This window comes from Pseudomonas sp. MDT1-16 (assembly GCF_054898115.1).
The window spans coordinates 649,638-706,393 of sequence record NZ_CM142717.1; the positions used below are offsets into that span (position 1 = coordinate 649,638).

At 60.1% G+C, this 56,756-nt stretch carries 51 protein-coding genes and 3 pseudogenes (2 of these 54 cut by a window edge); 20 read left to right on the forward strand and 34 right to left on the reverse strand.

The features are described 5' to 3' along the window. Positions 1-311, forward strand: the 3' end of a protein-coding gene (locus ACYZT3_RS02945; protein ID WP_282379920.1) for a malic enzyme-like NAD(P)-binding protein. 958 nt of this gene lie to the left of the window's left edge; 311 of the gene's 1,269 nt are visible here — the last part of the coding sequence; its start codon lies off the left edge, out of view; it ends in the stop codon at positions 309-311. 232 nt (positions 312-543) lie between these two features. Here the strand turns inward: ACYZT3_RS02945 and ACYZT3_RS02950 are convergent, their stop codons facing one another. Continuing rightward, complete coding sequence (locus tag ACYZT3_RS02950) at positions 544-2,988, reverse strand: penicillin-binding protein 1A (protein ID WP_282379918.1); 2,445 nt, start codon at positions 2,986-2,988, stop codon at positions 544-546. Between the two features lie 214 nt (positions 2,989-3,202). On the opposite strand from ACYZT3_RS02950, the gene ACYZT3_RS02955 reads away from it, so the two are divergent. The 11 genes from ACYZT3_RS02955 to hemE all read left to right on the forward strand — a co-directional run bounded on the left by ACYZT3_RS02955 (position 3,203) and on the right by hemE (position 19,159). Continuing rightward, the gene (locus ACYZT3_RS02955; protein ID WP_282379916.1) at positions 3,203-4,267 is read left to right on the forward strand and encodes a pilus assembly protein PilM; all 1,065 of its coding nucleotides are present in this window, start codon (positions 3,203-3,205) and stop codon (positions 4,265-4,267) included. Then, a complete protein-coding gene (locus ACYZT3_RS02960; protein WP_282379914.1) occupies positions 4,267-4,833 on the forward strand; it encodes a PilN domain-containing protein in 567 nt (188 codons plus the stop codon). Before ACYZT3_RS02955 ends, ACYZT3_RS02960 begins: the two co-directional genes overlap by 1 nt. Continuing rightward, complete coding sequence (gene pilO, locus ACYZT3_RS02965) at positions 4,830-5,453, forward strand: type 4a pilus biogenesis protein PilO (protein WP_282379912.1); 624 nt, start codon at positions 4,830-4,832, stop codon at positions 5,451-5,453. The genes ACYZT3_RS02960 and pilO overlap by 4 nt, the downstream gene beginning before the upstream one ends. After that, positions 5,450-5,977 carry a pilus assembly protein PilP gene (locus tag ACYZT3_RS02970; RefSeq protein WP_282379910.1) on the forward strand — a complete coding sequence of 176 codons (528 nt, stop codon included), beginning with the start codon at positions 5,450-5,452 and terminating at the stop codon, positions 5,975-5,977. Before pilO ends, ACYZT3_RS02970 begins: the two co-directional genes overlap by 4 nt. 13 nt (positions 5,978-5,990) lie before the next feature. Then, on the forward strand, positions 5,991-8,078 hold the full coding sequence (pilQ, locus tag ACYZT3_RS02975) for a type IV pilus secretin PilQ (RefSeq protein WP_282379908.1): 2,088 nt from the start codon (positions 5,991-5,993) through the stop codon (positions 8,076-8,078). 4 nt (positions 8,079-8,082) lie between these two features. Beyond that, positions 8,083-8,601 carry a shikimate kinase AroK gene (aroK, locus tag ACYZT3_RS02980; RefSeq protein WP_010464421.1) on the forward strand — a complete coding sequence of 173 codons (519 nt, stop codon included), beginning with the start codon at positions 8,083-8,085 and terminating at the stop codon, positions 8,599-8,601. A 151-nt stretch (positions 8,602-8,752) separates the two neighbouring features. Then, positions 8,753-9,853 carry a 3-dehydroquinate synthase gene (gene aroB / locus ACYZT3_RS02985; RefSeq protein ID WP_282379899.1) on the forward strand — a complete coding sequence of 367 codons (1,101 nt, stop codon included), beginning with the start codon at positions 8,753-8,755 and terminating at the stop codon, positions 9,851-9,853. A gap of 10 nt (positions 9,854-9,863) precedes the next feature. Then, complete coding sequence (locus tag ACYZT3_RS02990; RefSeq protein ID WP_282379897.1) at positions 9,864-11,447, forward strand: SPOR domain-containing protein; 1,584 nt, start codon at positions 9,864-9,866, stop codon at positions 11,445-11,447. A 508-nt stretch (positions 11,448-11,955) separates the two neighbouring features. Next, positions 11,956-16,401 carry a glutamate synthase large subunit gene (gene gltB, locus ACYZT3_RS02995; protein WP_462031475.1) on the forward strand — a complete coding sequence of 1,482 codons (4,446 nt, stop codon included), beginning with the start codon at positions 11,956-11,958 and terminating at the stop codon, positions 16,399-16,401. A 33-nt stretch (positions 16,402-16,434) separates the two neighbouring features. Further along, complete coding sequence (locus tag ACYZT3_RS03000; protein ID WP_282379893.1) at positions 16,435-17,853, forward strand: FAD-dependent oxidoreductase; 1,419 nt, start codon at positions 16,435-16,437, stop codon at positions 17,851-17,853. A gap of 238 nt (positions 17,854-18,091) precedes the next feature. Then, positions 18,092-19,159 (forward strand): uroporphyrinogen decarboxylase, encoded by a 1,068-nt coding sequence (hemE, locus tag ACYZT3_RS03005; protein WP_282379892.1) that lies wholly within the window; start codon positions 18,092-18,094, stop codon positions 19,157-19,159. Between the two features lie 49 nt (positions 19,160-19,208). On the opposite strand, the gene ACYZT3_RS03010 is transcribed toward hemE, so the two are convergent. Continuing rightward, positions 19,209-20,483, reverse strand: coding sequence for an MFS transporter (locus tag ACYZT3_RS03010; RefSeq protein ID WP_282379890.1), 1,275 nt, complete (start codon positions 20,481-20,483; stop codon positions 19,209-19,211). Between the two features lie 118 nt (positions 20,484-20,601). Between ACYZT3_RS03010 and ACYZT3_RS03015 the strand changes: the two genes are divergently transcribed. The 4 genes and pseudogenes from ACYZT3_RS03015 to ACYZT3_RS03030 all read left to right on the forward strand — a co-directional run bounded on the left by ACYZT3_RS03015 (position 20,602) and on the right by ACYZT3_RS03030 (position 23,337). Further along, positions 20,602-21,504 carry a LysR family transcriptional regulator gene (locus ACYZT3_RS03015; protein ID WP_282379888.1) on the forward strand — a complete coding sequence of 301 codons (903 nt, stop codon included), beginning with the start codon at positions 20,602-20,604 and terminating at the stop codon, positions 21,502-21,504. A 362-nt stretch (positions 21,505-21,866) separates the two neighbouring features. Further along, on the forward strand, positions 21,867-22,133 hold the full coding sequence (locus ACYZT3_RS03020; RefSeq protein WP_282379886.1) for a DUF6124 family protein: 267 nt from the start codon (positions 21,867-21,869) through the stop codon (positions 22,131-22,133). 148 nt (positions 22,134-22,281) lie between these two features. Further along, a pseudogene (locus ACYZT3_RS03025) lies at positions 22,282-22,569 on the forward strand (addiction module antidote protein). 324 nt (positions 22,570-22,893) lie between these two features. Next, the gene (locus ACYZT3_RS03030; protein WP_462031476.1) at positions 22,894-23,337 is read left to right on the forward strand and encodes a DUF2846 domain-containing protein; all 444 of its coding nucleotides are present in this window, start codon (positions 22,894-22,896) and stop codon (positions 23,335-23,337) included. Between the two features lie 42 nt (positions 23,338-23,379). On the opposite strand, the gene ACYZT3_RS03035 is transcribed toward ACYZT3_RS03030, so the two are convergent. The 6 genes and pseudogenes from ACYZT3_RS03035 to ACYZT3_RS03060 form a co-directional block, all read right to left on the reverse strand. Next, positions 23,380-23,817 carry an excinuclease gene (locus tag ACYZT3_RS03035; protein WP_462031477.1) on the reverse strand — a complete coding sequence of 146 codons (438 nt, stop codon included), beginning with the start codon at positions 23,815-23,817 and terminating at the stop codon, positions 23,380-23,382. 165 nt (positions 23,818-23,982) lie between these two features. Continuing rightward, a pseudogene (locus tag ACYZT3_RS03040) lies at positions 23,983-24,213 on the reverse strand (beta-ketoacyl-ACP synthase); the annotation flags it as partial. Positions 24,214-24,265: 52 nt separating this feature from the next. After that, positions 24,266-24,544, reverse strand: a complete 279-nt coding sequence (locus tag ACYZT3_RS03045; RefSeq protein WP_282379878.1) for a DUF6953 family protein — start codon at positions 24,542-24,544, stop codon at positions 24,266-24,268. 29 nt (positions 24,545-24,573) lie between these two features. Continuing rightward, a complete protein-coding gene (locus tag ACYZT3_RS03050; protein ID WP_282379876.1) occupies positions 24,574-24,885 on the reverse strand; it encodes a (2Fe-2S) ferredoxin domain-containing protein in 312 nt (103 codons plus the stop codon). A gap of 19 nt (positions 24,886-24,904) precedes the next feature. After that, positions 24,905-25,801, reverse strand: a complete 897-nt coding sequence (locus ACYZT3_RS03055) for a DMT family transporter (protein ID WP_282379874.1) — start codon at positions 25,799-25,801, stop codon at positions 24,905-24,907. Next, entirely contained in the window at positions 25,801-26,568 is a 768-nt protein-coding gene (locus tag ACYZT3_RS03060) for an iron-containing redox enzyme family protein (protein WP_282379872.1), read from the reverse strand. The genes ACYZT3_RS03055 and ACYZT3_RS03060 overlap by 1 nt, the downstream gene beginning before the upstream one ends. A 132-nt stretch (positions 26,569-26,700) precedes the next feature. Between ACYZT3_RS03060 and ACYZT3_RS03065 the strand changes: the two genes are divergently transcribed. Then, positions 26,701-27,615: a LysR family transcriptional regulator gene (locus tag ACYZT3_RS03065; protein WP_462031478.1), complete on the forward strand. Its 915-nt coding sequence runs from the start codon at positions 26,701-26,703 to the stop codon at positions 27,613-27,615. A gap of 93 nt (positions 27,616-27,708) precedes the next feature. On the opposite strand, the gene ACYZT3_RS03070 is transcribed toward ACYZT3_RS03065, so the two are convergent. The 20 genes from ACYZT3_RS03070 to ACYZT3_RS03165 are packed head-to-tail and all read right to left on the reverse strand — an operon-like array spanning position 27,709 to position 45,825. Beyond that, positions 27,709-28,935 (reverse strand): beta-ketoacyl-ACP synthase, encoded by a 1,227-nt coding sequence (locus ACYZT3_RS03070; RefSeq protein WP_462031479.1) that lies wholly within the window; start codon positions 28,933-28,935, stop codon positions 27,709-27,711. After that, positions 28,935-29,663: a 3-oxoacyl-ACP reductase FabG gene (gene fabG / locus ACYZT3_RS03075; RefSeq protein ID WP_282379867.1), complete on the reverse strand. Its 729-nt coding sequence runs from the start codon at positions 29,661-29,663 to the stop codon at positions 28,935-28,937. The genes ACYZT3_RS03070 and fabG overlap by 1 nt, the downstream gene beginning before the upstream one ends. Continuing rightward, entirely contained in the window at positions 29,660-30,121 is a 462-nt protein-coding gene (locus tag ACYZT3_RS03080; RefSeq protein ID WP_282379865.1) for a hotdog family protein, read from the reverse strand. Before ACYZT3_RS03080 ends, fabG begins: the two co-directional genes overlap by 4 nt. Then, positions 30,118-31,314 (reverse strand): beta-ketoacyl-[acyl-carrier-protein] synthase family protein, encoded by a 1,197-nt coding sequence (locus ACYZT3_RS03085; RefSeq protein ID WP_462031480.1) that lies wholly within the window; start codon positions 31,312-31,314, stop codon positions 30,118-30,120. Before ACYZT3_RS03085 ends, ACYZT3_RS03080 begins: the two co-directional genes overlap by 4 nt. Then, the gene (locus ACYZT3_RS03090) at positions 31,311-31,793 is read right to left on the reverse strand and encodes a hypothetical protein (RefSeq protein WP_282379861.1); all 483 of its coding nucleotides are present in this window, start codon (positions 31,791-31,793) and stop codon (positions 31,311-31,313) included. Before ACYZT3_RS03090 ends, ACYZT3_RS03085 begins: the two co-directional genes overlap by 4 nt. Continuing rightward, positions 31,793-32,518, reverse strand: coding sequence for a class I SAM-dependent methyltransferase (locus tag ACYZT3_RS03095; protein ID WP_282379859.1), 726 nt, complete (start codon positions 32,516-32,518; stop codon positions 31,793-31,795). The genes ACYZT3_RS03090 and ACYZT3_RS03095 overlap by 1 nt, the downstream gene beginning before the upstream one ends. Beyond that, a complete protein-coding gene (locus ACYZT3_RS03100) occupies positions 32,515-33,762 on the reverse strand; it encodes an NAD(P)/FAD-dependent oxidoreductase (protein ID WP_462031481.1) in 1,248 nt (415 codons plus the stop codon). Before ACYZT3_RS03100 ends, ACYZT3_RS03095 begins: the two co-directional genes overlap by 4 nt. Then, entirely contained in the window at positions 33,749-34,909 is a 1,161-nt protein-coding gene (locus tag ACYZT3_RS03105; protein ID WP_282379855.1) for a cation:proton antiporter, read from the reverse strand. The genes ACYZT3_RS03100 and ACYZT3_RS03105 overlap by 14 nt, the downstream gene beginning before the upstream one ends. Further along, positions 34,906-37,245, reverse strand: coding sequence for an MMPL family transporter (locus tag ACYZT3_RS03110; protein ID WP_282379853.1), 2,340 nt, complete (start codon positions 37,243-37,245; stop codon positions 34,906-34,908). Before ACYZT3_RS03110 ends, ACYZT3_RS03105 begins: the two co-directional genes overlap by 4 nt. Further along, positions 37,229-37,969: an outer membrane lipoprotein carrier protein LolA gene (locus ACYZT3_RS03115; RefSeq protein ID WP_462031482.1), complete on the reverse strand. Its 741-nt coding sequence runs from the start codon at positions 37,967-37,969 to the stop codon at positions 37,229-37,231. Before ACYZT3_RS03115 ends, ACYZT3_RS03110 begins: the two co-directional genes overlap by 17 nt. Continuing rightward, positions 37,966-38,391: an acyl-CoA thioesterase gene (locus tag ACYZT3_RS03120; protein WP_282379849.1), complete on the reverse strand. Its 426-nt coding sequence runs from the start codon at positions 38,389-38,391 to the stop codon at positions 37,966-37,968. The genes ACYZT3_RS03115 and ACYZT3_RS03120 overlap by 4 nt, the downstream gene beginning before the upstream one ends. Continuing rightward, the gene (locus ACYZT3_RS03125) at positions 38,384-39,928 is read right to left on the reverse strand and encodes an HAL/PAL/TAL family ammonia-lyase (protein WP_129439122.1); all 1,545 of its coding nucleotides are present in this window, start codon (positions 39,926-39,928) and stop codon (positions 38,384-38,386) included. The genes ACYZT3_RS03120 and ACYZT3_RS03125 overlap by 8 nt, the downstream gene beginning before the upstream one ends. Then, positions 39,909-40,856: an LpxL/LpxP family acyltransferase gene (locus tag ACYZT3_RS03130; protein WP_282379844.1), complete on the reverse strand. Its 948-nt coding sequence runs from the start codon at positions 40,854-40,856 to the stop codon at positions 39,909-39,911. Before ACYZT3_RS03130 ends, ACYZT3_RS03125 begins: the two co-directional genes overlap by 20 nt. Next, positions 40,853-41,587, reverse strand: coding sequence for a glycosyltransferase family 2 protein (locus tag ACYZT3_RS03135; protein ID WP_462031483.1), 735 nt, complete (start codon positions 41,585-41,587; stop codon positions 40,853-40,855). The genes ACYZT3_RS03130 and ACYZT3_RS03135 overlap by 4 nt, the downstream gene beginning before the upstream one ends. Beyond that, positions 41,580-43,262: an AMP-binding protein gene (locus ACYZT3_RS03140; protein WP_462031484.1), complete on the reverse strand. Its 1,683-nt coding sequence runs from the start codon at positions 43,260-43,262 to the stop codon at positions 41,580-41,582. The genes ACYZT3_RS03135 and ACYZT3_RS03140 overlap by 8 nt, the downstream gene beginning before the upstream one ends. Next, positions 43,259-43,804 (reverse strand): COG4648 family protein, encoded by a 546-nt coding sequence (locus ACYZT3_RS03145; protein ID WP_462031485.1) that lies wholly within the window; start codon positions 43,802-43,804, stop codon positions 43,259-43,261. The genes ACYZT3_RS03140 and ACYZT3_RS03145 overlap by 4 nt, the downstream gene beginning before the upstream one ends. Next, positions 43,801-44,055, reverse strand: coding sequence for an acyl carrier protein (locus ACYZT3_RS03150; protein WP_017336166.1), 255 nt, complete (start codon positions 44,053-44,055; stop codon positions 43,801-43,803). Before ACYZT3_RS03150 ends, ACYZT3_RS03145 begins: the two co-directional genes overlap by 4 nt. Positions 44,056-44,064: 9 nt before the next feature. Next, positions 44,065-44,340 (reverse strand): phosphopantetheine-binding protein, encoded by a 276-nt coding sequence (locus ACYZT3_RS03155; RefSeq protein ID WP_282379834.1) that lies wholly within the window; start codon positions 44,338-44,340, stop codon positions 44,065-44,067. Then, positions 44,318-45,130: a lysophospholipid acyltransferase family protein gene (locus ACYZT3_RS03160; protein ID WP_282379832.1), complete on the reverse strand. Its 813-nt coding sequence runs from the start codon at positions 45,128-45,130 to the stop codon at positions 44,318-44,320. The genes ACYZT3_RS03155 and ACYZT3_RS03160 overlap by 23 nt, the downstream gene beginning before the upstream one ends. After that, positions 45,106-45,825, reverse strand: a complete 720-nt coding sequence (locus ACYZT3_RS03165; RefSeq protein ID WP_282379830.1) for a beta-ketoacyl synthase chain length factor — start codon at positions 45,823-45,825, stop codon at positions 45,106-45,108. Before ACYZT3_RS03165 ends, ACYZT3_RS03160 begins: the two co-directional genes overlap by 25 nt. A 360-nt stretch (positions 45,826-46,185) precedes the next feature. Here ACYZT3_RS03165 and ACYZT3_RS03170 point away from each other — a divergent pair, with 360 nt between their 5' ends. Next, the gene (locus ACYZT3_RS03170) at positions 46,186-46,956 is read left to right on the forward strand and encodes a ParA family protein (RefSeq protein ID WP_462031486.1); all 771 of its coding nucleotides are present in this window, start codon (positions 46,186-46,188) and stop codon (positions 46,954-46,956) included. A 7-nt stretch (positions 46,957-46,963) separates the two neighbouring features. Here ACYZT3_RS03170 and trxC read toward each other — a convergent pair whose 3' ends face one another. Further along, positions 46,964-47,398 carry a thioredoxin TrxC gene (gene trxC, locus ACYZT3_RS03175; protein ID WP_462031487.1) on the reverse strand — a complete coding sequence of 145 codons (435 nt, stop codon included), beginning with the start codon at positions 47,396-47,398 and terminating at the stop codon, positions 46,964-46,966. A 195-nt stretch (positions 47,399-47,593) separates the two neighbouring features. On the opposite strand from trxC, the gene ACYZT3_RS03180 reads away from it, so the two are divergent. Both ACYZT3_RS03180 and ACYZT3_RS03185 read left to right on the forward strand, forming a co-directional pair. Beyond that, the gene (locus ACYZT3_RS03180) at positions 47,594-47,890 is read left to right on the forward strand and encodes a type II toxin-antitoxin system HigB family toxin (protein WP_282379825.1); all 297 of its coding nucleotides are present in this window, start codon (positions 47,594-47,596) and stop codon (positions 47,888-47,890) included. Beyond that, positions 47,887-48,288, forward strand: a complete 402-nt coding sequence (locus tag ACYZT3_RS03185) for a helix-turn-helix domain-containing protein (RefSeq protein WP_462031488.1) — start codon at positions 47,887-47,889, stop codon at positions 48,286-48,288. The genes ACYZT3_RS03180 and ACYZT3_RS03185 overlap by 4 nt, the downstream gene beginning before the upstream one ends. Positions 48,289-48,294: 6 nt before the next feature. Here the strand turns inward: ACYZT3_RS03185 and selO are convergent, their stop codons facing one another. From selO to ACYZT3_RS03210, 5 genes and pseudogenes are all read right to left on the reverse strand, one after another. Then, the gene (gene selO, locus ACYZT3_RS03190) at positions 48,295-49,758 is read right to left on the reverse strand and encodes a protein adenylyltransferase SelO (RefSeq protein WP_282379821.1); all 1,464 of its coding nucleotides are present in this window, start codon (positions 49,756-49,758) and stop codon (positions 48,295-48,297) included. A 48-nt stretch (positions 49,759-49,806) separates the two neighbouring features. Next, on the reverse strand, positions 49,807-53,157 hold the full coding sequence (mscK, locus tag ACYZT3_RS03195) for a mechanosensitive channel MscK (protein WP_462031489.1): 3,351 nt from the start codon (positions 53,155-53,157) through the stop codon (positions 49,807-49,809). A gap of 34 nt (positions 53,158-53,191) precedes the next feature. Next, positions 53,192-54,934 carry a potassium/proton antiporter gene (locus ACYZT3_RS03200; RefSeq protein ID WP_282379817.1) on the reverse strand — a complete coding sequence of 581 codons (1,743 nt, stop codon included), beginning with the start codon at positions 54,932-54,934 and terminating at the stop codon, positions 53,192-53,194. A gap of 169 nt (positions 54,935-55,103) precedes the next feature. Next, on the reverse strand, positions 55,104-55,976 hold the full coding sequence (locus tag ACYZT3_RS03205) for a methyl-accepting chemotaxis protein (RefSeq protein ID WP_371925560.1): 873 nt from the start codon (positions 55,974-55,976) through the stop codon (positions 55,104-55,106). Continuing rightward, positions 55,959-56,756: pseudogene (locus ACYZT3_RS03210) on the reverse strand (MCP four helix bundle domain-containing protein) (its annotated part continues 39 nt past the right edge of the window); the annotation flags it as partial. The gene ACYZT3_RS03205 and the pseudogene ACYZT3_RS03210, both read right to left, overlap by 18 nt.

The window sequence follows — 56,756 nt, forward strand, 5'->3', positions numbered from 1 at the left end:
GCTTCCCGTTCATCTTCCGCGGTGCCCTGGACGTTCGCGCCAAGCGCATCAACGAAGAAATGAAAGTGGCTGCCGCCAACGCCCTGCGTGAACTGGCCAAGCTGCCGGTTCCTCAGGAAGTGTGCGACGCCTACGGCGGCATCAAACTGGAATTCGGTCGTGAGTACATCATTCCGAAACCAATGGATGCGCGTCTGATCACCCTGATCTCCGATGCTGTGGCCAAGGCCGCAATCGAGACCGGCGTAGCGACCCTGCCGTATCCGAAGAACTACCCGCTGAAAAGCGTGGATGACGTGTTCAACGGCTAAGTCGTTGTAGCGCTTCAACAGAAAGCCCCGGCTCTTGCGAGTCGGGGCTTTTTTTGTCTGTGATCGTTCCCACGCTCTGCGTGGGAATGCAGCCCGGGACGCTCCGCGTCCCTTCCCACAGCCGAACGCGGAGCGTCCGTAGAGGCATTCCCACGTAGAGCGTGGGAACGATCAGTAACGAAAAAGCCCCGCCTTCTAGAGATGGACGGGGCTTTTGCGTGGTGCTACTTGATCAGAACAAATCGATCGGTGCCGCTTCATCCGCTGGCAGTGGGCTGCCCGGCGCAGTGCCGTTACCCAGCTCATTCGCCGACGGCGGCGTGTCTTCAGCCTTGAACAGCTCGAAGTAGGCGCCTGGCGTGCCTGGGGTGGCTGCACGGCCGCTGACCGGGTCGACTCGCAGGCTGAGGATGCCTTCGGGCTCTTGCTGCGTATGGGGCGGCATGTCTTTGAGTGCGGCGCCCATGTAACTCATCCAGATCGGCAGGGCGACGGTGCCGCCGAACTCCTTGCGACCCAGGCTTTCAGGCTGGTCGAAACCGGTCCAGACGGTCGTTACATAATCGGCGTTGTAACCCGAAAACCAGGCGTCCTTGGATTCGTTGGTGGTACCGGTCTTGCCCGCGATGTCGGTGCGGCCCAAGGCGAGGGCGCGGCGACCGGTGCCGAGTTTGATCACGTCCTCGAGCATGCTGTTGAGGATGTACGTGGTGCGGCCATCGACGATGCGCTCGGCCACGGCCGGCGTTTGTGGTGCTGGCTGGGCAGTCAGGGTTTCGCCCGGGGTTGCGTTGACGGTGAAGGCGTTGGCCGCGACAGGGGCGGCGATGCCGTCGGTGGCGACGTCGCCTTTCGGGACGCTCGGCGGGTTGGCGACGAACAGCGTGTCGCCATTGCGGCTTTCGATCTTGTCGATGATGTAGGGAGTGATCTTGTAGCCGCCATTGGCGAAGGTGCTCCAGCCCGTGGCGATTTCCATTGGCGTCAGTGTCGCGGTGCCCAGGGCCAGGGACAAGTTGCGTGGCAAGTCCTGCTTGTTGAAGCCGAACTTGCTGATGTAATCAATGGTGCGGTCGACGCCCAGCGCCTGCAGCAAGCGGATCGACACCAGGTTGCGCGACTTGTAGAGCGCTTCACGCATACGGATCGGGCCGAGGAAGGTGTTGGTGTCGTTCTTCGGACGCCAGACTTTGTCCAGGTACTCGTCAACGAACACGATCGGTGCATCGTTCACCAGGCTGGCGGCGGTGTAGCCGTTATCCAGCGCGGCACTGTAGACGAACGGCTTGAAGCTCGAGCCCGGTTGGCGCTTGGCCTGCATGGCGCGGTTGTAGTTGCTCTGTTCAAAGGCGAAACCGCCGACCAGGGAACGAATGGCGCCATTCTGCGGGTCGAGGGAAACCAGTGCGCCCTGAGCCTGCGGGATCTGGCTGAATTTCAGCGAATTGTCTGGCTGACGCTGTACCCGAATCAGGTCGCCGACCTGGGCGACGTCCGACGGCTGCTTCGGATTGGCACCCATGCTGTTGGTGTTCAGGAACGGACGCGCCCATTTCATGCTGTCCCAACCGACGTGTTCGTCACCGGTACGGGTCAGCACCTGTAGGCCCGTCTTGTCGACCTGGGTGACGATGGCAGGCTCAAGGCTGCTGATGGTGCGCTGTTTGGTCAACTCGGTTGTCCAGGCCTCGCGAGTCTTGCCCGGCAGGCGCGACTCCGGGCCGCGATAACCATGACGCTGGTCGTAGGACATCAAACCTTCGTGGACCGCGGTGTTGGCCATTTCCTGCAGGTTGCTCGGCACTGTGGTGGTGACGCGGAAACCTTCGGTATACGCATCGCTGCCATAACGGCCGACCATTTCGGCGCGGGCCATTTCAGCAATGTACGGCGCGTTCACTTCCGGGGTCGGCACGTGATAGCTGGCGTTCAGCGGCTCGTTGATCGCCATGGTGTAGTCGGCTTCGGTGATCTTGCCGAGCTTGTACATGCGTCCAAGGATCCAGTCGCGACGTTCCTTGCTGCGGGCCGGGTTGGCCAGCGGGTTAAAACGCGAAGGGGCCTTTGGCAGACCGGCGATCATCGCCATCTGCGCGAGGCTGACGTCACGAATCGATTTGCCGTAATAGACCTGCGCCGCCGCCTCGATGCCATACGCGCGGTTACCCAGATAAATTTTATTGACGTATAACTCAAGGATCTCGTCCTTGGTCAGCTGCCGTTCGATCTGCAGGGCGAGGAGAATTTCGGTGGTCTTGCGCGAGAAACTGCGTTCGCTGGTCAGGAAGAAGTTCTTCGCCACCTGCATGGTGATGGTGCTGCCGCCGGACTGAATGTGTCCGCTTTTTACCAACTGGGTGGCCGCGCGCATCAAGCTGCCAGGGTCGACGCCGTAGTGGTTGGCGAAGTTGTCGTCTTCAGCACTTAGTAACGCATTAATGAAATTGGGGGGAATGTCGGCGAAACGGATCGGTGTACGGCGCATTTCGCCAAATTCTGCGATCAACTTGTTGTCGCTGCTGTACACCCGCAAAGGGATCTGCAACTGAATGCTTCTCAGCGCCTCCACGGACGGTAATCCCGGACTAAGGTAGAGAAACGCGCCGCTAAGACCGAGGAGCAGTCCGCAGAAAACGGCGACGATGGACCATCCGAAAAATTTCAGCAGACGAATCAAGGCTTTTGGACATCCAGGGCAAAGAATGAATGAGGCATCAGGGTTCGGATAACAGGGAACGACCCGCGCTTGAAGTAAAAACCGGAAAAAAACGCTGGGCATTATAAGCATTTTTCCGTCGAGGGCGTCATTTGCGCTGCTGTCAAGACGGGTGGTTTGAACGCAACTGATATTACAGAGTCCGTAAGACACGGATAGTCATAGGGAATTGGTAGTGCTAGGACTCTTCAATAAAAAGGCCAATACGCTTCTGGGGATCGACATCAGCTCCACGTCGGTAAAGCTTCTGGAGCTAAGCCGCCAGGGCGACCGTTATCGGGTCGAGACCTATGCGGTGGAGCCTTTGCCCGCCAATGCGGTGGTCGAGAAAAATATCGCCGAGCTCGAAGGCGTGGGGCTGGCACTCGCGCGCGTACTAGTCAAGGCCAGAACCAGCCTCAAGAACGTGGCCGTGGCCGTGGCCGGTTCGGCGGTGATCACCAAGACCATCGAGATGGATGCCGGTCTTTCCGACGACGAGATGGAAAACCAGCTGAAGATCGAGGCCGATCAGTACATCCCTTATCCATTGGACGAAGTGGCCATCGACTTTGAGGTCCAGGGTGTTTCCGCGCGCAACCCCGAGCGAGTCAATGTGCTGCTGGCGGCCTGTCGCAAGGAAAACGTCGAGGTCCGGGAAGCGGCCCTGGCTCTGGCCGGCCTGACGGCGCGCGTGGTTGACGTCGAGGCCTATGCGCTGGAGCGTTCTTTCGGATTACTGGCGGGGCAACTGGCTGCTTCTCAGGAGAGTCTGACGGTAGCGGTGGTCGACATCGGCGCGACCATGACCACCCTGAGCGTGCTGCACAACGGACGAATCATTTACACCCGCGAACAATTGTTCGGCGGTCGTCAACTGACGGAGGAAATCCAGCGACGTTATGGGCTGACGCTCGAGCAGGCCGGGTTGGCGAAGAAGCAGGGCGGTTTGCCGGACGATTACGTCAACGAGGTGTTGCAGCCGTTTCGCGATGCGCTGGTGCAGCAGGTGTCGCGTTCGTTGCAGTTTTTCTTCGCCTCCGGTCAGTACAACTCGGTTGATCACATCCTGCTGGCCGGAGGTACCGCGTCGGTCTCGGGGCTGGATCGGTTGATCGAGCAGCGATTGGGCACGCCGACGCAAGTAGCCAACCCATTCTCCAACATGGCCCTGAGCAGTAAGGTCAACGCCGGTGCCCTGGCCAGCGATGCGCCGGCACTGATGATCGCTTGCGGGCTGGCCCTCAGGAGTTTCGACTGATGGCACGGATCAATCTTTTACCTTGGCGTGAAGAGCAGCGTGAAGCGCGCCGCAAACGCTTTTTGCTGGCGCTGGTCGGTGTGATGGTGGGGGCAGTGGGCGCGGTGTTGATCGCAAACCAGGCCATCAATGGCGCCATCGATCGGCAAGTTGCTCGTAATGACTACATCGGAAAACAGATTGCTGTGGTCGACGAGCGGATTAAACAGATCAGCGATTTGAAGGCCCGTCGCCAGCAACTGGTCGAGCGCATGCGCATCATCCAGGACCTGCAAGGCAACCGTCCGATCAGCGGGCGGATCTTCGATCAGTTAGCGCGTACCTTGCCGGACGGAGTGTATTTCACCGAAGTGAAAATGGCTGGCAAAACCCTGTCCATTACCGGCGCCGCAGACTCCAACCATCGTGTTTCGGATCTGATGCGTAATCTGGATGCGTCGGACTGGTTCAATGTGCCGACCCTGACGGAAGTCAAAGCGACCACTGCTAGTCAGCTGGACCAGGCCAACGTCTTTCAATTAACCGTTCGTCAGACTCAGCCAGCCGCTGCGGAGGGCGGTCAATGACTCCGTCTGAATGGTTTGAGGGGCTGCGCAAGATCGACATCAACGACCTGGACACCAATAACATGGGTTCCTGGCCGCCAGCCATCAAGGCGCTGGCGGGTATTCTGCTGATGGTCCTGGTGCTTTCACTGGGCTACAGTTTTTCCGTCAGCGACCTTCAGAGCCATCTCAATCTCAAGCGCGAGGAAGAGTCGACCCTCAAGGAGCAATTCGCCAACAAAGCCCACATGGCGGCGAATCTCGAGCTGTATACCCAGCAGATGAAGCAAATGGAGAACTCCTTTGGCGTGCTGCTGCGGCAATTGCCCAGTGACACCGAAGTGCCTGGTCTGCTGGAGGACATCACTCGCACCGGCCTGGGCAGTGGCCTGGAATTCGAAGAGATCAAACTGCTGCCAGAGGTCACGCAGCCGTTCTACATCGAGCTGCCGATCCAGATCACCGTCACCGGTGCCTATCACGACCTGGCCACCTTCGTCAGCGGCGTGGCCGGGCTGCCACGGATTGTCACCTTGCATGACTTCGACCTTGCGCCGGCTAACCCGGAAGGTGGTCCGAAGTTGCGCATGAGCATTCTTGCCAAGACCTACCGCTACAACGACAAGGGGCTGCAAAAATGAGCCCGATTCGTTGCTTTTCGATGGTTGTGTTGGTCGCCGGCCTGGCCGGTTGTGGCAGCGACAGTGACTTCAGCGACCTGGACGCCTACATGAATGAAATGCGTTTGCGTGCGCCCGGCAAGATTGAACCAACACCGACATTTCGGTCTTACCCAACATTCACGTACAACGCCGCCAACCTGCGAAGTCCGTTTTCCCGACAGATAAGGGTCGACCTGGCCGGCCAGAAGCACGGCTCACGCAACGTCAAACCTGACCCTGATCGGGTCAAGCAATACCTCGAAGGTTTCAACATCGAGCAGTTTGAAATGGTCGGTACGATCGCTAATGCGACCGGCTCCTTTGCGCTGGTGCGCGGGGCGGGTGGGGTGCATCGGTTGAAAGTCGGCGATTACCTGGGGCGTAACGATGGGCGGATCGTCGCTATCAGCGGCTCGCAGGTCGATGTGGTCGAAATCGTTCCCGACGGCCAAGGCGCCTGGCTGGAGCGGCCGCGGACCATCCCTTTGAAAGAGCACTCATAGTGGAACTCGAATAATGAACAGGATTTTCTCAACCTTCGGTATTTCGCTATGGATAGCGTTGCTGTCGCCGATGGTACAAGCGGCTAACCTCAAAGCGCTGGATGTTGCAGCGCTGCCGGGGGACCGCATCGAGTTGAAGTTGTCGTTCGATGGGCCGCCACCGCCGCCCCACGGTTACACCACGGAACAACCGGCTCGGATTGCGCTGGATCTGCCCGGCGTAGTCAGTCAGCTAAAAAGCAAAAATCGTGACCTGGGCGGTGGAAATGCCCGCAGCGCCACAGTGGTGGAAGCCAAGGACCGTACACGACTGATCATCAATCTGACCCAGTTGACCCCGTATAACGCACGGGTCGAAGGCAACAATCTGTTTGTGGTGGTCGGGCAAGGAGCCAACAAAACGGCCTCCAGCCCAGCGCCAAAAACGCAGCGCGCCGCGACTGCAACGCCCGCCCCGGCGAAAGCCTATGCGCCGGTAGGCAAGGCCATTCGGGGTGTGGATTTCCAGCGCGGCACTCAGGGCGAAGGCAATGTGGTCATCGATCTGTCGGACCCTTCTATCGCCCCGGACATTCAGGAGCGCGACGGCAAGATCATCCTCGGTTTCGCCAGGACCCAATTGCCTGAGCCGTTGCGTGTACGTCTGGACGTCAAGGATTTCGCCACGCCGGTGCAGTTCGTCAACGCCAGCGCTACCGGTGATCGGGCCACGATCAGCATTGAGCCCAGCGGCGCATTCGATTATTCGACTTACCAGACCGACAACAAGCTGACCGTCAGCATCCGGCCGATGACCGTCGATGACTTGCAGAAGCGCAACACTGAACGTTTTGCCTACACCGGTGAAAAACTCTCGTTGAATTTCCAGGACATCGATGTGCGTTCGGTGCTGCAACTGATCGCCGATTTCACCAATCTCAATCTGGTCGCCAGCGACACCGTGCAGGGCGGCATCACGCTGCGTTTGCAGAACGTACCGTGGGATCAGGCACTGGATCTGGTGTTGAAAACCAAGGGTCTGGATAAACGCAAGATCGGTAACGTTTTACTCGTGGCGCCGGCCGATGAAATCGCCGCTCGCGAGCGCCAGGAGCTTGAGTCGCAGAAGCAGATTGCCGACCTGGCGCCTCTGCGTCGGGAACTGTTGCAGGTCAACTACGCCAAAGCTGCCGATATCGCCAAGCTGTTCCAGTCGGTGACCAGTGCCGAGGCAAAAGCCGATGAGCGGGGCTCGATCACGGTTGATGAGCGGACCAACAACATCATTGCCTACCAGACCCAGGATCGCCTTGACGAACTCCGCCGTATCGTCGCGCAACTGGATATCCCGGTGCGTCAGGTGATGATCGAGGCGCGTATCGTCGAAGCCAACGTCGACTATGACAAAAGCCTCGGCGTGCGTTGGGGCGGTTCGTTGCAGAACAAGGGCAACTGGAACGCCTCAGGCGTCAGCAACGGGGCTAACGCTTCGTCGACCATCGGTACGCCCGGCAGCACCAGCACCAACTCGCCGTTCGTCGACCTGGGCGCCGCCTCCAATACCTCGGGGCTCGGCATCGCGTTCATCACCGACAATGTACTGCTCGATCTTGAGCTGACGGCCATGGAGAAAACCGGCAACGGCGAAATCGTCTCGCAGCCCAAAGTGGTCACGTCGGACAAGGAAACCGCGAAAATCCTCAAGGGCACGGAGATTCCCTACCAGGAAGCCAGCTCCAGCGGCGCGACCTCGGTGTCGTTCAAGGAAGCCTCGCTGTCTCTGGAGGTGACGCCGCAGATCACCCCGGACAACCGGATCATCATGGAGGTCAAGGTTACCAAAGATGAACCGGACTACCTGAACAAGGTGCAGGATGTACCGCCCATCAAGAAAAACGAGGTCAATGCCAAGGTCCTGGTCAACGACGGCGAGACCATCGTGATTGGCGGAGTTTTCTCAAATACTCAGAGCAAGGTTGTAGATAAGGTGCCATTTCTCGGTGATGTGCCGTATCTTGGCCGCCTTTTCCGGCGTGACGTGGTTTCGGAGAAAAAATCCGAGCTGCTGGTATTTCTCACTCCGCGTATCATGAATAACCAGGCGATTGCTGTGAGTCATTGATTCTGTGCGAAATTTGATTCTTGTTGGACCGATGGGGGCTGGAAAAAGCACCATCGGCCGGTTGCTGGCCAAAGAGCTACGCCTGCCGTTCAAAGATTCCGATAAGGAAATTGAATTGCGCACGGGCGCCAATATCCCGTGGATTTTCGATAAGGAAGGCGAACCGGGTTTTCGTGACCGCGAGCAGGCGATGATTGCCGAGCTGTGCGGGTGCGATGGCGTGGTGCTGGCGACTGGTGGCGGCGCGGTGATGCGCGAGGCCAATCGTCGGGCGCTGCACGCCGGGGGTCGGGTGGTCTATCTGCATGCGTCAGTCGAGCAGCAGGTGGGCCGCACTTCTCGCGATCGCAATCGACCACTGTTGCGCACTGCCGATCCGGCCAAGACCCTTCGGGATCTGCTGGCGATTCGCGATCCGCTTTATCGGGAAATCGCCGATCTGGTGGTGGAAACCGATGAGCGGCCGCCGCGAATGGTGGTACTCGATATTCTCGAGCGCTTGCAGCAGCTACCTCCCCGTTAATGCGTAGCGCGAAATGCGCTATCCTCGGCGTCCTGCCACAGCCGCTCAAGGTTGTGGCGGATGGCTACCGAACGGCGTCACACCAGCCGACGCCGTGGACATTCGTTAACTCAAGGCAGGACGCCTGATTCCATCTTCACTGTGGGGACACATGCAGACACTCAAGGTCGATCTAGGCGAGCGCAGCTACCCGATTCATATTGGCGAAGATTTGTTGGATCAGCCTGAGCTATTGGCCCCGCATATCCGCGGACGGCAAGTGGCGATCATCTCCAACGAGACCGTTGCGCCGCTCTATCTCGAGCGTCTGACCCGTAGCCTCGCACAGTTCTCGGTGGTTTCCGTGGTGCTGCCCGACGGCGAAGCCTTCAAGACCTGGGAAACCCTGCAACTGATTTTCGACGGTCTGCTGACCGCACGGCACGACCGCCGTACCACGGTGATCGCTCTTGGTGGTGGCGTGATTGGTGACATGGCCGGTTTTGCTGCCGCCTGCTACCAGCGTGGTGTCGATTTCATCCAGGTCCCGACCACGCTGCTGTCGCAAGTCGACTCTTCGGTGGGTGGCAAGACCGGGATCAACCATCCCCTGGGCAAGAACATGGTCGGCGCTTTCTATCAGCCGAATGTGGTGCTGATTGATACCGCTACCCTCAATACCCTGCCGGCCCGCGAACTGTCCGCCGGGCTTGCCGAGGTGATCAAGTACGGGCTGATCTGCGACGAGCCGTTCCTGACCTGGCTTGAAGAAAACGTCGATCGCCTGCGCGCCCTGGACCAGGTCGCCCTGACTTACGCCATCGAGCGCTCTTGCGCGGCCAAGGCTGCGGTGGTCGGTGCCGACGAACGGGAGACCGGTGTTCGCGCCACGCTCAATCTGGGTCACACCTTCGGCCACGCCATCGAAACCCATATGGGCTATGGTGTGTGGTTGCATGGTGAAGCGGTCGCTGCTGGCACCGTAATGGCCTTGGAAATGTCCGCGCGCCTGGGCTGGATCAGCGAGCAAGAGCGCGATCGCGGCATTCGTCTGTTCCAGCGTGCCGGCCTGCCGGTCATCCCGCCTGAAGAGATGACTGAAGTCGATTTTCTCGAACACATGGCAATTGACAAGAAAGTGATCGACGGTCGTTTGCGCCTGGTGCTGCTGCGCCACATGGGCGAAGCGGTGGTGACCGACGATTATCCGAAAGAGGTTTTACAGGCCACGCTGGGAGCGGATTACCGCGCTCTGGCTCAGCTTAAAGGTTAATAAGATCCCGATGACTAGTTTGCACGCCGACGAGGCTTTCCTCGGCCATTACCAGTTGAGTCATGACCCTTTTGCTCCACGGGTGCCTGGCTTCAAATTCTTCCCGGCCCAGCGCAAACCGGTGCTGGGACAACTGCATCACCTGGCACGCTACAGCCAGTTGCTGCTGGTCGTCACGGGCCCGCAAGGCAGTGGCAAGACGCTGTTGCGCCAGGCCCTGGTGGCCAGCACCAACAAACAATCGGTGCAGAGCGTGGTGGTTTCTGCCCGTGGTGCCGGCGATGCGGCGGGTTTGCTGCGTCAGGTTGCTCAGGCGCTGAACGTGGCCCAGGTCGAGATCGGCGCGATTCTGGCTCAAGTGGTGCAACTTGCGCTCACGGGGCAGGAAGTCTATTTGCTGGTGGATGACGCCGAGCAACTCGACGAGTCCGCGCTGGAAGCCTTGATGGCCCTGGCCGCCGGTGCACCGGAAGGTCGTCCGCATGTGTTCCTGTTCGGTGAGTCGTCGCTGATTGCTCAACTGGAGGCGCTGAGCCTCGAGGAAGAGCGTTTCCACGTCATCGAGTTGCAGCCTTACACCGAAGAAGAAACCCGCGAATATCTGGATCAGCGGCTCGAAGGTGCCGGTCGGGGCATCGAACTTTTTACCGCAGATCAGATCTCTGATATTCACGAAAGCTCCGACGGTTGGCCTGGCACCATCAACCAGGTCGCCCGCGATGCAATGATCGAAGCCATGATTGCCAGCCGCTCAGCGGTCAAGCGTCCAAGTATGGGGTTCAACATGCCGAAGAAACACGTATTGGCGATTTCCGCCGTCGTCGTGGTCGCGGTAGCCGCCGCCTGGTTGATGCCGGGTCGCAGCAAAGCACCGACCACGGGCGCACCTGCCAACGAACAGGCGCAACTGCCGCTCGGCCAGGGCACGCCACAACCTAACAGCGGCGGCGCGCCAGCCGTCGAATTCGCCGGTAACTCGCAACCGATGCCATTGCCGCTGGTCGGCAACTCGCAGCCGGTCATGCGCGGTCCGCTGGCCGAAGCCGCCGGCGGCATCTCCGAAGGCGACGACGGCGTGCCGGTCGAAGGTTCCAGCGCTACGCCGCCAACCGTGACCACCACCGCGCCTCCAGCAGGTCTGTCGGCCGGTCCTGCACCGACGCCAGCCGCCAAGCCTGTGCCTGCGCCGACTCAGGTCGCTACGGCCAAGCCAGCCCCGGTGCCTGCCGTGAAGCCTGCGCCAGTGGTTAAGCCAGCGCCGGTGACCAAACCCGCCGAGAAACCAACCACCGTGGCCAAGGCCGCCGGTGGCACCTGGTACGCAGGGCAAGCACCGGGTAACTACGTGGTGCAGATCCTTGGCACCAGCTCTGAAGCGGCCGCGCAATCCTTCGTCAAGGAGCAGGGCGGCGAGTACCGTTACTTCAAGAAAGTCCTCAACGGCAAGCCGCTTTACGTCATCACTTACGGTAGCTTCGCCAACCGCGATGCCGCCCTTACCGCCATCAAGGCCTTGCCAGCGAAGGTTCAGGCTGGTAAACCTTGGCCTCGCACTGTCGCCAGCGTCCAACAGGAACTGGCAACAACTCGCTGAAGATTCGGCGGCCTTACCCAGGCCGCCTCTCCCGGCACCTCAAAATTTCTACAAGCGCATGCCGCCTCAGAGGGTCTGTTGGCGCTTGCCGACGACCGCGTTGCGCGCCAACATGTGCGAAGCTGCGTTGCGGGATTTGCCAAGGGGACCACCCTTGGCGGCATCCCGCGCCTTGCCTCGCACACGTTGGCATCACAACGCGGTTCGTCAGCAAGCACCAACAGACCCTCGGTCGCGTGCCTTGTGGTGTCTGCGTCACAGTAGTCTTTGAGTCGTTGCGGTCAACATTAAAAATGTTTTGACTAGCACAGCAGGTCGCTTTAAACCTTTCACAAATGCGACATAGATTTGCGACATTTCGTCGTCAAATTTGTGAGCCTCTGTGTCGGTGTGTACAATGACCTCCCTTTTGCCCCCGCAAAGCTGACGAACGTTCGGCGTGGATGGCAAGTGGTTGAATTGAAAAGAAATTTGCCTCGTTAAGAGGCAGCCTGGTGAGAAAGTGTCTATGAAAGCAGGTCTGTACCAACCAGATGAATTCAAGGATAACTGCGGTTTCGGCCTGATAGCCCATATGCAGGGCGAGCCCAGTCATACCCTTTTGCAAACGGCCATCGAGGCCCTGACCTGCATGACCCACCGCGGTGGGATCAACGCCGACGGCAAGACCGGTGACGGTTGCGGTCTGCTGATTCAAAAGCCGGATGTATTCCTGCGTGCGATCGCCCAGGAAACCTTCGGTGTCGAACTGCCCAAGCAATACGCTGTGGGCATGGTCTTCTTCAACCAGGACCCGGTTAAAGCCGAGGCCGCTCGCGAGAACATGAACCGCGAGATCCTGGCCGCCGGTCTGCAACTGGTCGGCTGGCGCAAAGTGCCGATCGACACCAGCGTCCTCGGCCGCCTGGCCCTCGAGCGCCTGCCGCAGATCGAGCAGGTGTACATCGGCGGTGAAGGCCTGAGCGATCAGGACATAGCGATCAAGCTGTTCACCTCTCGTCGTCGCTCGTCCGTGGCCAACGCCGCCGACGCCGATCACTACATCTGCAGCTTTTCGCACAAGACCATCATTTATAAAGGCCTGATGATGCCGGCGGATCTCACCGCCTTCTATCCAGACCTTAGCGATGAGCGCCTGCAAACTTCGATCTGCGTGTTCCACCAGCGCTTCTCCACCAACACCCTGCCGAAATGGCCGCTGGCTCAGCCGTTCCGCTTCCTCGCCCACAACGGCGAGATCAACACCATCACCGGCAACCGCAACTGGGCCGTGGCCCGTCGCACCAAGTTCACCAACGACTTGATGGACCTGGAAGAACTCGGCCCGCTGGTCAACCGCGTTGGTTCCGACTCCTCCAGCATGGACAACATGCTTGAGCTGATGGTTACCGGTGGCATCGACCTGTTCCGTGGCGTGCGGATGATCATTCCGCCTGCGTGGCAGAACGTCGAAACCATGGACCCGGATCTGCGTGCGTTCTACGAATACAACTCGATGCACATGGAACCGTGGGACGGCCCGGCCGGCGTGGTAATGACCGACGGTCGTTACGCGGTGTGCCTGCTCGACCGTAACGGTCTGCGTCCGGCGCGCTGGGTCACCACCAAGAACGGTTTCATCACCCTGGCGTCTGAAATCGGTGTCTGGAACTACCAGCCTGAAGACGTGATCGCCAAGGGCCGCGTCGGGCCGGGACAGATTTTTGCCGTGGACACCGAAACCGGTCAGATCCTCGACACCGACGCCATCGACAACCGCCTGAAGTCGCGTCATCCGTACAAGCAATGGCTGCGCAAGAACGCCCTGCGCATCCAGGCGACCATGGAAGACAACGACCACGGTTCGGCTTTCTACGATGTCGACCAACTCAAGCAATACATGAAGATGTACCAGGTCACTTTCGAAGAACGTGACCAAGTGCTGCGTCCGCTTGGCGAGCAAGGCTACGAAGCCGTCGGCTCGATGGGCGACGATACGCCGATGGCCGTGCTGTCCCAGCGTGTGCGCACGCCGTACGACTATTTCCGCCAGCAGTTCGCGCAGGTCACCAACCCGCCGATCGACCCGCTGCGTGAAGCCATCGTCATGTCGCTGGAGATCTGCCTCGGTGCCGAGCGCAACATCTTCCAGGAGTCGCCGGAACACGCCTCACGCGTGATCCTCAGCTCGCCGGTCATTTCCCCGGCCAAGTGGCGCTCGCTGATGAACCTCGATCGTCCGGGCTTCGAGCGCGCGATCATCGACCTCAACTACGACGAAAGCGTCGGCCTCGAAGCGGCGATCCGCAACGTCGCCGATCAGGCTGAAGAGGCTGTGCGCTCCGGTCGTACCCAGGTCGTGCTGAGTGACCGTCACATTGCCCCGGGCAAGTTGCCGATCCACGCGTCCCTGGCCACCGGCGCGGTGCACCACCGCCTGACCGAAAAAGGCCTGCGTTGCGACTCCAACATCCTCGTGGAAACCGCGACGGCTCGCGACCCGCACCACTTCGCGGTGTTGATCGGTTTCGGCGCCTCGGCGGTCTATCCGTTCCTGGCCTACGAAGTGCTGGGCGACCTGATCCGTACCGGTGAAGTACTGGGCGACCTCTACGAGGTGTTCAAGAACTACCGCAAAGGCATCACCAAAGGCCTGCTGAAGATCCTGTCGAAGATGGGCATCTCGACCATTACGTCGTACCGCGGTGCGCAGCTGTTCGAAGCCATCGGCCTGTCTGAAGAAGTCTGCGAGCTGAGCTTCCGTGGCGTACCGAGCCGCATCAAAGGTGCGCGTTTCGTCGACATCGAAGCCGAGCAGAAAGCCCTGGCTGCCGAAGCCTGGAGCCCGCGCAAGCCAATCCAGCAGGGCGGTTTGCTGAAGTTCGTCCACGGTGGCGAATATCACGCGTACAACCCGGACGTGGTCAACACCCTGCAAGCCGCTGTGCAGCAGGGCGACTACAGCAAGTTCAAGGAATACACGGCGCTGGTCGACAACCGTCCGGTGTCGATGATCCGCGACCTGTTCAAGGTCAAAACCCTGGACACGCCGCTGGACATCAGCGAGATCGAACCGCTGGAATCGGTGCTCAAGCGCTTCGACTCCGCGGGCATCTCCCTCGGTGCTCTGTCGCCTGAAGCTCACGAAGCCCTCGCCGAAGCCATGAACCGCCTCGGTGCGCGTTCCAACTCCGGCGAAGGCGGTGAAGACCCGGCGCGTTACGGCACTATCAAAAGCTCGAAAATCAAGCAAGTGGCGACAGGCCGTTTCGGTGTAACCCCGGAATACCTAGTCAACGCTGAAGTGCTGCAGATCAAAGTCGCCCAAGGCGCCAAGCCCGGCGAAGGTGGTCAACTGCCAGGCGGCAAGGTCAACGGTCTGATCGCCAAGCTGCGTTACGCAGTACCGGGCGTGACCCTGATTTCGCCGCCGCCGCACCACGACATCTACTCGATCGAAGACTTGTCGCAGCTGATTTTCGACCTGAAACAAGTCAATCCGAAGGCGCTGGTCTCGGTGAAGCTGGTTGCAGAGGCGGGCGTCGGCACCATCGCCGCCGGTGTGGCCAAGGCCTACGCGGACTTGATCACCATCTCCGGTTACGACGGCGGCACCGGCGCATCGCCGTTGACGTCGATCAAATACGCGGGCGCTCCGTGGGAACTCGGCCTGGCCGAAACCCACCAGACCCTGCGCGGCAACGATCTGCGCGGCAAAGTCCGGGTGCAGACCGACGGCGGCCTGAAAACCGGTCTCGACGTGATCAAGGCAGCGATCCTCGGCGCTGAAAGCTTCGGCTTCGGCACCGCGCCCATGATCGCGCTGGGCTGCAAATACCTGCGCATCTGCCACCTGAACAACTGCGCCACCGGCGTCGCGACTCAGAACGAAAAGCTGCGTAAGGATCACTACATCGGGACCGTCGACATGGTGGTGAATTTCTTCACCTACGTCGCCGAAGAAACCCGTGAGTGGCTGGCCAAGCTGGGCGTGCGCTCCCTCGAAGAGCTGATCGGTCGTACCGATCTGCTGGACATCCTCGAAGGCCAGACTGCCAAGCAGCAACACCTGGACCTGACGCCGTTGCTCGGCAGCGATCACATCCCGGCAGACAAACCTCAGTTCTGCCAGGTTGAGCGCAACCCGCCGTTCGACAAAGGCCTGCTGGCCGAGAAAATGGTCGATATGGCCACCTCGGCCATCAACGACATGAGCGGCGCTGATTTCGCCCTGGATATCTGCAACTGCGACCGTTCGATCGGCGCGCGGATCTCTGGTGAAATCGCTCGCAAACACGGCAACCAAGGCATGGCGAATGCGCCGATCACCTTCCGCTTCAACGGGACGGCCGGTCAGAGCTTCGGTGTGTGGAACGCCGGTGGCCTGAACATGTACCTGGAAGGCGACGCCAACGACTACGTCGGCAAGGGCATGACCGGCGGCAAGCTGGTCATCGTTCCGCCGAAGGGCAGCGTCTACAAAACTCAGGACAGTGCCATCATCGGCAACACCTGCCTGTACGGCGCCACCGGCGGCAAGCTGTTCGCCGCCGGGACCGCGGGCGAGCGTTTCGCGGTGCGTAACTCCGGTGCTCACACCGTGGTGGAAGGCACTGGCGATCACTGCTGCGAGTACATGACCGGTGGTTTCGTCTGCGTGTTGGGCAAGACCGGTTACAACTTCGGCTCAGGCATGACCGGCGGTTTCGCCTACGTGCTCGACCAGGACAACACTTTCGTTGACCGGGTCAACCACGAACTGGTGGAAATCCAGCGGATCAGCGGTGAGACGATGGAAGCCTATCGCAGCCACCTGCAACGCGTGCTGAACGAATACGTCGCGGAAACCGACAGCGAGTGGGGCCGTAACCTCGCTGAAAACCTCGACGACTATCTGCGTCGTTTCTGGCTGGTCAAGCCCAAGGCTGCCAACCTGAAATCGTTGCTTTCCAGCACCCGTGCCAACCCGCAGTGATATGCGCCTGAAGAGTTTGATGAGGTTTTAACAATGGCTGAACGTCTGAATAACGACTTCCAGTTCATCGATGTCGGGCGCAAAGATCCGAAGAAGAAACTGTTGCGTCAACGCAAGAAAGAGTTCGTGGAGATCTACGAACCCTTCAAACCCCAGCATTCGGCCGATCAGGCCCACCGCTGCCTGGGTTGCGGTAACCCGTATTGCGAATGGAAGTGCCCGGTGCACAACTTCATTCCCAACTGGCTGAAACTGGTGGCCGAGGGCAACATCCTTCAGGCCGCCGAGCTGTCGCACCAGACCAACACCTTGCCGGAAGTCTGTGGCCGGGTATGCCCGCAGGATCGTCTGTGCGAGGGTGCCTGCACCCTCAACGACGGTTTTGGCGCAGTGACCATCGGTTCGGTCGAGAAGTACATCACCGACACCGCGTTCGCCATGGGCTGGCGTCCGGACATGTCCAAGGTCATTCCGACCGGCAAGCGTGTTGCGGTGATCGGCGCAGGGCCTGCTGGCCTGGGTTGTGCCGACGTGCTGGTACGCGGCGGCGTGACGCCGGTGGTGTTCGACAAGAACCCGGAAATCGGTGGTCTGCTGACCTTCGGTATCCCCGAGTTCAAGCTGGAAAAGACCGTGCTGAGTAATCGCCGCGAAGTCTTCACCGGCATGGGCATCGAGTTCCGCCTGAACACCGACGTGGGCAAGGACGTGACCGTCGAGCAACTGCTCGAAGAATACGATGCTGTGTTCATGGGCATGGGCACCTACACCTACATGAAGGGCGGTTTTGCCGGTGAGGACCTGCCGGGCGTGCATGACGCGCTCGACTTCCTTATTGCCAACGTCAACCGCAACCTGGGCTTTGAAAAGTCGCCGGAAGATTTCGTCGACATGAAAGGCAAGAAGGTCGTGGTACTGGGCGGCGGCGACACGGCGATGGACTGCAACCGTACTTCGATTCGCCAGGGTGCCAAGTCGGTGACCTGCGCTTATCGTCGTGACGAAGCGAACATGCCGGGCTCGCGTAAAGAGGTGAAGAACGCCAAGGAAGAAGGCGTGAAATTCCTCTACAACCGCCAGCCGATCGCCATCGTCGGTGAAGACCGCGTCGAAGGCGTGAAGGTGGTCGAGACCCGTCTCGGCGAACCGGACGCCCGTGGCCGTCGCAGCCCCGAGCCGATCCCGGGTTCCGAAGAGATCATCCCGGCCGACGCCGTGGTCATCGCCTTCGGTTTCCGTCCAAGCCCGGCGCCGTGGTTTGAACAGCACAGCATCCAGACCGACAGCCAGGGCCGCGTCGTGGCACCGGAACAAGGTCAGTACAAGCACCAGACCAGCAACCCTAAAATCTTCGCCGGTGGCGACATGGTTCGCGGTTCCGACCTGGTGGTAACGGCGATCTTCGAAGGCCGCAACGCTGCCGAAGGGATTCTGGATTACCTGGGCGTCTGATTGACGCCGGCCCCGCTGATCGTTCCCACGCTCTGCGTGGGAATGCAGCCCGGGACGCTCCGCGTCCCAAAGGCGTGACGCGGAGCGTCACTGGAGGCGTTACCACGCGGAGCGTGGGAACGATCTTTCGGGGGCGAACCCGCGACAAATTGACCCGATAGACAAAAGGCACGGCTCTTGCCGTGCCTTTTGCGTCGCGCTCTGAGAAAATGCCCGCACTTTTTTACCGGATGCCGACATGACTGCCCTGAAGAACGACCGTTTCCTTCGCGCCCTGCTCAAGCAACCCGTAGACGTCACGCCTGTCTGGATGATGCGTCAGGCTGGCCGCTACCTGCCTGAATACCGCGCCAGCCGTGCCAAGGCCGGTGACTTCATGAGCCTGTGCATGAACCCGGAGTTCGCTTGCGAAGTCACGATGCAACCGCTCGACCGCTATCCACAACTGGACGCGGCGATCCTTTTCTCCGACATCCTGACCATCCCGGACGCTATGGGCCAAGGCCTGTACTTCGAAACCGGTGAAGGTCCGCGCTTCAAGAAAGTCGTCAGCACCCTGGCCGACGTCGAAGCCCTGCCAATCCCTGATCCGCACAAAGACCTCGGCTACGTCATGGACGCGGTCAGCACCATCCGCCGCGAACTGAACGGTCGCGTGCCGCTGATCGGCTTCTCCGGCAGCCCATGGACCCTGGCCACTTACATGGTCGAAGGCGGTTCGTCGAAAGACTTCCGCAAGACCAAGGCCATGCTCTACGACAACCCGCAAGCCATGCACCTGCTGCTGGACAAACTCGCGCAGTCGGTCACCAGCTACCTCAACGGCCAGATCATGGCTGGCGCGCAAGCGGTGCAGATCTTCGACACCTGGGGCGGCAACCTCTCGTCTGCGGCGTATCAGGAATTCTCCCTGGCCTACATGCGCAAGATCGTCAGCGGCCTGATCCGTGAACACGAAGGCCGCAAGGTACCGGTCATCCTGTTCACCAAGAACGGCGGCCTGTGGCTGGAAAGCATCGCCGACGCTGGCGCTGATGCGTTAGGCCTGGACTGGACTTGCGACATTGGCGAAGCCCGCCAGCGCGTCGGCAACAAAGTCGCCCTGCAAGGCAACATGGACCCCACCGTGCTCTACGCGAAACCAGAAGCCATTCGCACCGAAGTCGGCCGGATCCTCGCCAGCTACGGCAAAGGCAGCGGTCACGTGTTCAACCTCGGCCATGGCATCACGCCTGAAGTCGATCCGGAACACGCTGGCGCCTTCCTGCGCGCGGTGCATGAACTGTCGGCGCAGTATCACGAGTGATCGTCGCCCGATAACGAAAACGCCCGGCTTTTGCCGGGCGTTTTTGTTTTCAGGTTTTCACGCCGGTCAACGGCGGCAACTTCGCCAGTTTCAACGCCACCAACAGCGCAATCACCAGCAACCCGCCAATGAACAGTCCGATCCCGTTCCACCCGCCGAGGTGCCAGAACACCCCCCCGGCAGTGCCGGCAATACTCGACCCGGCGTAGTAGCTGAACAGATAAAGCGACGACGCCTGCCCCTTGGCCTTGATCGCACGACGGCCGATCCAGCTGCTGGCTACGGAGTGCGCGCCGAAGAAGCCGAAGGTAAAGATCAACATGCCAATGATCACCACCGGCAGCGGCGTGAACATGGTCAGGGCGAGGCCGGCGATCATCAGCACGATGGTCGCCCACAGCACTTTGCGACGGCCGAGTTGGTCGGCCAGGGCGCCGATTTTCGCTGAGCTGTAGATACCCGACAGGTACACCACCGAGAGCAGCCCGACGAAGGCCTGATCCATGTGGTACGGCTCGGCCAGCAAGCGATAGCCGATGTAGTTGAACAGCGTGACGAACGCGCCCATCAGCACAAAGGCTTCGAGAAACAGCAGCGGTAGACCGGCGTCGCGAAAGTGCAGGGTGAAGCCGTCAATCAAGCTGCGCGGGTGCAATGAACGGGCGCGGAAGTTGCGCGACTCGGGAAGGATCTTCCAGAACACCGTCGCCGCGATTAGCGCCAGACCGCCAATCACCAGCATCGCCGTGTGCCAGCTGACAAAGTCGATCAATACACCGGTGATCAGGCGTCCGCTCATCCCGCCAATCGCGTTACCACCGATGTACAGCCCCATGGCCAGGCCGATGTGCTGTGGATGAATCTCTTCGCTCAGATAGGTCATGGCCACCGCTGCCAGGCCGCTCAACGACAACCCGATCAACGCGCGCATGATCAATACGCCTTCCCAACTCGGCATCATCGCGCTGGCCATGGTGCACAAGGCCGCTGCGAACAACGCGGTCACCATCACTGGCTTACGTCCGACGCGATCGGAAATCGGGCCAGTGATCAGCAGACCGATGGCGAGCATGCCGGTGGCCACCGAGAGGATCAGGCTGCTCTGCGCCGCGTTGATGGAATATTCATGGGACAACAGCGGCATCATCGGTTGCACGCAATAAAGCAGAGCGAAGGTCGCGAAGCCGCCGGAGAACAACGCCAGCACCGTGCGCATGAACATCGGCGTGCCTTTTTCGATGTAGATCTCCTTTAATTCGGCGACTACATCGTCAAGCGCTGCGGGCGGAACTTCATGGGCAAGTGGAGCGACAGCAGTTTTCACTTCGGACCTCGGAGGACGCAGCCGGTCAGGCAATGAAAAAAGCATATAGCTGCCTAATGATTCAATCCAATATATTGTTCGACCTGTTTGATAGGTTTAGCGACCTAATGGAGTTTTCATGGAATTGCGTCACCTGCGCTACTTCATTGCTGTCGCCGAAGAGCTGCACTTCGGCCGCGCCGCCCAAGTGCTGGGCATCTCGCAACCGCCGCTGAGCCAGCAGATTCAGGCGCTGGAGCAAGAGGTGGGTGCGCGGTTGTTCGAGCGGACCAATCGTCGGGTCGAGCTCAGTGAAGCTGGCCGGCTGTTTCTGGAAGAGGCGCGGCTGGTGCTGGCGCAGGTTGATAAAGCGGCAGACGTGGCACGGCGGGCGCAGTTGGGTGAGTTGGGCGAATTGAAGATTGGCTTCACCTCGTCGGCGCCGTTCAACTCAACGATCCCTCAGGCGATTTTTTCGTTTCGCCAGCGTTTCCCCGCAGTGCACCTCAACCTGCGGGAGATGAGCAGCACCCAGGTGGCGGAGGCGCTGGTGGATGAGTCGATAGAAGTCGGGATCATGCGGCCGCTTGGGTTGCCGGACTCGCTCAGCGTGGTGGAGCTGATGCGCGAACCACTGGTGGCGGTGCTCAGCTCCAAGCATCCATTGGTGAACGACAGCGAAGAGGGCCTGTTTCTGTCAGCCCTGGCCCTCGAGCCCTTTGTATTTTTCCCACGCAGCTATGGCAGTGGTCTGTACGCACAATTACTCAGCCTGGCCCGGGATGCCGGCTTTAGTCCGCACTTCGCTCAGGAGGCGGGCGAGGCAATGACGATCATTGGTCTGGTGGCGGCCGGGTTGGGTGTTTCGGTACTGCCAGCGTCCTATCAGCGGATGCGCATCGAAGGGGTGGTCTATCGGCCTCTGCTCGATCCTGAGGCGGTGTCGGCCGTGTGGCTGGTGCAGCGCAAGGATCAGAAGTCGCCGATGGCCAAGGCGTTTGTGGAGTTGTTGACGAGTAAGGTTGAGCCGTTGAAGGCGTGACTGCTTTGCAGTCATTCGCTGAAGGGCGTAGGACATTTCCGAACTACCTTGAACAGGCTACAGCGCCTTGCAGCATTGCCTACAACTACTCCAGAATCCGCCGGCTTGTGCGCTTTGGGGGCCATCGGTAACTTGATTCGCGTCACTGATTTCCAGTGATCGGGTTTAGTAGCCCGTGTTTACACGATGCGCATTTGCATGCCGGACAGTCAGGTAATTTCATGCCTGCACTTTGATGGTAGCTGTGCGTAGGGCGCTCTCGGGCGCGCCGGTTCGTGTTTCCCGGTCTACTAACCTGCGTACGGCTGCCACCCTTTTGATTAGTAGCGACTCGGTGGCTCCACTTTGTAGGTAGCCGAAACATGACGAATACAACAACAAACCTACCGGACATCGATCCGGATGCTCCACGCCAACCAAGCAAAATCTTCCTCATCGCCCCCAATATCGACAACCACACCCTACTGGAATACGCCTGTGAATCGCTGGCATCAGCGAATGTCATGGCGAGCGATTTCGCGAGGTATCTGGAAGGATCGCAAAGCAACACACTGCTGGGGATTCAACAGTCGATCATGCTGGGAGAACTCGCAGTAAACCGCGTGCTGGATAACCTCGATCCACGCTGAGCGACGTAACTGATCGTTCCCACGCTCCCGCGTGGGAATGCCTCAACGGACGCTCCGCGTTCGGCTCTGGAGGGGACGCAGAGCGTCCCGGGCTGCATTCCAACGCAGAGCGTGGGAACGATCAAAATTCCTGGCAGGAGCAAAACCCATGACCGAACAATTCACTCGCTGGGACTCTGCCGAGTACCTCAAGACCGAGGAGGACATGGCCAATTATCTTGACGCTTGTATGGAAGAAGCGGGAGATGATCCAGCATTCATCGCCAAGGCTCTCGGGACCATTGCACGTGCTCGCGGCATGACTCAGGTCGCGCGGGACGCGGGGCTTTCTCGGGAAAGTCTTTACCGTGCCCTGTGAGGTGAAGGGAATCCAGAGTTCGGTACCATCCTTAAAGTCGTGAAAGCTTTAGGCTTGAAGTTACACGCCAGTACCTGAGCCAAATTAAAAGAAAAAATAAAGGTATGGTCTTGAGCAATACTGCCTGCGTTCCCGAAAGGGGCTTTGCGAGACTCTGAGGATCCTGGGCAACCAGCCATCGCAGAGCCAGACCGGTACAGGGCGATGACAAGCCGGCCTGTTTGTGAAGGGGCGCCGAAAGGCGCCCTTTGTCGTTCTGGCGTTATTGAGATCGTTGACTGACTCGATTTATGACCAGCGCAGGAAGATCAGTGGGACGGTTACGACCCCATTGAGCTTCAAGGTTTTGTTGGGGACGGCCGATAACCGTCGTTGGACTCATCAAAACAATGGAGAAACAGGATGTTCAAGCAGTTAACCTTCACCGCGTTGCTGGCATTGACCGCTCTGACCGGTGGTTGTGCTTCGGTAAAAATGGCGGATGAAAGCCAGGACGCTCAGGCCAAGACCTTCCAGGTCACCCCGGACAAAGCCAATATCTACGTTTATCGCAACGAGAGTATGGGTGCCGGGGTAAAAATGCCGGTTACGCTCAACGGAAAGCCGGTAGGACAGACCGTCGCCAAGTCCTACCTGATGTTAGCCGTCCCGGCCGGTCAGCAGACCCTGGTGTCTTCGGCGGAAAACGATTCTGAACTGAAACTCACCGCAGAAGCCGGCAAGAACTACTTTGTCTGGCAGGAAGTGAAAGTGGGCTTCATCAAGGCGCGCAACAACCTGCAAGTTGTCGACGACAAGACAGGCCGCGCTGGCGTCGCGGAAAGCAAACTGATTCAAGCTCAGTAAGCGTCTGGGCGACCCCTGCGTAAATCGCGGGGGTGGTCCCGTTCACTGCACCCGTACCAAATCCCCGCGCAACGCTACTCGCGCCACAAACACTCCGGCTCGGCACTCATAGGTGTTCAGGTCTTGGCGCACATGCTGATCGTAATAACTCACGATGTTGGTCACCGCATTCGCCCCGATCCGCTTTGCCTCTGCTTGCAACTCGATCAACGTCGATTGCACTGCCCACTCACAGGCATCGAAATCGCTCTTGTTGGAGGCATTGGTGGGCCAATCGCTGACGACATTCGTGCGCAACACTTGAAGGTACTCCGTCGGTCCGTTGCCGGCCAGGTAGAACCTCACGCTGCCATCGAGCCGCCCGGCGCGGATCGCATTGGACAGAACTGTCTCGAAAGGCATGTACATCAGATTGGTCGCCTGGCTGGCACTGGGCAGCAGGCCGAACAGTAACGCGGCGATCAGGGCTTTCACTTGCATGGTCATCTCCTTGACGTGAAAGAGAACCGCGAGTCGTGTGACGGATCAGCGTTTGCGGTTCGAGCAGGTTGGGTGCATGCGGTCTGATTCAGCGAGTGTAGATGGGATTGACTGATCGTTCCCACTCCCGCGTGGGAACGATCAAATCTGACGGGCAATGACTGGTTACGACCAGCGCCGGAAGATCAGCGACGTATTAACCCCACCAAACGCAAAATTGTTGTTCATCACGTACTGGTTGCTCATCTTTCCGAACTCGCCGCGCAGGTAATCGAGCTTGCCGCAGTGCGGGTCGACGTCGTCTAGGTTGAGGGTGTGGACGTACAGGTCGCGATTCAGCATTTCGATGCTGAACCAGGACTCCAGTGCACCGCAGGCGCCGAGGGTTGCACTCAGATGTTACGCGAGGTCAGGAATCCCGCCGCACGGCATCCGTCGGGATATCTTGTCAGCGGCTCACGCGCATGCCAGCTGGATCTTGTGCGGTTCTTGGCCTCCATAGTTGAAAGCTTCGGCTCCATACCACGTACTCAGCAGTCAGTGCTTTAAAAGCTTCGAGTATCGGCTTGTTTACGGCCCAGTTTCCGTGGCGATTTAGGTACACATGAGCTTCGCCGAACACCAGACGGATTTCCCGCGCAGCGAGGGCTTGTGGTAGATAGTTCTGTTTACGGTATTCGGCCAACATCCATTGGGCGATGCGCATGTCTTCATCTGTCCAAGTCATGGCGTGGATTCCTGCTGAAGACCCTTGGTTCACAATTGCTGATCGGGGCGGAAGAGGTGTTGATCGAGAATGCGTTCGACCTGTTGCGGCGTCTTGCACGAGAACCACAGGTTAGCGGGATAAATCACCATGACCGGGCCGTGGTCGCAGCGGCCCAGGCAGCCCGATGCGTTGGCGCGCGATGTTCCCGGTTCACCCATTTTGGCGAGCTTGCGTTTTGCTGCGCTGAGCAGTTCATGAGCGCCTGAGCCTGAGCAACTACGGCGACCATCGAAGCGCAGGTTGGTGCAAATCAGCACATGGTGTTCGTAAGCCAGGGTCGGATCTTCTGCGTCATTCATAGGTGGTCACGACCTCTGTTCAAACTTTGTCGGCAGGAACTGCGGCTTTCGATGGTTCCAGATTGAGGGCGAGTACGCTCGTCAGCACAATGGCCGTTCCTACGATGACCATGACAGAAGGGCGTTCACTCAGAACCAACGAGGCCATCAACATCGCTGTGGGTGGTATCAGGTAAAGCGAAATGGACGCGCGGCTCACGTTGCTCTGTGCCAGTACGTATGCCCAGGCGAGGTACGCAAGGGCGCTGGGGAAGATGCCCAGAATGAGCACCGCTAGGTTGACCGAAGTTGAGGCATTTTGTACTTCGCCCCACAGCCCCGGGATATATACAAGCAGCAGTACCGTGCCCGACCAAATGGTGTAACACACCATCGTCAGCCCGTCATAACGATGGGAATGGCGTTTTTGCAAGGCGAAATATAGACTCCAAGATAACGCCGCCAGCAGAATCAACAGCCCATGCGCGTCCAGCTCACCAAAACCACGGTCCCCGGTGACTACCACCGCGGCGCCGAGTAGCCCGCATAGCACACAGATCCATTGCCAGCCGTTGACCCTATCTTTGAACGCGAAATGCGCCAATAACGTGCTGAACAGCGGGGTGGATTGTGCCAGTACGCTGGCGGCCCCAGCGCTAATACCTCGTTGGCCGTAGTTGAGGGCGATGTGGTGCAGGCTGACGGCAAAGAATCCCAGCACCGCCAGCAGAGGCAGGTCGTTCAGGCGAGGCAGGGAAATACGCATCACCAATGCGACGCCAGCCATGAACGTTGATGCGATGAGAAATCGCATCAGCGCGAGATGACCGGGCTCATAGGCCTTTAGCCCGATGTGGATTCCAATGGGGGAATAGGCCCAGCAAAGGATTACAAAAATCGTCGCCAAAGCGATTTTTATGCCGGGCCTTGTATTCATTAAGTCGTAACCCTCGACGCAGCCCGATTTTGCATGCTGGGCATGGCACGGGCTATACCGTCCCAGTACTGCTCGGTGATGATCAGGAAGCGGTTGAACGAAGCTTTGACTTCCTCTATGTGCTGGTCGGTGGTGCATTCTTGAGTGGCCGCTTTCACCGCCTGGATCTTGTGTTCTTTTTCTGCATCCCCGATGTGGATGTAGAAGTACTCGCAGTGCTCATGAAAGTCGTCGTTGTTGGCGTACAGGTGCTTATAGTTGCGTGCCCCTTCGTACAAACGGGTAAGCATCGAATAGGCCAGCCATTCCTGAGCCAACAATGTGCCGAGTACATGGCGCGGATTGTTGTTGCCACCGTCGGTGTAGAGACTCAATTGTTCGCGACTAAACGTGTGGCTACTTTCCAACACCGGCAAAGCCGTGAGTTCGTCCATACTGTACGGCCGATCAGCGAGACGGCTGAGAAGGTCGATGAGGTAGCTTTCCAGCAGGGCAAGGTGGGCCTTTTCCGGGTTGCCGTAGCCCATTTCGGAGTACAGGTTTTTGACGATTTCGACTTGAGCGTACAGGTCGTCAGTGCTCACAAATGATAGGGCAACCATACGAGAAGTCTGTGTGGTACGGGCCAGGTAGTTTCGAGCAAACACCTCAACGTCGGCGAGGGGGAGTGAGCCACCCATCCAGCGTCGATAGAATGCGTTATCCAAGGCTTTATGGGTGAAAACACTTTCGGCGAGGGACTGGATTTTTCGCTCAACTAACTCCATAAAAACTCCTGCTTATCGAGGGATATGAAAGGGCGACGGCGTCACTGCAACGTGCACCGGTTGAAGTATCAAAAACACCCAGCCTCACTACAAGTGACTTAAACTGATCTATGCATTCACTCTGGGTGAGTTATGGAATTGTCCCAACTGCGCATGTTCAAGACGGTTTACGACTTCGGCAGCATCGCGCGCGCTGCCGAGTTGCTGCACTGCGTGCCGTCCAACATCACCGCACGTCTCAAGTCCCTGGAGCGTGAGCTCGGCACACCGTTGTTTTTCCGCGACGGACGAGGGTTGCGGATCACTCCTGCTGGGGAGGTGTTTCTTGATTACGCGACGAAGATCCTGGGTTTGGCTGATGAAGCTCGGCGTGCGGTAGCTCCCAACAACACCCCAGGCGGTCCACTGCGCATTGGCGCCATTGAATCTAGTGCTACGGGACGGCTGCCCCGTTTATTGGCCAAGTACCATGCGCTGTACCCGCAGGTGTCTCTGGAGTTGAGCACCGGCACTTGGGCTCAATTGCTGGACGATACTCAACATCACCGACTTGATGGGGTGATCGTGGCGGTGAACATTGAACGCCCCGGTCTTGAGCGTGCAGTGGTGTACCGGGAAGATTTAATTCTCATCGCGTCCGAGTCGCATGGGCCATTACGCAAAGCAGCGGATCTGCAAGGTAAGGAAATTTTCATGTGGCCCCCGGGCTGTCCGTACCGGTTGGCGCTGGAGCAGTGGCTGTTGCGCCATGATCAGGTGTTGCCGATCGTCAGCATTGCAAGCTATGGCACCATAGTTGGTTGTGTCAGTGCCGGTGCCGGCGTTGCGCTGGTACCTCGCGGTATCTATGAGCAATACCGCCACAGTGCGGGTTGGCAAGGATATGAATTCCCGGAACTGACGAGTATCGACAACCTTTTTTACTGGCATGAAAACGCAGGTCGACACCCGGCTCGGGAGGCGTTTTTGGCGCTACTGCAGACTGAGTTCGAGGGCCCAGCGGCGTTGGAAGGAGGCGCTTGTGCGCCTCAGGTAGAACCATACTGATTACTGCACCTTCACCAGATCCCCTTCAACGCAACCCGGCCATAATCGTCCCGGCGTGGCATTCATAGGTCTTGGGGTCTTTGAAGTTTTAAGTTACGACCAGCGCCGAAAAATCAGCGACGTATTAACCCCGCCAAACGCAAAATTATTGTTCATCACGTACTGGTTGCTCATCTTTCGGAACTCGCCGCGCAGGTAATCGAGCTTGCCGCAGTGCGGATCGACCTCGTCAAGGTTGAGGGTGTGGACGTACAGGTCGCGGTTCAGCATTTCGATGCTGAACCAGGATTCCAGCGCGCCGCAGGCTCCGAGGGTGTGACCGAGGAAACTCTTCTGCGAGCTGATCGGCATGTGTTCGCCGAACAACGCGCTCGTTGCCAGTGTTTCGGCAATGTCGCCCTGTTCAGTGGCCGTGCCGTGACCATTCACGTAGCCAATGTCAGAAGGCTGTAACCCGGCGTCTTCCAGCGCCAGTTCCATGGCCCGGCGCATGGTGACCTGCTCCGGCCGGGTGGCGTGCTGGCCGTCGGCGTTGCTGCCGAAACCGACGAGTTCGGCGTGGATGTGCGCACCGCGAGCCAAGGCGTGTTCGAGTTCTTCAAGCACCAGCATGCCGCCGCCTTCACCGATCACCAGGCCATCGCGGGCGCTGTCGTAGGGGCGTGGGGACGTCTGCGGTGCATCGTTTTTCAGGCTGGTGGCGTAGAGCGCGTCGAAGACCATGGCTTCGGTCGGGCACAGTTCTTCGGCGCCGCCGGCGAGCATCAGCGGCAAGCGGCCGAACTTGATCGATTCGTAGGCGTAACCGATGCCCTGACTGCCGCTGGTGCAAGCGCTGGAGGTCGGGATCAGCCGACCGGTGAGGCCGAAGAAGATGCTGATATTCGCCGCCGTGGTGTGCGGCATCATGCGCACATAGGAGTTGGCGTTCAGGCCCTCGGCCACCGAGTTGAGCAGCATGTTGCCGAACGCCTTGATCTCGTCGGTGCTGCCGGTGGATGAGCCGCAGGAAACGCCCATGCGCCCATCCTTGATCGACTCGTCACCCAACAGCCCGGCATCAGCCAATGCCCGTTCCGCCGCACCGACCGCCAGGCGCGAGACCCGGCCCATGCTGCGCAATTGCTTGCGGGTCCAGTGGCTCGGCACTTTGAAGTCATCGATCGGCCCCGCCAGGCGCGTGTTGAGTTCGGTGAAGCGATCCCACTCGTCCATCCGGCGGATGCCGCTGCGATTGGCCGCGAAGTTGCTGGCGATGGTGTCCCAATCGCTGCCCAGTGAGGTGATGCCGGCCATGCCGGTGACGACGACGCGCTTCATCAGCACAGGCCTCCGTTGACGGCCAGAACCTGCCGGGTGATGTACGACGCTTCCGCCGACATCAGGAAATTCACAGCGCTGGCCACCTCTTCAGGTGTGCCCATGCGTTGTGCGGGAATCATTTTCATCAGTTCTTCCACCGGCACGTTTTCATCGAGCATCGCGGTGTCGATCAAGCCGGGTGCGACACAGTTAACGGTTATTTTGCGCTTGCCCAATTCGATCGCCAACGCCTTTGCCGCACCGATCAAGCCGGCCTTGGAGGCGCTGTAGTTGACCTGCCCACGGTTGCCGATCAACCCGGAAACGGAGGTGATGCAAACAATCCGTCCGGCCGCGCGGCGACGAATCATCGGCATCATGACCGGGTGCAGCACGTTGTAGAAACCGTCGAGATTAGTGCGCATCACTACATCCCAATCATCCTCGCTCAGGGCTGGAAAAGCACCGTCGCGCGTCAGGCCGGCGTTAAGCACCACGCCGTAATAGGCGCCGTGGGCTTCCACGTCGGCGTCGAGAGTGGCTTTGCAGCTGGCGCGGTCGGATACGTCGAATTGCAGGATGCGCGCTTTACGCCCCAAGGCTTCGATCTCGGTCTTCACGATTTCAGCGTCCGCAAGGCCAGTGCGGCAGTGCAGCACGATGTCATGCCCGGCCTGGGCCAGGCGCAAAGCGATAGCGCGGCCGATGCCACGGCTGGAACCGGTGACCAGTACGGATTCAGTCATGACTGGGTTCCTTGAGATTCATGAAGGTATTGAGCGGCCTGAGGCGGACGGAACACGTTCAGACGAGCGGTGGCGTGAATGCCGGGGGCGGTGATGTGGCATTCGAACACGCCCATGCCGTTGTCGTCTTCCAGCGAGCGTATTCCGTGGATGGTCAGCTCGGTGCCGGCGGGGAAGTGCTCAACGTTGCATTCGAATTTACGGGTGCCGAGCAGAAACCCCAGCTCCACCGCATCGCCACGCTGGCGCGCATGGCAACCGGCGTAGGCCGCGACGCTCTGGGCCATTAACTCGATGCCGACCCAGGCCGGCAGGCTACCGTCCGGGCGGTTGAACAGGCCATCGGGTTTGACCGTGAGGCGGGTGTGAATCTGCTCGTCATCGAACGCCAGGATCTGATCGATGAGGATCATGTCGCCAGCGTGCGGCAGCAGTTCGGCGATCGGCCAGTCAATCATGGGGCGTCTCCGATAATCAGGCTGACGTTGTTGCCACCGAAGGCAAAGGAGTTGCTCATCAGATAGCGAGGTGCAATGGACGCCAGGCGATCGGCCGGGGTCACCCAATTCAGGGCGGGCAGTTCGGGGTCCGGTTGGCCGTCCCAGACGTGGAGCGGCAGGGCGTGCTCGCGGTTGCCTGCACTCAGGCTCAACCAGCAGAACGCCGCTTCCAGAGCGCCGGCCGCGCCGAGGGTGTGGCCGGTCATGGGTTTGGTCGACGAACACGGCACACCCGCCGGGAACAACGTCGCCACTGCCAGGCTTTCCATGGCGTCGTTGTGTTGGGTGGCGGTGCCGTGCAGGTTCAGGTAATCGATCTGCTGCGGTTGCAGGTCTGCTCGACTCAAGGCTTTGCGCATTGCTTGCAGGGCGCCACGGCCGCTGGGTTCCGGTGCGGAAATGTGATGCGCATCGGAGCTGGCGCCACTGCCGAGCAGGGCAATCGGCTGGCTCTCGCCAACACTGTTGCTCATCAAAAACAGCACCGCCGCTTCGCCAATGTTGATGCCGTTACGGTTCACCGAAAACGGGTTGCAACGTTGCCCGGACACCGCTTCCAGCGCCGAGAACCCATTGAGGGTCAGCTTGCACAGGCTGTCGACACCGCCGCACAGCACCGCGTCGCACAAGCCCAGGTTCAGCAGCCGCTGAGCACTCATCAGCGCTCGGGCGCTGGAGGTGCAGGCCGTGGAAATCACATAGGCCGGGCCACTCAGTTGCAGCCAGTCGGCGAGGAAGTTCGCCGGAGCGCCGAGTTCCTGTTGCTGATAGTCGTAATCGGCCGGAAACTGATGCTCGCGGATGTAATGGGCCAGGCCGCGACTGGCTTCGTCGATGCCCGAAGTGCTGGTGCCCAGAACGATACCGATGCGGCTGCGACCGTAAGTCTGGATCGCCTGGTCGATGTCTTCGCGAATTTGCAGCGCGGCTTCCAGCAGCAATTGATTATTACGGCTGCTTTGCTGCGCAAGCTCAGCCGGGATCGGTGCCAGTTCGCCTTGGACTGCGGCCACGGGCAGCGACCGTTCCGCCACCCAGCCGGCCTCATTGCGCATGCCCGAGCAGTCACCGGCAAACAGGTTGCGGGCGACTTCGTGCTTGTCACGGCCCAGGGCGCAGATCACCCCGAGGGCGTTCAGGTAGGCCGTCATGGCGCGTCCCCACTGAGCGGCGTGACGCGATATTTCGGGCCTTTGGGCAGGTTCAATTCAAAACTCATGGGTTGTGAGTAACGGACGTCCCAGTGCGCTGGCAAGGACCGTTGCGAGCCATGCTGCCAAGCGGCGGGATAGTTGCCCGACAGTTCATCTTTGGGGGTCAGCGCAAACAGCAGCGCGGCGAACAGCTCTCGCGCTTCTGGATTGGGTGGCAGCAGGCCGTCAGCCTGCCACTCGCCATCGACCAGTTTCTGGCGTGCCTGTGGAATGCCCAGCAAGTCCATCATCGACCAGCGAATGCCTAAGCCTTCACGCTGGATCACCAGCACCCAGTCCTGCCGTTGGTCAGCCACCAGGCGCTGGATGTGCAATTGCAGCGGCAACGACAGGTTCGGGGTTTGCTCAGGCAGCGGCACCCGGCTGGCACAAGCGCTCAGCAACAGGACGCAACCCAGGAGCAGAAAACGGATCATCAGGCACACCTTTCAAGGGGTTTGCGCGCGACCACATTGACCAGGGTTTCTTCCCGTTGGCCAATGGGTTTTGGCTGGCGCAGACCAAAGCGTTCAAGCAGGCCGAAATCCTTGGCGCGGCTCCACCACAAGTACGGATAAGACACGTTTTTCGGGCCGAATTCGAAACCCTGCTGGCGAATCATTTCCAGATACCCGGCGGCGCTCTTCTGCACGTGCATCGGGTGGCGGAACAACCAGCGGATCACCCAGGTATCAATGTAAGCCTCGGTGGATTCGGCGAACAGCAGATAGCCACCGGGCTTGAGCACGCGGTAGAACTCGGCCAGTGCCTGTTCCTGCTGCACCAGATGATGGAAGGTCTGGTGACAGAACAGCAGATCGACGCTGGCGTCCGGGACGTTGATGCTCGCGCAATCGCTGCCGATCAACTCCACCTCCACGCCCTGACGGACGGCTTCTTCGCCGGCCAGGTTCAGGCTGTGAGGGTCGGCGTCCAGACCGATCAGGCGCTGGGGCGCAAAGGTCTGGCGCACGTACTGGAACGACTTGCCCTGACCGCAACCGGCATCGAGCAGCACCGGGTTGCTCGGCGGTGTTTCGCTGAACAGGCCGCGCAAATCGTTGATTGCCACTCGCAGGACATGATGCTGCCAGGTGTGGCTGCGCAGGAACCACAAACCGAAACGGGTTTCTTCGACGTAGGTGTCGCTCAAGTAGCTCATGTGGCATCCCTTGCGCAGAGCTCCGAGAGCATTCGCAGTCGACGCTTGGGTTCGGCGACGAACGGATTACGCTCGTCCCAGGCATACCCGGCCAGAATCGAACTGATCATGCGGCGAATATCCGCAGAGCCGCCCACGTGATAGATCACGTCCTGGAACGTCCCGGCGTACCAGCCTTCGACGTAGCAACGGAACGTGTCGACGCCGCGCTTGAGCGGGAGGGCGAACTCAGTCTGCCAATCGACACGTTCGCCTTGCAGCTGGCGATGTAGAACCCCGGCGGCCATGCTCGCCGAGCGCATGGCGATGGTCACGCCGGAGGAGAACACTGGGTCAAGAAATTCCGCCGCGTTGCCGAGCAGTGCAAAGCCTGGCCCATGGAGGGTTTTGACGTTGGCCGAGTAGCCGCCGATGGTTCGCGCAGGCGTATCCCACACGGCGTTGTTCAGCACACCGGCGAGGCTCGGGGTTTCAGCGATAAACCCGCGCAGGCACTCGTCCAGGTTTTCCATGCGGCCTTCGAAGTGTTCGGCTGCCGCGACCACGCCCACCGAGCAACGACCGTTGCTGAACGGGATGGTCCAGAACCAGATATCGCGGTGGATCGGATGGGTGGTGATGAGGATCTTTTCCCGCTCGAAGGTCGGGTTATCGATGTGGTCTTCGACGTGGGTGAACACAGCCTGGCGCACCGGGAAATTCGACGGTGCTTCAAGGTCGAGCAAGCGCGGCAGCACGCGGCCGTAGCCGCTGGCATCCAGCACGAAATCGGCTTCAACGCGGTACTGGCTACCGTCTTCGCGAAGCACATCGAGCTGTGGTTTCGGCAGGGTGAAATCGACGCTGACGATGGCTTCGCCGTAGCGAACGTCCACGCCTTGCAGCGCGGCCTGATCGGCCAGCAGTTTGTCGAAATCGGCACGTTGGACCTGGAAGGTGGTCGGCTTGCCGTTGCTGAAGGTGTCGCCAAAATCAAAGGCGCTGTATTGCTCGCCCCAGGCGAATGCCGCACCGTTTTTCAACTGGAATCCAGCGGCGTTCACGGCCTCGAGCATGCCGGCTTCTTCGACGAAATCCAGGCAGTGGGACAGCAGGCTTTCACCGATGGAAAACCTTGGGAAATGCTGGCGTTCGATCATCAACACGTCGTGACCTTTGCGCTTGAGCAGCGCAGCGGCGATGGCGCCCGATGGACCTGCACCGATCACCACGACCTGGCGATGTTCCATTTCAACTGTTGGCACGGGGGCTCCTTGCCGGGACGGCGATGATCAAAGGGGTTCGGTGCATGCCGGCGAGTGCCGGCAGCAGTGTCGCGATCAGGCCCATCACCATCAGCGCGAAGTACAGCGCCGGGCTGATGAGGTGTTGTTGCAGCAGCAGGTTGAGAAAGACGATCTCGCTCAAGCCACGAATATTCAGCAAGACACTTTCGCGCCAGCGACTGGCGCCTTCAAACGAGGCGTCGGCCCAGCCGAGGCCCAGCCAGTTGCCCAGCAGTTTACTGGCAATCGGGAACAGCAGCAGTGCGCTTAGTTGCACCCAGCTGAGACTGGCCATGGCCGCGTGTACGTTGATTTGCACGATGCCGAACGTGAGGATCAGCGGGATCGCGATGTACGTCTGCAAGTGACTCATCCAGATCACCGGCAACGGCAGCACCAACGGCACTTTGAGCATTGCCATCCACAGCAGGTAACCGATGCCGAAAATCAGCGCGTTGAGCTTGAAGTGTTCCGCCACGACCAACAGTGCGAAGAAGCACCCGCTGTGCAGCAACGGCTGGCGCAAGCCAAGCAGGCGCAGCAGCAACGGCAAGCAGGCGCCGGCCAGTGGCAGCAGGAGGCTGCTCAGGTGCAGGCTGCCCTGGGCGATGGCGAACAGGGTCCAGCACGTGAGGTCGATGAAGATGGCGGTTTGCACCAGTCGCCGAGTGGCGGCGGGCGGGTAGTTGATGTGCCGCAGGTACAAATACAACACCGGAATCGCGGTGATGGCGAACAGCAAGCCGACCGCCAGGGAACTGATCCACGGTTGCGGTGGCAACAGCCACACCGCGGTTGCTAGCCCGCAGGCAAACGGAATGGAGAAACTCGGCAGGGCGATTTTCAGGCTCTGACGGTCGAGTCGCAGGTCGATCACGTCACTGAGAATGTGCCCCAGCAACAAGGCAAAACTCAGGCTGTAGAGGTTTTTCAGCCAGACCGGCGCGACCAGCGCGGCGCCGCTCAATTGCCACTGGGGTTCGATCCAGAAGTACATCAGCAGCGGCAGGCCGAAGGTGGCCAGCAGCAACTGGCTGACGATCGGGATCACGCCGAAGTGACGACCGACACGGGTGGCCACGGCGAACAGTGCCAGGGCCATTGCCCAAAACAAGGCGATCATCATGCGGCAGACTCCGCGACAGGGGTGGCGTGAACCTGGCGTCCGGCCCACGGCGCAAGCATGAAGCTGAAGGCCAGGCCCAGGCTAACGGACAGACCGAAGTTGCTCACCGCCGGTGTGCTGGACACCGCCAGCAGACCGAACGACAGCCAGGTGGTCAGCGCCGCCAGCAAGGTGCCCAGCAGGCTCACCGCAGCGCCGCCGACCTGTTCGCGCATGAGGATCGCGTAATCGACGCTGATGGCCGTCACCAGCAGCAGGCCGAACAGGCTGAACAGCGTCAGCGGTTGCCCCAGCCAGCCGAGACTGGCCAGGCTGCACAGCGCGGCCAGCAGCGGCAGGGCGACGATTCGCAGCGCGCCGCCGACGCCGAACGGCAGGATCAGCACCAGCACGATCAGCACACAGGAAGCGAGTTTCAACTCGGCGGCGCTGATCTGGGTGTCGGCGAACACCTTGTTCAACTCACCGAGGCGGTCCACCAGTTCTACTCCCGGCAAATCCAGCGCCTGGACTCGCAACAGGGCAGGGTTGTTCAGGCCTTGCAGACTGACCATCGCCGCTACGCCGTCATCGGTCGGCCCCAGCCACAGTGCGCGATAGGGTTCGGCCAACGGACCGACCAACGCCGAGTCGATGTCTTCGGTGGGCAGTGCCTGCAACTTCGTGAGCTCTGCTTGCAGCGCCGCGGCCGGCACGCCGACATCGAGCAGCGGCTGCCAGAACTGCGGCAACTTGTTCAGCGCTTCGCGCACTTGCCGCTGTTCGGTCGGTTGGCTGACCAGTTGATTGAGTGACAGATAACCCTGGAGTTTTTCCAGGTTGACCAACTGATCCAGGCGCTCGCTCAACGCGGTTTGGCGTTCCAGCAGTTCCTGCTGATTGGCTGCGCGCACCAGGAAGAACTGGCTGGTGGGTTGATAGCCCGTGATGCGCGCAATGGTTTGTGCTTCGTCAGTCAGTTGCTGCGGTGCTCCGACCCACTGGCGAATGTCGTTTTTGGTGTCGAGCTGCAACAGACCGCCCACACAAAAGGCAATCAGCAGCGCCAGCAACACCGGCGTACTGGCGCGTTTGAGCAACGCCTCACGGCGCCCCAGCAAATACTCGGAAACCCGCAGTGGCCATTGCGCCGGACGTAGATCTACGCCTTTGAGCAGTGCCGGCAGCAGGCACACCGCGGACAAATAAGCACCGAGCAGGCCGGCGGCCGAGAACACGGCAATTTGGGTCAGCGCCGGGAACGGGGTCCAGGCCAGTGCCAGGTAACCGATGCAACTGGTGATCAGGCTCAGCGTCAGGCCCGGCAACGTCAGGCGCAGGGCCGGCCAGCTGTGCCAGGGTTTCAGGCTCCAGCTCTTGGACAGGTAATGCAGCGGGTAATCGACCGCCACGCCGATCAGGCTCGAACCGAGCACCAGCGTCATCACGTGCATATGGCCGAACAGCGCCACGCAGGCCACCGCGCCGAAGAGCATGCCCACCAGCACCGGGACGAAGGCCAGCAACACGCGCCAGCGCCGGAAGGCCAGCAGCAACAGCAATAGAATGCCCACCGTGGCGCCACCACCGACCCAGGTCATTTCTCTCGTCGCTTGCTGTTGACCGGCTGCAGCGTAGAGCAGGCCGCTGGCAGCAATCAGCTGCACGTCGGCTTGGGCGGCCTCTTCGCGGCTGTGCTTGAGCAGATCGGCCACTTGCAGCGGCAGGTTCATGTCGAAGGCGTTGCCCGTGGTTCGCGAGCGCAGCAACACCCAACTTTTGCCGTCGGCCTCGGCGACCAGCGCACCGCTGCCGATGTCCAGTTGCACGGCGCCGTGTTGCGGCTGGCTGTTCTGGATGCGCCCGGTCAGGCCCAGCCAGTCATCCTGGCTCGGCACCAGGCTGAAACCGGTGAAGGGATCGAACAGCGCTTGCACCCGTTGCTGGATAAACGCGTCGGGATGCTCGATCAGTTGCTGCCGGTCGGCCGCCGAGAGCATCGCCAGTCGGCCTTGCAGCAATTGCGTGCGCAGCGCCGGGAGGTCGGCTTGCAGGTTCCATTGGACCTTTTCGAACAAGCCGCTGGCCTGCCATTGCTCACCCAGTTTCTGGGCCATGGCGACGGCTTGCTGGCGATCCGTATGACCCACCAACACCAGCATTTCGCGGTTCAGCGGTTCTTGCATGCGTTGTTCGGCGCGCAGTTCCAGCGCGTCGGGCGCCGTGCCCGGCACCAGCTCCATCAGGTTGGCCGACAGCGGGGCGCCGTCACGCCATTGCCAACCGGCGAGCGCGAGCACCGCCAGCAGCAGGATCAGAAACAGCCGTGGAAGCCTCCGTTCACTGGGCAAAGTCATGTTGCTCCGCATCACTCAACGGTTGGGCGCTGGTGCTGTCTTGCATGCGTAAAAGCGTGCTGTCGCCCTGGGTTTCTAGCAGCTCGATGCTGTGCACCAGTTCGCCGCCGGCAATGTTGATCTGAGTGAACACCTGCTTGAGCAGCATTGAACGCGGGGTCAGCGTCAGCTTCCAGTTCTGCGCATCGCCGCTCAGCGAAAGCTCGAAATCCCGTTGCAGCCCGCTGCTGTCACCTTGCAGTACGGCGAGGAACAAGCGGTTCTGCTCAGCGCCGGCACTCTTGCTCGGGAGCATTTGCCAACCGGTGGCGTCACGCCGGGCAATGCCTTTGTCGCTGATGCGGTAATCCTGTTGCAGCGGGGTTTTCAGCAGCCAGAGCAAGCCATGGTTTTTAGCGAGGACGAAGGTGCCCTTGCTGGTCAACGGCTGTGGCAGGGCGCGCAGGTGTTTTTCCTGGATGAAGTTGCCGTGGATCACATCGGGTTTGGCCAATTGATCGCTGAGCTGTTGCAAATCAAAAGCCTGCGCCGATGAAGTAAATCCCAGCGCTAATACCAGCGCCACCACGAACCTGTAGCAGCTGGCGAAGCCTGCGTTCGGCTGCGCAGCAGTCGCCCTGGGTTTCTTCTGATGTACCGCATGTGCAGGTTTTGCGACGGCTTCGCCGCCGAACGCAGCCTCGCCGGCTCGGCAGCTGCTACAGAGGGCTATCAGCGGGGTCATGCGAGCATCCTTTCAACAGCGTCGGTGAAGACCTTGGGTGAGGCCAACTGCATTTCGCGGCGGCTCATGTCGACGGCGACCTGCACGGAACTGGCGCGGGTCAAGCGCTCGCCGGTTTCCAGATCGCTGATCAGGTAGCTGATCTTCAGACGGTTCTCCCACTCCACCAGATTGGCGCGCACGTTCAACTTCTGGCCGAACACTGCGCCGCGCACATAACGCAATTGCAGATCGATCACCGGCCATGCGAAACCGGACTCGACCATGGCGTCGTAGTTGTGGCCGATCTTGTCCAGCAGCGCGCAGCGGGCGACTTCCAGGTATTTGACGTAATGGCCGTGCCAGACGACGTTCATGGTGTCGACGTCAAAGAACGGCACGAGGATTTCCGTATCGGTGTGAAGCACGCCCTTGCTACGCATGCAGCCTCCAGTGTTGCTCGGCAATACGCTTCAGGCACAGGCGCAATTCGCCTTCCAGCGCTCGGTCTTCGATGACCGGCGGGAAGTCTTTCGCCAGCTCTTCGTGCATGGCGGCCAGGGCTGGCGGCAATGGTCGGGCATCCTCGGCCTTGCTGCGCAGCCAGACGCCTTGGTTGGCGGCCAGCAGGGTGGCGGCGGCGACCTGTTCGGTCAGCTCCAGCACGCGGATCGCATCGCGAGCGGCGATGGTGCCCATGCTCACTTTGTCCTGGTTGTGGCACTCGGTGGAGCGCGAGAAGACGCTGGCCGGCATAGTGTTTTTCAGCGCTTCGGCGGTCCAGGCACTGGTGCCGATCTGCACGGCTTTGAAGCCGTGGTTGAGCATCGCGCGATCCGCGGTGGCGCCGGACAGGTTGCTTGGCAAACCGTGGTTGTAACGCTCGTCCACCAGCAACGCGAGTTGACGGTCGAGCAGGTCGGCGACGTTGGCCACCAGGTTCTTCAGGCTGTCCATGGCGAACGCAATGTGGCCGCCATAGAAGTGCCCGCCGTGCAGCACGCGCTCGGCTTCGGCATCGATGATCGGGTTGTCGTTGGCACTGTTGAGTTCGATCTCGATGAACGAGCGCAGCCAGTTCAGGCTGTCGGCCAGCACGCCGAGGACGTGGGGCGCGCAACGCAGGGAATAGCGGTCTTGCAGGCGATGCAGCGGCGCGGTCGGCGCGTCGATCGCCAGATCCTTGCGCAACCACGCGGCGACTTGCATTTGTCCCGGATGCGGCTTGGTGGCGAACAGGCGCTCGTCGAAGTGCTCGGGGTTGCCTTGCAGCGCGACCACGTTCAACGCGGTGATGCGGGTGGCCAATTGCAGCAGGTAATCGGCGCGGGCATAGGCCAGACAGGCGAGGCCGGTCATGACAGCGGTGCCATTCATCAAGGCCAGGGCTTCTTTCGGGCGCAGTACCAGCGGCTCCCAACCCAGTTCGCGGTGCACGTCGGCGGCTTGCCAGCGTTCACCCCGGAACATCACTTCACGCTCGCCGGACAAGGTCGCGGCGACGTAGGACAGCGGCGTCAGATCACCACTGGCGCCCACCGAACCTTCTTCCGGAATCAGCGGCAGAATGTCGTGTTCGAGGAAGGCTTGCAGGCGTTCCAACAGTTCCACGCGCACCCCGGATACGCCGTGGCACAGCGACTGCAAACGTGCCGCCAATACCGCGCGAGTGGCTTGTGCATCGAGCAGTTTGCCCAGGCCGCAGCCGTGGAACGTGTACAGATGACGGGGCAACGCCTCGACGTGATGCAGCGGCACCGCGACCACGCAGGAATCGCCGTAACCGGTGGTCACGCCATAGATCACGCCTTCCTTGTCCAGCAGGGAGTCGAGGAATCGCGCGCCCTTGGCGATACGCTCGCGGTACGCAGGGTCGCCTTGCAACTGCGTCGGCACCTGACGATTGGCCAGGGCCAGCACGTCTTCGATGCGCAAAGGGAGTTCGCCGAAGGTTACCGGCTCAAGCGTTGGCGTCGTCATCGGTCTTCCAGAAAGGGTAAAAGTTGAACCATTGTTGAGGCGCTTCAAGGCAATAGTGACCCAAGCGTTCGGCATAGCGGGAGGCCCACTGATGAATGACCTGCTCGCGGTCGCTGCGTTTCCACACCACGGCCTCGGCGAACGGTTCGAGGGTCAGTCGATAATCGCCCGTCGGTTTTTTCAGGCACAGCATCAGGTTGATCGGGCATTTCAGCAGGCCGGCCAGCAACCATGGCCCCTGAGGGAACGCGGCTTGATGGCCGAGGAAATCCACGGTCACGCTACGCCCGCCATGCAGCGGCACGCGGTCGCCGGCAATCGCCAGCCACTCGCCGCGTTCCAGGCGCTCATGGAGTTGCAGCATGATCAGCGGGTCCAGCTCGCTGACCTGGATCAGTCGCAGATTGGTCGCGCCGGCTTCGCCCAGCAAACGGTTGAATTGCTCGGCGTGCTTGGTGTGCACCAACACGTTCATCGTGACTTTTTCACCGATCTCGGCCAACGCACGGCAGACCTCGAGATTGCCCAGGTGCGCGCCCACCAGCATCTGCCCGCGGGTGCCGCGCAGTTGATTGCGCAGCAATGCCGGGTCGATGATTTCGATCTGCTCGATGCTCAGCTTGCCGTTCCACACGTCGAGTTTGTCGAGCATGGAATCGGCGAAGGCCATGAACTGGCCGAACACCCGCCAATGGGTCGGGCGCAATTCGTTGCGACCACTCCAGTCGGCGAGCCGTTGCTGGTATTGCCAGGCGCTGCGGCGAGCGCTGCGACCGAACAGGAAAAAGTACAGAACGATGCCGTACAGCAGCGGGCTTAGCAGCCGACGGCCCAGCACCTTTGCACCGAACGCCGTGAGCTTCATTAGCCAGAAACTGCCGCGCTCCTGGCGGTCAGCCCAGTGCTTTTTGTCCACGTTGCTGCTCATGCTCGCCACCGTCGCCAGAGAATCACCGGTGCCCGTAGCAACATGCCGAAGAACAGCCGGGTGTGCATGCTCGTGATCAGCACATTGTCGTGGAACAGGCGGAAATGCGAGACGCCGTCCAGCGGGTAATGGACTTTGGTTTGCAGCCATTGCATGGGGAGATTGCGCCAGGCCAGTCGCACGAGAATGTCCGAGTCGAAGTCCATGCGCTTGCCGATCTTCGCCGAATCGATCAGCGCCAGGGTCGGTGGCAACGGATAGACGCGGAAGCCGCACATGGAATCGCGAATCTGCAACGACAGGGTGTTGATCCAGACCATGACGTGAGTCAGGTAGCGGGCGTACAAGCGACCTTTCGGCACGCTGGCGTCGTATTGCGGATAGCCGCAGATCACCGCTTCGGGATGGGCGCGTGACTGTTCGATGAAGGTCTGGACGTCTTGCAGATCATGCTGACCGTCGGCGTCCACCTGCAAGGTATGGCTGAAGCCCAGGCGCGAGGCTTCGCGCATGCCGGTCATGACGGCGCCGCCCTTGCCTTGATTGGTGGCGAGACGGATCAGGAACACCTTGTCGCGCCGGGCCAGTTGATCGAGCACCTTTGCACAGGCCGGGCTGCTGGCATCGTCCACGAGAATGCACGGCAGTCGGCTTGCGAGCAGCGCATCAACCACGGTGGTGATGGCGGTTTCATGGTTGTAGACCGGGACCACGGCGCAGGGGTTATGCATCGCCTGCTGCCTCCAGCAAAATCCGCCCACTGGAGCAGGTCGCGGTCTCGTTGCGATAGGCGAAATACAACTTGCTGCGCGTCGGATCGAAGCGCAAGTGCAGCTGGATTTCATCGCCGGGGCGCACCAGTTGCTGGAATTTCAGCACTTCCATGCCGGCGAATCTTGCAGGCAGGTCCATCAATTGCTGGCCCAGCGTTAACGCCCATTCCACTTGAACCACACCGGGCAATACCGGCGCCTGGGGAAAGTGGCCGCTGAAGTAAGCGAGGTCGGGAGGTACCGCCAGTTGCAGGCTCCACTCGCCATCGACTTCGATCTGCTCCAGCACTTGCGGGGCCTTGGGACGCGGCGCCAGCAGCAGGGCTTCAACGGTGGCCTGGGGCAGTTTGCCCTGAGCGTTCAGCGGCAGATGCCGCAGCAGGCGCCAACGGCGTGGCAAGGCCAAGGCCTCGCAATGCTGGCTCAGATGCTGCCGCAGTTCTTGCGTGAGGGTGCGCCGACCCTGATTACGCAAGGCATGCAGGCCTGACTCGGTCAGCACCAGCAGCACACCCAACGAAGCGCGGTTTTCCTGAACCACGCCAAGACGCGCTTCGGCGACCCAGCCGTGGGCCATCAGGGCCTGTTCAAGCATCGGTAGCGAGATACGTTTTTCTTCCAGTTTGACGATCCGGTCCAGCCGCCCGAGCAGTTCGAATCGGCCGTCGGCAGCGATTCGCGCGGCGTCCGCAGTGTGTTCGATATGGCCGTGCGGCAAGTACGGCGAAGCAATGAGCAGAGCGCCGTCTATGTCCTGGCTCAATTCAATGTCGGCAAAGGGCTGCCAGAGATCGTTACCCTGACGCCAGGCGATGCCGCCGGTTTCCGAGCTGCCGAGGATTTCCGTCGGCCATTGCTGAAGGCGTTGTTGAAGGCTTTGCGCGGCCTCGGCCGGCAATGCACCGCCGGAGGAAAATACTCGGCGAACCGCGCTTAATGCGGGCCAGTCGAGGTTGTCGCCCATGCGCTTGAGCAGCGCCGGGCTGGCGACCCAGGCAAACGCCGGGTGTTCGCGGCTGGCGCGCTGCAGGTCTTCAGGGAATGCCAGCTGCTTGCGCACAAACGAGCGCCCGGCGCACAGCGGCCACAGCACTCGAAACAACAACCCGTAAATATGCTGAGTGGCGACGCTGCCGATGATGCAAGCCGCGCCAAGATCGGCGCCCCAGAGCCGCTCCAGCGCTTCGACTTCATTGGCCAGTTGGCGCAGGGTTTTGTCGATGCGCTTGGGCTCGCCACTGGAACCGGAGGTGCACAGGCTCAGCGAACAGCGATCCAGATCCAGTGCAGCGGCCATCAACGGCGGATGCCGGTAATCGCTCAGGTGCGCGTCATCGGCCTGATCGGTCAGCCACAGATCGACTTCGGTCGACCAGCGCTGTCGAGTCTGGGCTTGCAGGTCCGCGGGTAGCAGCACGCTGACCCCGGCACGCCAGGCACCCAGCAGGGCAATCGCCAGGTCGGCGGCATCCTCAAGGTGCACGGCAATGCGCCGCACACCCTGGGCTTGCAGGCCCGCGGCGAGGCTCAACGCCTTTACGCACAGTTGCGCGTGATTCAGCGTCGGTTCGGCCGTCACGGCACGTTCGGGTTGCGCCTTGAGCAACAGGTGCTCAAGTTTTATCCAATTCATGGGTGGCCTCGTACCCGTTGTCGTATAAGCCATTCAATGGCAAACAGCAGGCCCATCAATCCGTAGGAAATCAGACCGGTGTACAACATCCACCAACTTAGCGGCGCCAAGAGGGTCAGGGCGGCGGCGAGCAAACCGTTACAGAGGAAAAACACGCTCCAGACGATCGTCACCTGGCGCGTATAAACAATCGCCTTGGCCGGCAGTTGCGGTTCATGCATACGCGCCAGACGCTCGATCATCGGTGGGCCGTATTTCAGGCTCAGGCCAAACAGCCCGAGCATGAAAGCGCTGATCAGCACCGGGTACCAGCGCAGCAAGAGCGGGCTGTCGAACAGCGCCAGCAACAGGCAAAAAACGATCGCGGTGATCGCCATCCACAAGCTGCCAGGACGACGCGCGCCGAGCAGTGCCCGAGCCAGCCACAGACTGCCCAGCAGCAGACCGAACTGCCATGGGGCGAAATGCTCCAGGCCGAAATACACCGCGAAGGGGTACAGCAGACCCGCCAGCAGCAGGCCAAGGCCGATCAATCGACTCATGCGGCCGGCTGAACCAGACGGTAGACCGCCTCGACCACGTCGCTGACCGTGCGCACCGTTTTGAATTCTTCGGCGGCGATTTTCTTGCCGGTCTGGCGTTTGATGTGATCGATCAGGTCGACCGCGTCAATGCTGTCAATTTCCAGGTCCTGATACAGGTTGGATTCGAGGCTCACGCGCTCGGGGTCCAGCTCGAAGAGCTCGACCAGAGCATCGCGCAGAGTGTTGAAAATGTCGTCACGAGTTTGCATGGTCCGGTCTCAAGCTGCCTGTTTTGCAGTGACGAACGCCGCAAGGCTCGTCACGTTGCTGAAATGATTGCGGGTGTCTTTGGCGTCGGCGTCGATTTTGATGCCGTATTTCTTCTGGATCGCCAGGCCGAGTTCCAGGGCGTCTACCGAATCCAGGCCCAAGCCTTCGCCGAACAGCGTCTGGTCGTCGCCGATGTCTTCGACGCTGATGTCTTCCAGGCCGAGGGCGTCGATGATCAGCAGTTTTATTTCCTGCATTAGGCTAACAGTGTGCAGATCGCTCATCTTCGGCGAGCTCCTTAATAAAGTAAGTGTGCAAATAGTCATTGAGCTTGCGCGAGGCCTGTGGAGCAGGGCCCAGCGCGGCGAAGGCTTGTGGGTCTATATCGGCCCCGACACGGAAACTGAAGTGCACGCGACGTTTGGGGATCCGATACCAGGGTTCGGCCTTGGTCAATGTGGTCGGACTGACCTTGATGATTACTGGGGTAAGGATTTTCGCACCGCGCAGCGCGATCGCCGCAGCACCCCGATGGAACGCCGGCGGCTGACCCGGTTGGGTGCGCGTGCCTTCGGGAAAGATGATCAGGGTCTGGCCGCTTTTAAGCGCATCGGCAGCGGCATCGAGCATGTCCATGCTGCCGTCGTTGCTGATGTATTCGGTGCTGCCTAGCGGGCCGCGGGTAAAAGGGTTCTCCCAGAGGCTTTTCTTGACCACGCAGTTGGCGTGGCGCACCAGGCCGATCAGGAACACCACATCGATCAGCGACGGGTGATTGGCGATGATCATTTGCCCGGGCCGACCGAGTTTTTCGGCGCCCTGGATGTCGTAAGTCAGCACGCCGGTGCGAGCCATGAATCGCACAAAAAACCAGAACAGGCGAGCGACGGTCTGCCGTGCTCGCCGCCGGTGTGTCCGGGCATCGCCGGGCAGGCAGTTCAGCAGCGGGAAAACCACCAGGCGCAGGCACAGCCCACCCAACCCGAACAGGGTGAAGCTTGCGGCGGTAGCCAGCAGGCGCCAGTAATAGGCGTCGCGGTTTTTATCGACTACAGGTTGCGTTGCCAGGTCCATACACGATTTTTCCAGGCATGTTGGCAGGTTGTCTGCTGGCCGAGCAGGGTACTCAATAGGTTCAGGGCATGGGGCCAGTGGGCTTTGGACAACTCATCCGAGGTGCTGTTCAGGGACAGCTGCCAGTCGTTGCCGGGGGTGATCAGCAGACCGACCGCGTAAGGGAACGGCACGTCGTCGATCCAGGTCGAGTAGGCTTCGGGCGGTTGCTCTTCGGTGACGATCAGCAGTACCGCGGGTGCGCCTTCGCCAAGCAAAGCCGCGGCCTCTAGCATGCCGTGTTCAAGGCCATCGCCGGCTGCTGCGAGGGCAGTCATTTCGCTGGTTTCACCCCGCATGATCGACCACAGGCCGATGATCGCGTTGTGCACGGACAAGCTGAATTGAGTCGGCGACAGCGGCTGATCGGCAGCCAGATCGCTGAGAATATCGAAGGTGCGTGGTGTTTCGCCGTGGCGAGAAATAAAGACCAACGGTAGGTCCTGCCGACCATCGGCCAAAGGCCAGCCGACACTGAATGCCATCCGCGCCAGACGACTGAGTCGACGGCGCTGCATGGCCGGCAGAAACGAGACGTCGGGGGCGGCATCGCTGCTCGCAAGCACGACCGGTTGTCGGCTCCAGGCCTGCCAATCGTCCACGCTTTCGAGCCCAGGGGCCCACGCGCGCCATTGGGCGATGTTGAAGTTGATCACAGAAACTCATCCCGCCCCTGCGGGCTTCCTTGACGCGGTGAGACGCAAAAAAAGCGAACTACCTTTCGTGGCGCTTGGCGCCGAGTGGCGCGCATTATCCCGTTGCGGCGAGCGTGTAGCAAATGATGGTTACATTTTGCTCAATGAAATGTACTGGCTAGTTCGTGCGCGGCTGTCATTTGGCCATTATCCACACAGGGGCCGGCCTGTTTGTCGGCTTTGCCAGCAAGGAATGCATGAGTTCATGGTTTTTTCCGCGTGAGATCACACCTGACTGTGTAGTCCCGATGCCGGCGAGGTAGCTAAGCAGCGCCGTGGACTACTACACTCGGTCATTCTTTGATACACGGAGGTTTTGACATGCGGCGCGTGGTGTTCAATCAGAAAGGTGGCGTAGGCAAATCCAGCATTGCCTGCAATCTGGCGGCGGTTAGCGCGAGCGAGGGCTATCGCACCCTATTGGTGGATCTCGATGCTCAGGCCAACTCCACTCAGTACCTGACAGGGCTCACCGGTGATGATATTCCGATGGGCATTGCGGACTTTTTCAAACAAACCCTGTCTTCCGGACCGTTCTCGAAGAAAAACCAGGTCGATATCTACGAAACCCCGTTCGACAACCTCCACGTCATCACCGCTACCGCCGAACTGGCTGACTTGCAGCCCAAGCTTGAGGCCAAACACAAGATCAACAAGCTGCGCAAATTGCTTGAGGAACTGGACGGCGATTACGACCGGATCTACCTCGATACTCCGCCAGCGCTGAATTTCTATGCCGTTTCAGCCTTGATTGCCGCTGATCGTGTGCTGATCCCCTTCGATTGCGACAGCTTCTCGCGTCAGGCGCTGTACGGCCTGTTGGCAGAGATCGAAGAATTGAAGGAGGACCACAACGAAGGGCTGGAAGTCGAAGGGATTGTCGTTAACCAGTTCCAGGCTCGCGCCAGTCTGCCCCAGCAAATCCTCGACGAACTGATCGCCGAAGGCCTGCCGGTGTTGCCGGTGTACCTGGGTAGTTCGGTGCGCATGCGTGAATCCCACCAGGCCAACACGCCGCTGATCCACCTCGATCCGCGTCATAAACTGACGCAGCAATTCGTCGATCTGCACAACCTGCTGGAAAACACCTGACTGTTCGTCAGATCCCTTGGCTACGCAACCAGCTCATCAACTGCGGCAACGGGAAGGCCCCGCTCTGGCGTGCGACTTCCCGGCCGTCCTTGAACAGAATCAGACTCGGGATCGAACGGATCCCTAGCTGCGTCGAGAGCTGCTGGTTCGCCTCGCTGTCCAGCTTGGCCAGCCGACACTTACCCGCCAATTGCACCGCCGCCTGCTCAAACACTGGCGCAAACGACTTGCACGGCCCACACCAATCCGCCCAAACGTCCACCAGCAACGGCAGATCGCCTTTGATCTGGCTGGCGTAATCGCTTTGCTTCAACTCGAACGGTTTGTTCAGCAAGACCTCGGCCTTGCAGCGGCCGCATTTTGGGTGGTCGTTGAGGCGCTCGGCGGGGATGCGGTTGAGGCCGTTGCAGTGGGGGCAGGGGATGAGGAGTGGGTCAGTCATGCGGATGGTCCTGTTAAAGAAGCCGATCACTCCTATTTGGAGACGTTTGCTCATATTTCAATCGTGCAGCGTCAGGCGATAAAACTAGGCTGAGTCGTGCTGGGCGAGACCGTTGGTCTGCGCACTACTATCGCAACTTGCGATATTTTTGGTCTGTGATTAACTACCCATAGCAGAATGCGATAAGGATGTTGCATGCATGTCATTTCCGAAAAACGAATACGTGAAGCCAAGACCAAATGGCCAAATACAGCCACCGCATTGGATTATTGGTATCAATTGGCCAAAGGAAGTAAGCCATCGGATTTTGCGGCGATGAGAGCCATCTTTCCTGCTGTCGACAAGGTGGGTGAGCATCACGTTTTCGATATCGGTGGCAATAAATTGCGGCTGATCGCTTTTGTCAGGTATCGATCGCAAAAGCTTTATATCAAGCATGTGCTGGATCACCGCGAATATGATCGCGGAAAATGGAAGGAGGAAAGAGCATGAGTGTTCTGATCAAAAGAGCTGCCGAGCATTGGGAGTTTGTCTCGCCTGTGCTGCGCAAACCAAAAAATGAAGACGACTATGACATGTTGACGCGGGCGCTGGACGAGTTGCTCGAGATGACCGGTGATGACGAGTCCCATCCGCTGATGAGTCTTGTGGATATCATCGGTGACTGGATCGAGGAATGGGATCACAAGCATCACCCAATGCCGAAGCCCAGCGGTGTCGACGTCCTCGGCTACTTGATGCGCGAGCACGGTCTGAGCCAAAGCGACTTGCCCGGTGTCGGCGCCCAGTCTGTTGTCTCCGAGATTCTGAGCGGAAAGCGTCAACTCAACCTGCGGCAGATCCGCTGGTTGGCCGAGCGCTTCGGTGTGTCAGTGGAGACCTTTATCTGACCAGCCTCACGACGAACAACTGATCTCCAGATGCTTGCCCCACTCCGGCGGCCGTTCGGCATAGCTCTCCATCCCTGGTTGCTCCTCGAACGGATTGCTCAGCACTGCGTGCAGCCGACGTACCTCGGAATAGTCGCCACTCTGCGCCGCATCGATGGCTTTCTGCGCCAGGTAGTTACGCAGGATGTACAGCGGATTGACGGCGTGCATCCGTTTGCGGCGCTGTGTCTGATCAACCTCGCCGTCACGAGCAACCCGGGCGATGTAGCGCTCACCCCAGGCATCGAATCCCTTGATGTCGACGAAGTCATCACGCAAACGGGCGACGGCCAGTTCAGGTGACTCATCGCCCAAGCGGCGGAAGAACAGGCTGTAGTCGACGCCGCTGTTCTGCATCAGTTGCAGCAGCTGTTCCAGCAGTTTTTGGTCATCGTCTTCGGCCGTGGTGAAGCCGAGGCGGCGGCGCATCAGGTCCAGGTAATGGGCCTGGTACAGCGGCAAATACAGGCCGAGGGTTTCGCGCAGGGCTTCGACGCTGATAAAGGGCGTCAGGGCCTGGGCCAGGGCGCTGAGGTTCCACTGGCCGATCGGCACCTGGTTGCTGAAGGAGTAACGACCCTGGTCATCGGAGTGGTTGCAGATGAAGTTAGCGTCGAAATCATCGAGGAACGCGAACGGGCCGTAGTCGAAGGTAATGCCCAGGATCGACATGTTGTCGGTGTTCATCACCCCATGGCAGAACCCATAGGCCTGCCATTTGGCGATCAGTTCAGCGTTGCGCTCAACGATTTCACGGAACATCGCCAGGTACGGTTCAGGCTGTTCCAGGCATTCCGGGAAATGCATGGCCAGCACGTGCTCGCCGAGCTCTTTCTGCTTCTCGGGACGTTTAGTGTAGTAGAAATACTCGAAATGCCCGAAACGCACATGGCTCGGCGCCAGGCGCAGGACCATGGCCGCGCGCTCCTGTTTCTCGCGCCAGACCGGCGTGTCGGAGCCGATCACGCACAGCGCGCGGGTGGTCGGGATGTTCAGGGCATTCAGCGCTTCGGAGGCGAGGAACTCGCGGATCGAGGATCGCAGGACCGCCCGCCCATCACCCATGCGCGAAAAGGGTGTCTGGCCGGCACCCTTGAGGTGCAGGTCCCAATGCTCGCCGGCCTCGTTGTAGACCTCGCCCAGCAGCAGACCGCGACCATCGCCCAACTGCGGGTTGTAGGAACCAAACTGATGACCGGAATAGACCATCGCCCTCGGGACCGCGTCGGCCCAGAGCTTATGGCCGCTGAACAGTTCGGCGAACTCCGGGGTTTCGGCCACGGCAGGGTCGAGGTCGAGCAGCGCCATGGCGGCGGGGCTTGCCACCACCAGACGCGGGTTGTCGATGGGTTCGGGCAGCACGTGGGCGGAAAACGTATCGCCCAGGCGGGCGAAACGATTATCGAAGGTCAGTTCGTCGAGGGCTTTCAAGGGCCATCTCCAGCAGAATGTCCGAGCATTCTGCTAGGGATAGGGCGGTTAGTCGAGTTTGGCGGCCGGTGGCTCTTGAGGCGCTTGACCATCCGTCTTAGGCACAATGGTTTTGGCTTCCGGGTCGACCGGCACCATCCTGTATTCCTGACCCTGGATGTTCTTGAGGTAAACCTCCATCTGCCGGAACGAGATGTTGATGTGCTGCTTCTTGAACTCGCGGTTGATGAAGCGGTTGACTTCATCGAGCACCGGGTTACGGTCGCCGAGGTCGCGCACATGCATGCGCAGTTCATGATCGAGGGTGCTTTCGCCGAAGTTCAGGAAGTACACGTGAGGCTCGGGATCCTTCAGCACACGCGGGTTTTCACGGGCAGCCTTGAGCAGCAATTCCTTGACCAGGTCCAGGTCCGAGCCGTAATCGACGCCGAGTTTGAGGGTCACTCGGGTGATGGTGTCGGTCAGGGACCAGTTGATCAGTTGCCCGGTGATGAACGTCTTGTTCGGGACAATGATGTCCTTGCGGTCGAAGTCGGTGATGGTCGTGGCGCGGATACGGATCTTGCTCACCGTGCCCGACAGGTTGCCGATGGTGATCGTGTCGCCGATCCGCACCGGGCGTTCGAACAGGATCATGATCCCGGAGATGAAGTTCGCGAAAATTTCCTGCATCCCGAAACCGAGACCTACCGATAGCGCCGCCACCAGCCATTGCAACTTGTCCCAGCTCACGCCAAGCGTCGACAGGGTCGAGACAAAACCGACGCCAGCGATCACGTAAGACAGCAACGTGGTGGTGGCGTACGCACTGCCCTGAGCCAGGTTCAGCTTTGACAACACCAACACTTCCAGCAGGCCCGGCAAGTTGCGGGCGAGGGCGAAGGTGATGCCGATGATGATCAGCGCGCCGAGCATGTCGCCAATGCTGATCGGCACCATGCTCATGTTGGCGCCGGTGCCGCTGGTGTATTCGTAGAGGGTGACGTTGTCCAGGTACGAGAACACCGAGATCAAGTCGGACCAGGCCCAATACAGCGCCGCGATGAAGCCGCCGAGCAGCGCCAGACGGATCAGGCGCAGGGACTGTTCGTTAACCTTCTCGATATCCAGCGTCGGCTCTTCGATCACCGCTTCGCCGTCGCCGGCCTCTTTCGCGGCCTGGCGTTTGGCCAGGGCGCGCTGGTAGGCCAGACGCCGTGCCGCCACGCTAAGGCCTCGGACGAAAGTGGCTTCGATCACCAGCCAGAACATCAGCAGGTACAGGGTGTTGATCAACCGGTCGCTGAGCTTCAGCGCGGTGTAGTAATAGCCGAAGCACACCGCCACGAATAACGCGACCGGCAGGACGGTGAACATGATCCCCACGGCCTTGCGGAACAGCGAAGCGTTCTGGTGAGTCGGGCTGCTGATCAGCAAGCGGCTGAGCAGCCAGGCCATCAAGGCGTAGCAGGTCAACACCACCGGCATGCCGAGCACGTCATCGGCCAGGGTCGCGGGTTGCAGTTCGGCAACCGCCACCACCGCGACGAGGGCCATCACCACCAGCCCGAGCCGGCGGACCCAACCTTGAAGGAATTCGACCTGGGGTTTTTCCCAGCGGAAATGCAGTTCGGCCACGCCGCCTGGCGCGAGGATCCGGTAAGCGGTGTAGAACACCAGCCAGGCCTGAGCCATTTGCAGCAACGCCGCGCCCATGTTCGCGTTCTGTCCGCGGGCGTCGATTTGCAAGGCCAGGCCACACAAGGCCAGGCCCAGAGACACCGGCATCGCCAGCAAAATGTTGATCAGAATCGCCTGCGGCGTGTGCCACTGGCTGTCGCGCTTGAAGTGACCGATGTCCTGGTGAACCTTGTTCAGTCGGGCATAGAGGTTCTTGCGCCGCCACAACAGGGCACCGATCAGCAACGCCAGCGGCAGGAACAACAACGGCCGCTGGGTCAGCCCGTCACTCAATTCGCTCAGGCTCGAGGCCCAGGGCAGGGTGGTGACCTGACGCTCCAAGCGTTCCGGCACGGCGCGCATCCATTCCAGGTCCAGCGGCTTGTTGCTGGGAATCCAGAACATTTGCTCATCGAGGGTCGCCCGCAGGCTTTGGGCAGTGCTGAGTAATTGTTTCTGATTGAGTTGCAACGTGATGGATTCGTTGAGCACCGCGCTCAGTTCGCGGTTCAGGCGCTCCAGCAGATCGGCGCGGGTCGTGGCCAGTTCCAGCAGGCTTTTGCGCAGCGGCGGGGTGACCTGCTCCGGCGGCTGGGTAGCCAGCAGATTGTCGACGTAAGTGGCCGGGTTGCTGAGCAGTTCCCGTTGCTGGCTGACTTCGAATTGATAGAGGCGAATGTCGGCGATCTGGTCGGCCAGGTCGCGGTCGAGCTTGAGGAGTGGCAGGGCCTGTTTCTGTTTGTAGAGAATCTTGGAGAGCAGCAGGCTGCCCTTGAGCACGTTGATTTGCTCGTCCAGCGCCGAATCGCTTTGGGTCACGTTGTCCAGCTGCTGCTTGGTCTGCAGGTTCTGCTGAGTGACTTCGTTGAGGCGGTCAGTGCTTTTGAGCAGGTAGTCCGAGAGCTTCAGATTAGCCGCGCTTTCGGTGGCCAGCAGCGTGCTGCCGCCAGACTTCTGCGCTTCGATGGACTGCTGCGTCACGGTCTCTTGGGACTGCGCCAGACGCTTCTGGTTGATCAAGGTTTGTAGCGCCTGGATTTCCTTATCCAGGCGATCGGATTTTTCCGAGAGCAAGTCATGCTGGCTGTTGCCCAGGTCCTGCAGTTGGTTGTTGCCGGCCAGTTCCTGGCGCCGCAACGGGATCAGGGCATTCAGCGCCGCGAGCTCGGCGTTGAGCAGGTCGCGTTGCTCGGGGGTCACGGTCTTGCCGTTGTCCTTGCCGGCCTTGAGGATGTTGTTGATCTGCTGGATGCGCGTCTGGCTGGTAGAAATTTCGGCTTGGGCGCGCTCGGGGCGGGTTTGGGCGGTAGTGACCAGGCTGTTGGCGTCGGCCAGGGCCTTCTGCAGATCGCTTTGCTGGGTGGAGCGCTCAGTGAGCATCTGCTCCAGTTGCTGAATAGGCTCTTTGGCATAGCGTTGCGGCACCGGCAACACGTTGGTGGCTTTGAGCTTGGTCAGTTCTCGCTGGTTCTCGATGTTCTGCTTCGGGGCGCTGGCCAGTTGCCGTTTGAGATCGGCCAGCTTCTGCTCGTAATCACGCTGGTTGTTGAGTTGTGTCAGCGTGTTTTGCAGGATGGTTTGCAGGGCTTTCTGATCGGCTTCCGGCAGTTTGCGGTCGGCGATCTTGTTCAGGTTCGCCTGCACGGCTTCGCTGGACGGCGGTTCGGCCGCTTGCAATGTACCGACAGAAAGACTCAAGCCCAGCAGGGCGATGATGAAAAAGGTGCGCAGGGTTGACATAGAGACCGATCGAAAGCGAGACGAAGAATGGAGTTTAGAGGAACAAGCCCGGACCGGGGCGACTTCCTTCGGGGAATCTGACGCCCACTTTGCCGATCTTGTTCCCCTCCATGACCGCGACGGTCCAAATGGTGTTGTTCCACTCCACCTGGTCGCCGACCACGGGTGCGCCGCCCACTTTCTGGGCAATGAAATGGCCCAGGGACATGTCCGGATCGATGCCTTCCACTTTCAATCCGTACAACGCAGCAACCGCGGCCAGCTGGGCGTCTCCTTCGAGCACGAAGTCGCCGAAGAAGCGCAAATCGAGGCCTCGTTGCGGTGCCTGACTGAAGAGTTTTCCGAGGGCCGGAAGGTTGTGTTCATGGCCGATTACACACAGCAAATCATCGACTTCGAGCACCGTACTACCCGACGGATGGAGCAGTTGCTGGCCACGAAACAGGGCTGCAATGCGAGTACCTTCGGGCATTTTCAGTTCGCGAAGAGGCGAGCCGATGCACCATTTCTCGGCGCCGAGGCGATAAACGAACAGCTCCCACTCACTGGTGACGTGCACTTCCAGGGCGGCGCGGGAGATCGGCGCAGGCTCCGGCGGAACGGTCACTTTCAAAAGCTTCGCCACCCATGGCAGGCTCGTGCCCTGCACCAGCAGCGACACCAACACGATAAAGAACGCGAGGTTGAAGTAGAGCTGGGCGTTGGGCAGGCCGGCCATCAGCGGGAACACCGCCAGAATGATCGGGACCGCGCCGCGTAACCCGACCCAGGAAATGAACGTTTTCTCGCGCCCATGGAACGCCTTGAACGGCAGCAGACCGACCATCACCGACAACGGCCGGGCAAACAGAATCATCCACAGCGCCAGACCCAGAGCGGGCAGGGCAATCGGCAACAAGTCATGGGGCGTCACCAGCAACCCCAGCACCAGGAACATGCCGATTTGCGCCAGCCAGGCCATGCCATCGAGCATGTGCAAAATGCCGTGGCGGCTGCGCACCGGGCGGTTGCCGATAACCAGGCCGCACAGGTACACCGCCAAAAAGCCGCTGCCGTGCAAGGCGTTGGTCAGGGCAAACACGACCAATCCGCCGGCAATGACCAAAATCGGATAAAGGCCGGTGGCCAAGTGGATACGGTTGACCAGTTGCAGCATGACCCAGCCGCCACCCAGGCCGATGACGGCACCGATACCGAATTCACGAATAAAGTGCCCGAGCAGACTCCAGTGCAGACCGGTCTGGCCGCTGGCGAGCATGTCGATCAGGGTTACGGTGAGGAACACCGCCATCGGGTCGTTGCTGCCGGACTCGATCTCGAGGGTGGCGGTGACCCGTTCGTTCAAGCCTTTGCCGCCGAGCAGCGAGAACACCGCCGCGGCGTCGGTGGAGCCGACGATCGCGCCGATCAGCAGGCCCTGAATCAGGTTCAGGTTGAACAGCCAGGCGGCTGCCATGCCGGTCAGCCCGGTGGTAATCAACACCCCGACCGTCGCGAGCGACAGCGCCGGCCATAACGCCACGCGGAAGCTGGTAACCCGGGTGCGCAAGCCGCCGTCGAGCAGGATGACTGCCAGGGCGAGGTTGCCGACCAGATAAGCCGTTGGGTAGTTATCAAAAACAATGCCGGCACCGTCGACACCGGCCGACATGCCCACCGCGAGGATGATCACCAGAATCGGGATACCGAGGCGCGATGAAAGTGAGCTCACCAGAATGCTCGCACCTACCAGCAACGCGCCGATCAAGAACAGGCTGTTGATGGTCGTCGCATTCAAAGGCAGTACTCCAGGAAGCTGAAAGGCGGGCACAGACTGACCATGCAGTCTGCGTGCCAGCGATTCTAACCTGTTGAAATGTGATGCTGTCAAAAAGGTTTTGCAGCAGCGGGAGGCACAGCGAGGGTGATCGTTCCCACGCGGGAGCGTGGGAACGATCAGTTACGGGTTAGAGGCTAAACCGCCCAACCATATTGTTCAGATCCAACGCCAACCGCGACAACTCATTGCTGGCAGCACTCGTCTGATTCGCCCCGGTTGCCGACTGCACCGACAGATCACGAATGTTCACCAGATTGCGGTCCACTTCGCGGGCCACCTGCGCCTGCTCTTCGGCGGCGCTGGCGATCACCAGGTTGCGTTCGTTGATTTCGACGATCGCACTGTTAATAGTGTCCAGCGACATGCCAGCACCACGGGCAATGTTCAGCGTCGACTCGGCGCGCTCGGTGCTGTTGCGCATCGAATCCACCGCGTGCTCGGTGCCGCTCTGGATGCTGCCGATCATGCGTTCGATTTCGCTGGTCGACTGCTGAGTACGATGGGCCAGGGCACGAACTTCGTCAGCTACCACGGCGAAACCACGACCGGCTTCACCGGCACGGGCTGCTTCGATGGCCGCGTTCAACGCCAGCAGGTTGGTCTGGTCAGCCAGGCCGCGAATCACGTCCAGCACTTTGCCAATGTCACGGGACTCATTGGCCAGGTCGCCGATCAGGGTCGCGGTGCTCTGCACATCGGCGCTCATGCGTTCGATGGCGCTGACGGTTTCCTGCACCAGGTCACGGCCATCACCGGCAGAGGTGGTGGCGTTCTTCGAGGCTTCGGACGTGCTGACGGCATTGCGCGCGACTTCTTCCACGGCGCTGGTCATTTCATTGACGGCGGTGGCGGCCTGTTCAATTTCGTTGTTCTGCTGGGTCAGGCCACGGGCGCTTTCGTCAGTGACACTGTTGAGTTCTTCAGCGGCGGACGCCAGTTGCGTGGCAGAGCCGGAAATCCGTTGCAGGGTGTCGCGCAGCTTGTCCTGCATCTTCGACATGGCCAGCAGCAAACGACCGGCTTCGTCCTCACCGTCGACAGTGATCGGGCGAGTCAGGTTGCCTTCGGCAATTTCTTCGGCGGCGCTCAGGGCATTGGCGATCGGCTTGGTGATGCTGTTGGTCAGCAACCAGGCGAAAAGCAGGGTCAGGCCGGTAGCGATCACCAGCAGCGTGACCACAAGATTGAATGCTGAGGCGTACTGGTCGGCAGCTTGCTGATTGGTGTCGACGGTCTGCTGAGTGTTGATCTCCAGCAAACGGTTGAGCACGGTGTTGACTGCTTCGGAATTGGTCAGCAAATCAGTGTTGAGCAGGGTGCGCAGTTCATCCACTTGATTGTTGCGCGACAGGCTCTTCATGCGGTCTTCGATCTGGCGGTACTGCCCCAGCAGTTGCACGTACTGATCATAGGCCGCACGCTCCTGTGGGCTGGCGATCAGTTTTTCGTAGACCGTCTGAGCCACTCGGATCTGCTGATTACGTGTTTCCAGCAGGTCCAGGGTTTTTTGCTGGACTTCTGGCTCGCGGTTCACTAATAGGCGATAAGACAAGACGCGCAAGCGCAGGGTCAGTTGAGTGAACTCGTCGAGGCTTTTGATGCTCGGTACGCTGTTCGAGGTAATCTCCTCGGCGGCGCCGCGAATCTTGCTCATCTGGTTCAGGGCGAACACCCCCAGGATCAGCAGCATGGCGCCAATCAGGGTGAAGCCGAGGAACGCCCGCGGTGCGATATTCATATTGCGAAGGGACATGGTGTTTACCGAAAAAAGCGCATCCGT

What these genes read in the sequence shown, in the direction of transcription:
- ACYZT3_RS03070 (WP_462031479.1), bottom strand. Translation starts at nt 28,935, where the DNA reads ATGAAGCGCGTCGTCGTCACCGGCATGGCCGGCATCACCTCACTGGGC.
- ACYZT3_RS03135 (WP_462031483.1), bottom strand. Translation starts at nt 41,587, where the DNA reads ATGCATAACCCCTGCGCCGTGGTCCCGGTCTACAACCATGAAACCGCC.
- ACYZT3_RS03065 (WP_462031478.1), top strand. Translation starts at nt 26,701, where the DNA reads ATGGAATTGTCCCAACTGCGCATGTTCAAGACGGTTTACGACTTCGGC.
- mscK (WP_462031489.1), bottom strand. Translation starts at nt 53,157, where the DNA reads ATGTCAACCCTGCGCACCTTTTTCATCATCGCCCTGCTGGGCTTGAGT.
- ACYZT3_RS03180 (WP_282379825.1), top strand. Translation starts at nt 47,594, where the DNA reads ATGCATGTCATTTCCGAAAAACGAATACGTGAAGCCAAGACCAAATGG.
- aroB (WP_282379899.1), top strand. Translation starts at nt 8,753, where the DNA reads ATGCAGACACTCAAGGTCGATCTAGGCGAGCGCAGCTACCCGATTCAT.
- ACYZT3_RS03060 (WP_282379872.1), bottom strand. Translation starts at nt 26,568, where the DNA reads ATGGAGTTAGTTGAGCGAAAAATCCAGTCCCTCGCCGAAAGTGTTTTC.
- trxC (WP_462031487.1), bottom strand. Translation starts at nt 47,398, where the DNA reads ATGACTGACCCACTCCTCATCCCCTGCCCCCACTGCAACGGCCTCAAC.
- ACYZT3_RS03105 (WP_282379855.1), bottom strand. Translation starts at nt 34,909, where the DNA reads ATGATGATCGCCTTGTTTTGGGCAATGGCCCTGGCACTGTTCGCCGTG.
- hemE (WP_282379892.1), top strand. Translation starts at nt 18,092, where the DNA reads ATGACTGCCCTGAAGAACGACCGTTTCCTTCGCGCCCTGCTCAAGCAA.
- ACYZT3_RS03015 (WP_282379888.1), top strand. Translation starts at nt 20,602, where the DNA reads ATGGAATTGCGTCACCTGCGCTACTTCATTGCTGTCGCCGAAGAGCTG.
- ACYZT3_RS03000 (WP_282379893.1), top strand. Translation starts at nt 16,435, where the DNA reads ATGGCTGAACGTCTGAATAACGACTTCCAGTTCATCGATGTCGGGCGC.
- ACYZT3_RS03160 (WP_282379832.1), bottom strand. Translation starts at nt 45,130, where the DNA reads ATGGACCTGGCAACGCAACCTGTAGTCGATAAAAACCGCGACGCCTAT.
- ACYZT3_RS03205 (WP_371925560.1), bottom strand. Translation starts at nt 55,976, where the DNA reads ATGTCGAAGATGCAGGACAAGCTGCGCGACACCCTGCAACGGATTTCC.
- pilO (WP_282379912.1), top strand. Translation starts at nt 4,830, where the DNA reads ATGACTCCGTCTGAATGGTTTGAGGGGCTGCGCAAGATCGACATCAAC.
- ACYZT3_RS03045 (WP_282379878.1), bottom strand. Translation starts at nt 24,544, where the DNA reads ATGACTTGGACAGATGAAGACATGCGCATCGCCCAATGGATGTTGGCC.
- ACYZT3_RS03185 (WP_462031488.1), top strand. Translation starts at nt 47,887, where the DNA reads ATGAGTGTTCTGATCAAAAGAGCTGCCGAGCATTGGGAGTTTGTCTCG.
- ACYZT3_RS03120 (WP_282379849.1), bottom strand. Translation starts at nt 38,391, where the DNA reads ATGCGTAGCAAGGGCGTGCTTCACACCGATACGGAAATCCTCGTGCCG.
- pilQ (WP_282379908.1), top strand. Translation starts at nt 5,991, where the DNA reads ATGAACAGGATTTTCTCAACCTTCGGTATTTCGCTATGGATAGCGTTG.
- ACYZT3_RS03055 (WP_282379874.1), bottom strand. Translation starts at nt 25,801, where the DNA reads ATGAATACAAGGCCCGGCATAAAAATCGCTTTGGCGACGATTTTTGTA.
- ACYZT3_RS03020 (WP_282379886.1), top strand. Translation starts at nt 21,867, where the DNA reads ATGACGAATACAACAACAAACCTACCGGACATCGATCCGGATGCTCCA.
- ACYZT3_RS03115 (WP_462031482.1), bottom strand. Translation starts at nt 37,969, where the DNA reads ATGACCCCGCTGATAGCCCTCTGTAGCAGCTGCCGAGCCGGCGAGGCT.
- ACYZT3_RS03130 (WP_282379844.1), bottom strand. Translation starts at nt 40,856, where the DNA reads ATGAGCAGCAACGTGGACAAAAAGCACTGGGCTGACCGCCAGGAGCGC.
- ACYZT3_RS03080 (WP_282379865.1), bottom strand. Translation starts at nt 30,121, where the DNA reads ATGATTGACTGGCCGATCGCCGAACTGCTGCCGCACGCTGGCGACATG.
- ACYZT3_RS03155 (WP_282379834.1), bottom strand. Translation starts at nt 44,340, where the DNA reads ATGAGCGATCTGCACACTGTTAGCCTAATGCAGGAAATAAAACTGCTG.
- fabG (WP_282379867.1), bottom strand. Translation starts at nt 29,663, where the DNA reads ATGACTGAATCCGTACTGGTCACCGGTTCCAGCCGTGGCATCGGCCGC.
- ACYZT3_RS03050 (WP_282379876.1), bottom strand. Translation starts at nt 24,885, where the DNA reads ATGAATGACGCAGAAGATCCGACCCTGGCTTACGAACACCATGTGCTG.
- ACYZT3_RS03095 (WP_282379859.1), bottom strand. Translation starts at nt 32,518, where the DNA reads ATGAGCTACTTGAGCGACACCTACGTCGAAGAAACCCGTTTCGGTTTG.
- ACYZT3_RS03085 (WP_462031480.1), bottom strand. Translation starts at nt 31,314, where the DNA reads ATGACGGCCTACCTGAACGCCCTCGGGGTGATCTGCGCCCTGGGCCGT.
- ACYZT3_RS03125 (WP_129439122.1), bottom strand. Translation starts at nt 39,928, where the DNA reads ATGACGACGCCAACGCTTGAGCCGGTAACCTTCGGCGAACTCCCTTTG.
- ACYZT3_RS03150 (WP_017336166.1), bottom strand. Translation starts at nt 44,055, where the DNA reads ATGCAAACTCGTGACGACATTTTCAACACTCTGCGCGATGCTCTGGTC.
- gltB (WP_462031475.1), top strand. Translation starts at nt 11,956, where the DNA reads ATGAAAGCAGGTCTGTACCAACCAGATGAATTCAAGGATAACTGCGGT.
- ACYZT3_RS03145 (WP_462031485.1), bottom strand. Translation starts at nt 43,804, where the DNA reads ATGAGTCGATTGATCGGCCTTGGCCTGCTGCTGGCGGGTCTGCTGTAC.
- ACYZT3_RS02960 (WP_282379914.1), top strand. Translation starts at nt 4,267, where the DNA reads ATGGCACGGATCAATCTTTTACCTTGGCGTGAAGAGCAGCGTGAAGCG.
- ACYZT3_RS03140 (WP_462031484.1), bottom strand. Translation starts at nt 43,262, where the DNA reads ATGAATTGGATAAAACTTGAGCACCTGTTGCTCAAGGCGCAACCCGAA.
- ACYZT3_RS02970 (WP_282379910.1), top strand. Translation starts at nt 5,450, where the DNA reads ATGAGCCCGATTCGTTGCTTTTCGATGGTTGTGTTGGTCGCCGGCCTG.
- ACYZT3_RS02990 (WP_282379897.1), top strand. Translation starts at nt 9,864, where the DNA reads ATGACTAGTTTGCACGCCGACGAGGCTTTCCTCGGCCATTACCAGTTG.
- ACYZT3_RS03090 (WP_282379861.1), bottom strand. Translation starts at nt 31,793, where the DNA reads ATGATCCGTTTTCTGCTCCTGGGTTGCGTCCTGTTGCTGAGCGCTTGT.
- ACYZT3_RS03030 (WP_462031476.1), top strand. Translation starts at nt 22,894, where the DNA reads ATGTTCAAGCAGTTAACCTTCACCGCGTTGCTGGCATTGACCGCTCTG.
- ACYZT3_RS03170 (WP_462031486.1), top strand. Translation starts at nt 46,186, where the DNA reads ATGCGGCGCGTGGTGTTCAATCAGAAAGGTGGCGTAGGCAAATCCAGC.
- ACYZT3_RS03110 (WP_282379853.1), bottom strand. Translation starts at nt 37,245, where the DNA reads ATGACTTTGCCCAGTGAACGGAGGCTTCCACGGCTGTTTCTGATCCTG.
- ACYZT3_RS03035 (WP_462031477.1), bottom strand. Translation starts at nt 23,817, where the DNA reads ATGCAAGTGAAAGCCCTGATCGCCGCGTTACTGTTCGGCCTGCTGCCC.